Consider the following 55,962-nt stretch of genomic DNA (forward strand, 5'->3'; position numbering starts at 1 on the left):
TGCGGATGGTGGGGGACGGCGGGGCGCCCCGCTCGGGTCAGAAGTAGTAGCGGGACACGGACTCGGCGACGCAGACGGGCTTGTCGCCGCCCTCGCGTTCCACGGTGAAGGCGACGGTCACCTGGACGCCGCCGGGCACGTCGTCGACGGTGGTGATGCTCGCGGTGGCGCGGAGCCGGGAGCCGACGGGGACGGGAGAGGGGAAGCGGACCTTGTTCGTCCCGTAGTTGACGCCCATCTTCACGCCCTCGACGGAGATCAGCTGCGGCCCGAAGAGGGGCAGCAGCGACAGGGTGAGATAGCCGTGGGCGATGGTCGTGCCGAAGGGGCCCGCGGCGGCCTTCTCCGGGTCGACGTGGATCCACTGGTGGTCGCCGGTGGCCTCCGCGAACAGGTCGATCCGCTTCTGGTCGATGTCGAGCCAGTCGGTGTACCCCAGTTGCTCGCCCACCGCCGACTTCAGGTCGTCGACGGACGTGAAGATCCTCGGCTGTGCCATGTCCCGGCCTCTCGCGTCAGGAAGTCTGCGTGCGCTCGCATATCTAAGCGACTGCTTAGCATGGTCGGCTGCGGCGGCCGTGTCAACGGACTGGGTAGGGTCGCGGGGTGCCCCAGATTTCAGAGAAGATCCACGAGCTCACGGTCGGCCAGCTGGCGGCGCGCAGCGGGGCCGCCGTTTCCGCCCTGCACTTCTACGAGGCGAAAGGCCTGATCAGCAGTCGCCGGACCACCGGCAACCAGCGTCGCTACGCGCGGGACACGCTGCGCAGGGTCGCCTTCATCCGGGCCGCGCAGCGGGTGGGCATCCCGCTGGCGACGATCCGCGAGGCCCTGGCGGAGCTTCCCGAGGAGCGGACGCCGACGCGGGAGGACTGGGCACATCTGTCGGAGGCCTGGCGCTCGGAACTGGACGAACGCATCAAGCAGCTGAACCGCCTCCGCGACCATCTCACCGACTGCATCGGCTGCGGCTGCCTCTCCCTCGACACGTGCGTCCTGTCCAACCCGGGCGATGTCTTCGGCGAACGCCGGGCGGGGTCGCGCCTGATGGTGGACAAGGGGCGGGGGTAGCGCCTGCGCGGTGGGCCGACTGACTGGCGTTGACGCGCCAACCGCTGCGGTCGCCCTGGCCGCGGCGGGCAATCGTGCCGCCAAGGGCGGCACGGGTGGGCGCTGCGGCACCCGTTCCGCCGGGTCGCGGACCGACCCGGCCTCAGCGACTACGCCGAGCATCCCGCCGACCCGCCTCGTACTCCGCCAACCCCGCCGCGACCAACTCCGCATTGGAGCCGGCCAGTCGTCCATCCGGCAGGCGCAGCACATCCTCCACCCCGACGCGCGTGGCCAACCCCAGCTCGCCCGCGAGCCGCAGCACCGGCCACGCACCCCCGTCCTCCCCGTGCAGCAGGACAGGGCGTCCATGCGCGGCGCCAAGGCCGGACAACAACCCCCGCGCGGAAGCCATCGCACCGGAAGGGTCCGCGTCCGTCACCTCGGCCAAGACCCGCAGCACTTTCGGCCCCAGAGGCGAGTCGGCAAACCGCTGCGCACCGTCCGTCCCGGACCAGATGCCCGCCTCCACACCCACCCCGCGCTCCAGGAGCAGGGCGGCGACCTCCTCCACCCCGGGCTCATGCCAGTTGACCGACGCGTGGTCGGGCAGGACGGTCCAGCTCCGGATCCGCTCCAGCCGGGCGTCAGGGTCCGGCTCGGCCCATGCCCCGGTGGTCACCCCCACGGGCACCCGCACGCGCGAGCGGATCGCCGACAGCGTCTCCGCGAGCACCCTGGGCGACAACGTGTCACGCCCGCAGGGTGTCTTGGGATGGACATGGATGTCCGTGGCCCCGGCCGCGACGGCGTCCGCGGCGGAGTCGGCCATGGACTCGGGCGTCAGCGGCACCGCCGTACCGTCGGCGGCGGTCCGCGGACCGTTCAGACACACCTGCACCATGTCGACGATGGTGTCAGCACCCACTGACAGTGGGGGTGCGGCATCCCCGGCGCACCCCCCGCGCACCCGCATTCGTCAAGCCGACACCAACAGCCTCGCCCGCCTGGCGTCCGCCAGGGCTTCGGGCGTGAGCACCGGACGCGGTACGAGAATTCCGCAGTCCGTGCAGACCGGACCCGCCGAGGGCTCGTGGTCCAGGCCGTACCTCCAGGTGAGTTGCTCCCCGCCGCACGCCGGGCACGTCGAGCCCGGCTCGCGCTCCAGCGCGGCGATCAGCCGGCGCAGCACCTCGGCCAGCGGTTCACGGGGATGGACCGCCGGATCGTCGCACCACGCCACGCCGAAACCGCCCCAGGTCAGCCGGTGCCAGTCGTCCACGGTGCCCGGCCGGCGCAGTCCGTCGTGCTTCTCCTTCTTGCGGCGCTCGGCGAACTCGACCTCGTAGGCCAGCCAGACCGCCCGCGCCTCCTCCAGTTCGTCCAGTGCGGCCACGAGCCGCACCGGATCGGGGGACCGGTCCTCGGGACCGAACCCGGCCCGGGAACACAGATGGTCCCAGGTCGCCCTGTGCCCGTAAGGGGCGAACCTCTCAAGGCACTTGCGCAGCGAATAGCGCCGCAGTGCCAGATCGCACCGCGGATCGCGGACCTGTCTCGCCAGACTCCGGAAACCGGCCATCGTCCTGCACCTCCGTCACACCTGCACCTAATCCGGTCACTTCGGCGTCGTCGTAAGGACGTCGCCGAATAGACGTATCGACAAGCGAATCGGCTCCATCCGATTTCAAATGGCCTCCATAAGCGGTCCGACGAGGCCCCGGGTCGACTGCCGTGGTCCGTGTGCCTGTTGTGCTGACTCCAAAAAGTGACGCTTGCTCATCTTCAATCCCGGGGATACCGGCGGTAACATCCCGGCCACCCCCTCGGGAGGAGCCCCCACATGCCACGGCGTAACCCACGCACCGTTCTCGACAGAATGAGAACTCCCCGCGGAATCCCCGGGTTCCTGAAGACCGCATCGGTATGCGCGCTGATCGCGGGTCTTTTGTCGCCGCTGTCGCAAGCCGCCGCCTCGGAGACGGGAACCGCGCAGGCCGCGGCCGCGGCGAACGACCACTGCGGCAACCAGTGTTCGGACATCCTCCCGCCCGGCCAGAACGGCAACGCCACCCTGGCCCAGGTCCTCCTCAACCAGGCCTTCGGCACCCAGCCCGAGCACGCCGAGGACCAGCTCGGGCCCTACGCCGACCTCGCCAAGGGGTACACCGGCCTCACCAATGACAAGATCAACAATTTCTTCAACGACGCGTCGTTCGGGGTCCCGGCGGATCAGGTCGCCTCCACCGTCAAACCCGCCGGGCGCGGTGACGTGACGATCGTCCGGGACAAGAAGACCGGTGTGCCGCACATCACCGGCACCACCCGGTACGGCACGGAGTTCGGGGCCGGTTACGCCGCCGCCCAGGACCGGCTGTGGCTGATGGACGTCTTCCGGCACGTCGGTCGTGGACAGGTGACCTCCTTCGCGGGCGGCGCGCCCTCCAACCAGGGCCTGGAACAGCAGTTCTGGCGGCACGCGCCCTACAGCGAGGCCGATCTCCAGGCGCAGATCGACAACGCCGTCGCCACCAACGGCGAGCGCGGCAAACAGGCCCTCGCCGACGCCGACGCCTACCTCGACGGCATCAACGCCTACATCGACGCCTCCGACAGCGGCCGGTACTTCCCCGGTGAGTACGTCCTCACGGGGCACAAGGACTCAGTCACCAACGCCGGGAAGATCGAGCACTTCAAGATCACCGACATGGTCGCGCTGGGGTCGGTCATCGGCGCGCTGTTCGGCTCCGGCGGAGGCGGCGAGGTCAACAACGCGCTCTCCCTGCTCGCCGCCCAGGAGAAGTACGGCGTGGCGGAAGGCACCAAGGTCTGGGAGTCCTTCCGGGAGCGCAACGACCCGGAGGCCGTCCTCACCGTCCGCGACGGCAGCTTCCCGTACGCGACCAAGCCGGACGATCCGCAGGGCACGGCCATGCCGGACGCCGGCTCGGTGAAGCCCGAGCCGCTCGTCTACGACCGCACCGGCAGCGCCGCCACGGCCAGTGCCACCGGCGCGTCCGGCGAGGCGGCCAAGTCGGCCCTGTCGTCCGCCAAGCGCGGCATGTCCAACGCCCTCGTGGTGGGCGGCGAGCACACCGCCAGCGGCCACCCGGTCGCCGTGTTCGGCCCGCAGACCGGCTACTTCGCCCCCCAGCTGCTGCTCCTCCAGGAGCTCCAGGGCCCGGGCATCAGCGCCCGCGGCGCCTCCTTCGCGGGCCTGAGCATGTACGTCGAACTCGGCCGCGGCCAGGACTACTCGTGGAGCGCCACCACCTCCGGCCAGGACATCATCGACACGTACGCCGTCGAACTGTGCCAGGACGACTACCACTACCTGTACCGCGGCACCTGCACGCCGATGGAGAAGATCGAGCAGAAGAACGCCTGGAAGCCGACAGTCGCCGACGGCACCGCGGCCGGCTCGTACACGATGCGCGTCTGGCGCACGAAGTACGGACCCGTCGAGTACCGCGGCACGGTCGGCGGCAAGAAAGTCGCCTACACCACCCTGCGCTCGTCCTTCATGCACGAGGCCGACTCCATCATCGGCTTCCAGATGCTGAACGACCCGGACTACGTGAAGGGCCCGGAGTCGTTCCAGAAGGCGGTGCAGCACATCAACTACACCTTCAACTGGTTCTACGTCGACTCCGAGCACACCGCGTACTACAACAGCGGCGACAACCCGGTGCGCGCGAACGGCGTCGACGCCGAGTTCCCGGTGTGGGCCCGGCCGGCGTACGAGTGGCGGGGCTGGGACCCGGCGACCAACACGGCCGACTACACCCCGCCCTCCGCCCACCCCAACTCCATCGACCAGGACTACTACATCTCCTGGAACAACAAGCAGGCCAAGGACTACACGACCGCTCCCTGGGGCAACGGCTCCGTGCACCGCGGCAACCTCCTGGAGGACCGGGTGCAGAAGCTGGTCCGGCAGGGCGGGGTGACCAGGGCCTCGCTGGTGAAGGCCATGGCCGACGCGGCCACGGCCGACCTGCGGGCGGAGGACGTCCTGCCCAAGCTGCTGAAGGTCGTGAACAGTTCACCGGTCACCGACCCCACGGTCGCCGCCGCCGTCGGCAAACTCCAGACGTGGGTCGCCGCGGGCGGCAAACGCACGGAGACCTCGGCCGGATCCAAGAAGTACGCCGACGCCGACGCGATCCGCATCCTGGACGCCTGGTGGCCGCTGCTGGTGAAGGCCGAGTTCGCACCGGGCCTCGGCGGCGAGCTGTTCGAGGCGATGACCGCCAACCTCCCCGTCGACGAGTCCCCGTCGGCCTCCCACGGCCCGACCGGGGCGCACGCCGGAAGCTCCTTCCAGTACGGCTGGTGGAGCTACGTCGACAAGGACATCCGGGCCGTGCTCGGCGAGCAGGTGCGCGGGCCGCTGGCCCGGGAGTACTGCGGCGGCGGAGACCTCGGCGCCTGCCGTGACACCCTCCTCGGCACCCTGAAGGAGGCGGCCGGCAAGACCGCGGCCCAGGTCTACCCCGGCGACGACCAGTGCTCGGCGGGCGACCAGTGGTGCGCCGACTCGGTCATCCACCGCACCCTCGGCGGCATCAAGCACGGCAAGATCAGCTGGCAGAACCGGCCGACCTACCAGCAGGTCGTGGAGTTCACCTCACACCGGTGACCCCCGGAGGGTGACCCAGGAGCAGGCGGCGGGTCAGCGGACGCGGCCCGCCGCCAGCACCAGCCGGGCCAGTTCCTCGTGCAGGATGTCGCTGTGCGCGCCGGCGGGCGGACCACCGCGTCTGACCACCGCCGCCGCGTCGACGTTCACGCACCCCGAGCCGGGCAGCTTCGCCCGCAGGGCCTCGGCCAGGGTGTACGCGCGCGTGCCCGGCACCGCCTGCACCCCGTCGTAGCCCATCGCGCCCCACCTGGCGCCCAGGACCCGCCCCATGTCGAGGCCCGCGACCGACCGGCTGTCGCCCGCCATGCGGGAGGCCAACGGATACATCGTGCCCAGGGCCGAGTCGTGCCGGGAGTAGCAGCAGACCACGGGACCGTCGACGCGGTTCTGCTGTCCCTGGAGCACCCCTCCGGCCCGGGCGTCGTGCGGCAGCCGGGCCGCGAACGCGTAGTGCGAGAACGCCCCTTGGAGCAGCGTCACCGACTTCACCGTACGCACGCCCTCGGGGAGGCCGCGCAGCGCGAACGACACCAGCCGCGCGCCGAAACTGTGCCCCACGAGGTGCACGCGCACGCCCGGCGCCGCTTTCGCGAGCTGCCCGACGACCCGTCCGAGACCGCGCTCGCCGACGGTTCCCGCACGCCGTTTCATGGCGTAGTACGTCGCCTGCCGCAGCAGCTCGTGCGCCCCCTCCCAGGGGTTGGGAAGGCCGAACCCCTCCCGCGCTCCGGACGCGTCGAGCCCTGCCAGCGCCCGCGCGAACTCCTCGCAGACCGCCGCCGAGGATCCGGCCAGCATCCCCGGCTCGCTCTGCGGCACGCCCTCCGCCACCGTGTCCGCCGCGAACAGCGCCTGCGGCCCGGGTGCCACCACCTCCACCAGCAGCCGCACCAGCCGTCCGAACTCCTCCAGTTCGCCCTCCTCCGGCGGCTGCTGCTCCAGCAGCCGGGCGATCTGTTCGACCAGGATCGCCCGGCCCGGGAAGGACTCCAGCAGCGCGTGCCGGGTGTCCTTGTCGAGCACCGGGCGCCTGGGGGCCTCGGCCGCCGCGGCCCGGGGGAAGTCCGGGATCGGTTCGTCGGAGAACCGCATCGCCGGCCACAGCACCCCGGCGTACCCGATCCGGGCCGCCGGGGCCAGCCGTGGCATCGGCGCGAGGAAGCGGTCGTAGAGCCGGGTCGCGCCCGAGCGGTCGTTGTTCCAGCCGTGCGCGAAGACGACCAGGTCGCGCACCTTCCGTTCGGCCACTCCGGCGAGCAGCCGGTCGCGCGGGCGGCCCGCCGGGTCGCCGTCCGCGTCGAAGGTCAGCTCCCAGTAGGGACTCACACTCATCGCCGGATCCGCCATGACAGGCCCCCTGTTCCCCCGGGTGACGCGCGTGATGTGGCGCATCGTCCTGCCAACGGGGGAGCTTGGCCATACGTCACGGGCGCATTGGGCGCGCGAGGCCGCGCTCAGCGGTAGCGGTCGTGCTCAGCGGTGGCGGTCGTGCTCAGCGGTAGAGGAGGTACTTCCGCCGTATCCTCCGGAAGGCCGCCAGTTCCTCCTGCCACCCCGCCACGACCTCGTCGGTGTCCGCGCCCGCGTCGATCATCGTGCGCACGCGCGCGGAGCCGGTGAGTTTGTCGATCCAGTGGTCCGGGCGCCAGGCGAATCCGTCCCAGACCTTCCGGGCGGTCACGAGCAGGGCGATCCCCGTCCGTACGGGATCGAAGACGTCCCGGTCGTGCACATGGACCTGCACGCCGCCGATCGTCCTGCCCTGGAACTTGGAGAACGTGGGCGCGAAGTACGCCTCCCGGAAGCGCACGCCGGGCAGGGCCAGTTCGTTCGCGGCGGCGGCCCAGCGGCGGTCGACGCCCTCGGCGCCGAGCAGCTCGAACGGCCGGGTCGTGCCACGACCCTCCGACAGGTTCGTGCCCTCGAACAGGCAGGTCCCCGAGTACACCAGGGCCGTCTCCGGCGTCGGCATGTTCGGGCTCGGCGGCACCCAGGGCAGCCCGGAGGCGTCGTAGAAGTCCGAGCGTCTCCAGCCCGACATCGGCACGGTCTCCAGCGGCACCGGCTCGGTCAGGAACTCCTCGTTGAACAGCCGTGCCAGTTCCGCGACGGTCATCCCGTGGGCCTGGGCGATGGGCTGCCGCCCGACGAACGTGGCGAACTCCTTGTGCAGGACGGGCCCGAGGGCGGCCCGGCCGGTCACCGGGTTGGGCCGGTCCAGGACGACGAACCGCTTCCCCGCGAGCCGGGCGGCCTCCATGCAGTCGTACAGGGTCCAGATGTACGTGTAGAAGCGGGCGCCGGCGTCCTGGATGTCGAAGACGACCGTGTCCACGCCGGACGCGGCGAAGATGTCGGCGAGCGGCTGGCCGCTCTTGAGGTACGTGTCGTAGACGGGCAGTCCGGTCGCCGGGTCGTCGTAGCGGCCCTCGGAACCGCCGGCCTGGGCGGTGCCGCGGAAGCCGTGTTCAGGGCCGAAGACGGCCCTGAGGTCCACTCGGGTGTCCGCGTGCATGACGTCGACGATGTGCCGGACGTCGCGCGTGATGCCGGTCGGGTTGGTGACGATGCCGGCCTTTTGCCCGTCGAGCAGGGTGTAGCCGTCGTGGGCGAGTCGTTCGAAGCCGGTGCGGAGGTGTCTGGGGCGTCGGGCTGTTGCTGCGGTTGTCGCGGGCAGTGACACAGCTGCCGTGGCTGTGGCTAACAGGCCTCGTCTGGACAGGTGCATGGGTGGCCTCCGTGAACCGTTCTGTGCCGCTTCGTAGTGGCTGGTCGCGCAGTTCCCCGCGCCCCTAAGGTGCTGCGCAGCCCCCTTCCTTCAAACATACCGACCGGTTAGTCTGGCGCCATTGCTGAGCCGCGTCTAGGGAGACCGATGGTGGGAGCCTTTCAGGGGTCCGGGGTGGTTGTCACGGGGGCCGGTGGCGGGATCGGGGCCGCGCTGGCCCGGCGGTTCGCCGCCGAGGGGGCCCGGGTCGTCGTCAATGACCTGGACGCCGAGCGGGCCAAGCACGTCGCGGACGAGGTCGGCGGGATCGCCTTGCCCGGTGACGCCTCGGCGATCGTCTCCGACGCCCGGGACGCGCTCGACGGGACCGTCGACGTGTACTGCGCCAACGCCGGTGTCGCGTTCGAGGGCATCGAGTCCGGTCAGGCATTGGACGAAAATGCCTGGGCAACCTCCTGGGACGTGAACGTCATGGCGCACGTCCGGGCCGCTCATGAGCTGCTGCCCGCCTGGCTGGAGCGGGGCAGCGGCCGGTTCGTCTCCACCGTCTCCGCCGCCGGGCTGCTCACCATGATCGGCGCCGCGCCCTACGCCGTCACCAAGCACGGCGCCCTCGCCTTCGCCGAGTGGCTGTCGCTGACGTACCGGCACCGGGGTGTGAAGGTCCACGCCATCTGCCCGCAGGGCGTCCGCACCGACATGCTGGCCGCCACCGGCAGCGCGGGCGACCTGGTGCTCCAGCCGACCGCCATCGAACCGGAGGCCGTGGCGGACGCCCTGCTGAAGGGCATCGAGGAGGACCGTTTCCTGATCCTGCCGCACCCCGAGGTCGCCGCGTACCACCAGACCCGGGCCGGTGACCCCGACCGGTGGCTGACCGGCATGAACCGCATCCAGCAGCAGTGGGAGGAGAACCGGTGACCGAGTCCCGTTACGCGGCCAAGCCCTGGCTGGACCTGCTCAGCGACGCCCAGAAGGGCGCGATAAGCCCGGCGGACTCCCTGGTGCACGCCCTGCGCCGGGCCGTGGCCGAGACGCCGGACAGCGACGCCCTGGCCTACTTCGACGGCCGCCTGACCTACCGGGACGTCGACGAGCTCAGCGACTCCGTCGCCGGGCATCTCGCGGCGCGCGGACTGGAGCGCGGCGACCGCGTGGCGGTCCTGCTCCAGAACTCCCCGCACTTCGTGCTCGCCGTGCTGGGCGCCTGGAAGGCGGGCGCGGTCGTCGTGCCCGTCAACCCGATGTACAAGTCGGGCGAGGTGTCCCACGTCCTGCGCGACGGCGAGGTCGCCGCGCTGATCTGCTCGGACCGGGCGTGGGAGTCGTATCTGCGCGCGACGGCGGCCGACTCGCCCGTGCGGATCGTGCTCACGGGGTGCGAGCTGGACTTCCAGACGCGGAACGACGCGCGCGTGCTGACCTTCGAGCGGCTGCCGCAGGCCCCGGACGCCGACGACCTGGTGGCCGTGGCGCGGGCCGGGCACAAGGCGCCCGGGGGCCGGGAGCCCGGCCCCTCCGACATCGCGCTGATCAGCTACACCTCGGGCACGAGCGGCACGCCCAAGGGCGCCACCAACACGCACGGCAACATCATGTACAACGCCGAGCGGCAGCGGACCGGCCTGGGGCTGCCCGAGCGGCCGGTCTACTTCGCGCTGGCGCCGCTGTTCCACATCACCGGCATGGTCTGCCAGTTCGGCGCCTGCCTGAGCAGCGCGGGCACGCTCGTGCTGGCGTACCGCTTCGAGGCGGGAGTGGTCCTCGACGCGTTCGCCGAGCACCGGCCGCACTACACCGTCGGCCCGTCCACGGCCTTCATGGCGCTGGCCGCGCACCCGTCCGTCACCCGGGACCACTTCTCCTCCTTCCGGGTGATCAACTCCGGCGGCGCCCCGCTGCCGCCCGCGCTGGTGGAGAAGTTCCGGGCGGGCTTCGGGCCGTACATCCGCAACGGCTACGGGCTCACCGAGTGCACCGCGCCGTGCGCCTCGGTGCCGCCTGGTCTGGAGGCGCCCGTCGACCCGGTCTCCGGGACCCTCGCGGTCGGCCTGCCCGGCCCGGACACGGTCGTGCGGATCGTCGACGACCACGGCGACGAGGTGCCGTTCGGCGAGCACGGCGAGATCGTCGTCCGGGGGCCGCAGGTCGTGCCCGGCTACTGGCGGCGCCCCGACGCCACCGCCGAGACGTTCCCCGGCGCCGAACTGCGCACCGGCGACATCGGCTTCATGGACGAACGGGGCTGGCTGTACGTCGTCGACCGCAAGAAGGACATGATCAACGCGTCCGGCTTCAAGGTGTGGCCGCGCGAGGTCGAGGACGTGCTCTACACGCACCCGGCGGTGCGCGAGGCCGCCGTCGTGGGCGTGCCGGACGGGTATCGCGGGGAGACCGTCAAGGCGTACATCAGCCTGCGTCCGGACGCCGACACGGACCCGGATGCACTCGCCGCCTTCTGCAAGGAGAGACTGGCCGCCTACAAATACCCGCGCCAGGTGGAGATCCTGCCGGACTTGCCGAAGACGGCCAGTGGGAAGATCCTCCGTCGGGAACTGCGTTCCCGGACGCAAGACAACTGACAGCAGGACGGAAAGGCAGGTGGCGGCAGTGCCCAGGACGACGGACTCGGACGGCACCCCCGTACCTCAGCGGCTCCTGGCCGCCGCCACCCGGCTCTTCGCGGAGCAGGGCTACGACCGCACCTCGGTGCAGGAGATCGTCGAGGCGGCCGGGGTCACCAAGGGGGCGCTGTACCACTACTTCGGCTCCAAGGACGACCTTCTGCACGAGGTGTACGCGCGCGTGCTGCGCATCCAGCAGGAGAGACTGGACGCCGTCGCGGGCGCCGACGAGCCGGTGGAGAAGCGGTTGCGGGCGGCGGCCGCGGACGTCGTGGTGACGACGATCGACAACCTCGACGACGCGATGATCTTCTGGCGGTCCATGCACCATCTGAGCCCCGAGAAGAACAAGCAGGTCCGCGCCGAGCGCCGCCGCTACCACGAGCGCTTCCGCGCGCTGGTCGAGGAGGGCCAGGAGGCGGGCGTCTTCTCCAAGGCGACGCCGGCGGACCTGGTCGTCGACTACCACTTCGGCTCGGTCCACCACCTGTCGACCTGGTACCGCCCCGAGGGCCCGATGAGCCCCCAGCAGGTAGCCGACCACCTGGCGGACCTGCTCCTACGAGCCCTGCGCCCGTAACCACCCCGCGCCGCGATCGGCCAGCCGGCCGGATGGCAGGGCTTGAAGCACGCCGGGCTGAGTCACGTCCCCCAGCCTGTCCGCCGCTTGATGACGAGGCCGTTCAGCCTGAAGCGGGTCCCGGGGCGGAAGCCCCGAGGGGGTAGGGGCGGAGGCCCCGATGGAGGTGCAGGGGGCGAAGCCCCGAGGGGGGTGGGGCGGCAGCGCCGATGAGGGTGGGGGCGGCGGCGCCGATGGGGGTGGGGGCGGAGGCCCCGGTGGGGGTGCAGGGGGGCGAAGCCTCGATGAGGGTGGGGGCGGAAGCCCCGAGGGGGTGGGGGCGGAGGCCCCGGTGGGGGTGCAGGGGACGAAGCCTCGATGAGGGTGGGGGCGGAAGCCCCGAGGGGGTGGGGGCGGAGGCCCCGATGGCGGTGCAGGGGACGAAGCCCCGATGAGGGTGGGGGCGGCAGCCCCGAGGGGGGTAGGGGCGGAGGCCCCGGTGGGGGTGCAGAGGGCGAAGCCCCGAGAGGGATAGGGGCGGAGGCCCCGATGGGGGTGGGGGCGGCAGCCCCGAGGGGGGTGCAGGGGGGCGCAGCCCCCGCGGGGGTCTGGGGGCGCAGCCTCCAGCGGGGTCGAAGGGGCGGAGCCCCTGGGATGGGACGGGTAGGGGCGGCGGGGGCGAAAAACCCTCCGCCGCGCCGCCGCGTCACACGTACCGCTTCAGCTCCCGCCGCGCCAGCGACCGCTGATGCACCTCGTCCGGGCCGTCCGCGATCATCAGCGTCCGCGCCCCCGCGTACAGCTCCGCCAACGGGAAGTCCTGGCTCACACCCCCCGCACCGTGCAACTGGATCGCCCGGTCGAGAATGTCCACCACCGCCCGAGGCGTAGCGATCTTGATCGACTGGATCTCGGTGTGCGCCCCCTTGTTGCCCACCGTGTCCATCAGCCACGCGGTCTTCAGCACCAGCAGCCGCAACTGCTCCACGGTCACCCGCGCGTCCGCGATCCAGTTGTGCACCACACCCTGCTGGGCCAGCGCCTTCCCGAAGGCCGTCCGGGACACCGCCCGCCGGCACATCAGCTCGATCGCCCGCTCCGCCATCCCGATCAGCCGCATGCAGTGGTGGATCCGGCCGGGACCGAGCCGGGCCTGCGCGATGGCGAAGCCGCCGCCCTCCTCGCCGACGAGGTTCGCCGCCGGCACGCGCGCGTGGTCGAAGATCACCTCGGCATGGCCGCCGTGGTAGTGGTCCTCGTAGCCGAAGACCTGCATCGCGCGCTCGATCGTCACACCCGGCGTGTCACGGGGCACGAGGATCATCGACTGCTGACGGCGGATGTCGGAACCCTCGGGGTCCGTCTTGCCCATCACGATGAAGATCTTGCAGTCCGGGTGCATCGCCCCGGAGATGTACCACTTGCGGCCGGTGACGACGTACTCGTCGCCGTCCCGCTCGATGTGCGTGGTGATGTTGGTGGCGTCCGAGGAGGCCACCTCCGGCTCGGTCATCGCGAACGCCGAGCGGATCTCGCCGGCCAGCAGCGGCTCCAGCCACTGCTTGCGCTGCTGCTCGTCACCGAACTGGGTGAGCACCTCCATGTTGCCCGTGTCCGGTGCCGCGCAGTTCGTCACCGTCGGGGCCAGCTGCGGGGAGCGCCCCATGATCTCGGCGAGCGGCGCGTACTGGAGGTTGGTGAGCCCGGCGCCGTACTCGGAGTCCGGCAGGAACAGGTTCCACAGGCCCTGCCTGCGCGCCTCGGCCTTCAGCTCCTCGACCACCGCCGGGGTCTCCCACGGCGAGGCGAGCCGGGCCCGCTGCTCGTGCGCGACGGCCTCGGCCGGATAGACGTACTCGTCCATGAAGGCCAGCAGCTTGCCGCGCAGCTCCTCGGTGCGCGCGTCGAACGCGAAGTCCATGTCCGTCAGCCTTCCTGAAGGGTGGTGAGACCGTGCTCGATGAAGACGGGGACCAGGTCGCCGATGCGGTCGAAGCCCCGCCCGACCGTCTGGCCCAGGGTGTAGCGGTAGTGGATGCCCTCCAGGATCACGGCGAGCTTGAACCAGGCGAACGCCGTGTACCAGGAGACCGCGGAGACATCGCGCCCCGAGCGCGCGGCGTACCGCTCGATCAGCTCGGCCGGGTCCGGGTGCCCGGGCGCCTCCGCCGTCGTGGAGACGGGGGAGGCGGGAGCGTCGAGCGGCAGGCTGTACATCGCCAGCAGGCCCAGGTCGGTGAGCGGGTCGCCCAGGGTGGACATCTCCCAGTCGAGGATCGCCTTGATGCGGTCGTCGTCGCCGATCAGGACGTTGTCCAGCCGGTAATCGCCGTGCACCACGGCGGGGGCGGGGGAGGAGGGCAGCCGCCGTCCGAGCGTGGCGTGCAGCTCGTCGATCCCGGCCAGCTCGCGATTGCGCGAGGCGTCCAGCTGCTTGCCCCAGCGCCGCAGCTGCCGGTCCAGGAAGCCCTCGGGCCGCCCGAAGTCGGCGAGTCCCACCTCGGCGGGGTCCACCGCGTGCAGCTCCACCAGCGCGTCCACCAGGTTCAGCACCGCGCCCCGGGTGCGCTCCGGGCCGAGCGGGACGAGCTGGTCGGCGGTGCGGTACGGGGTGCCCTCGACGAACTCCATGACGTAGAACGGCGCGCCGAGCACCTCCTCGTCCTCGCACAGCAGCACGGGCCGCGGCACCGGCACGGCGGTCGGGTGCAGCGCGCTGATCACCCGGTGCTCGCGCTTCATGTCGTGCGCGGTGGCCAGGACGTGGCCGAGCGGGGGCCGTCGTACGACCCACCGTGAGGTGCCGTCGGAGACGGCGTAGGTGAGGTTCGACCGTCCGCCCTCGATCAGCCGGCCGGACAGTTGCCCGCTCACCAGGCCGGGCCGCTCACGGTCGAGCAGGCCGCGCAGCCGGTCCAGGTCGAGTCCGGGCGGATGGTCGGGGCTCATGCGTCGCTCCTACGGCAGGTGAACAGTTCCCGACTTATGATGCCGACCGGTCGGTATGTCGTCCAGAGGGGGACCGTAACGTGATCGGAGCCACGATAGGCCGACGACCGCCGCCGCGGGGCGCCGGGGAGGTTTAAGCCGGTTCGTTCAGGCCATCCGGCTTGCGTGCCATGCGGCGAGCCCGGAAGGTCGGATCCATGAAGGCGATCAGCTACTCACGGTACGGCGGACCCGAGGTCCTGGCGTTCGGAGAGGTCCGTGATCCCAAGGTCGGCCCGGACTCCGTGCTGGTGAAGGTGCGGGCGGCGGCCGTGAATCCCGTCGACTGGAAAGCCCGCGAGGGCTACCTCGACGCGATCCTCGCCCCCGTGTTCCCGGTCGTGCCCGGCTGGGACGTCTCGGGCGTCGTCGTACGCCCCGGCGTCGCCGTGTCGGAGTTCGACGTCGGGGACGAGGTCATCGGGTACGTACGCGAGGACTTCCTCTCCCGCGGCACCTTCGCCGAGTACGTGGCCGCGCCCCTGCGCACCCTCGCGCCCAAGCCGCGCAACCTCTCCTTCGAGGAGGCGGCCGGACTGCCGCTGACCGGGCTCACCGCCTACCAGGTGCTGCTCAAGATGCTCCAGGTGAAACGGGGCGAGACGGTGCTGGTGCACGCCGCGGCCGGCGGGGTCGGCTCGATCGCCGTGCAGCTCGCCGCCCACTTCGGCGCCCGGGTGATCGGCACGGCGAGCGAGGCCAACCACGACTTCGTGCGCGGCCTCGGCGGGGAGCCCGTGACGTACGGCGAGGGCCTGGGCGAGCGCCTGCGCGGGCTGGCGCCCGGGGGAGTGGACGCGGTGTTCGACACGGTCGGCGGGGACACACTGAAGATCTCGGCGAACCTGCTGGCGCCCGAGGGCCGCCTGGTGTCGATCGCCGACAACGACGTCGTGAACTACGGCGGCCGCTACCACTTCGTCCGCCCCGACGCCGAGGACCTGCGACGACTGTCCGAACTGGCGGAACAGGGCGTGGTGAGCGTGCACGTCTCGCAGACGTTCCCCCTGGAACGGGCGGCGGACGCGCACCGGCTCAGCGAGAAGGGCCGGACCCGCGGCAAGATCGTCGTGACGGTGGACTGGGAGCCGGAGGAGCCGTAGTCACCGGCCGGCGCCCCGCGCTCTGCCCGAGCTTTCCCACTCGACCGGGCCTTGTGTCGGACTTCGGTGTCCCTGTCCCCGAGGCCCTGTCTCCGGCGTCCCCTGCCCCGGCGCAAGCCGCCGCGCCCGCTGTGCCCCCGCCCTAGAGGACGAGCCCCGCCCCGCACACCGCCATCGCGAGTGTGCACAGCACCGCTGCCGTGGCCTGGCGGGGGGCCAGCGCCGCCGGGCTGGACGTGGCTGCGAGGGTGCGGATGCGGTGGTGGGCGATGGCCAGGAAGCCCAGCCACAGGGCGCAGCACAGTGCGCACGCGACGATCCCGGGCGTCGACGCCCCGCCGTGCAGCGCGGTCTTCACGGCGAGCACGGCGGAGACCGTGCCCGACAGCGTCGTACGCCGCCACGCCAGCCGGGTCCGCTCGGGCTGCAGCCCGGGGTCGCGGTCGGGGTCCTGCCGACGGGACGCCGGCGCGTTCACGCCTCCCACCCCACGAGCACCACGACCACCATGGCGAGGGCCACGATCGCGACGACGAGGCCCAGCACCGCCGGGAACCGGGACACCGGCAGGTCCTCGCCCCGGCGCATGGCCCGCTCGCAGCGGACCCAGTGGTTGACCGCCCGCAGCGCACACAGCACGCCCGCGCCCAGCAGCGCGAGTGCCAGCCCCACCCGCCAGCCCCAGCGCAGGTCCGGCAGGAACTGGTCGACGGCGAAGCCGCCGCCGATCAGCGCGAGGGCGGTGCGCAGCCAGGCCAGGAAGGTGCGTTCGTTCGCCAGCGAGAACCGGTAGTCCGGCGTCTCGCCGTCCCGCCGCACCTCCGCCGGCGCGAACCACAAACGGACGTTCCGTACGAACTCGATCACGTGCGCGACCCTACCGGGGCCACCGTCACCGGGCGCTGCCGGTGCCGCCCACCGCCCCAGGCCTGAGAGCCCGCCAGGCCTCAGTCCGCCGACCGGAACGCCCTGAGCCGCTCGTACGCGGCCAGACCGTCCGGCACCCACTCCCAGTCGCCCAGCCGCCGCCGTACCTCCTCCTCGGGCAGGAAGTCGTGCCAGGCCACCTCCTCGGCCTGCGGCCGGACCGGAAGGTCGCAGCGGACCTCGTACACCGCCGACCACCAGGTCTGCCCGGCGCCGTTGTCGTAGAGGAACTTGAAGAGGTACCGGGGGAGCGGCAGGCCCGTCACGCCGAGTTCCTCCTCGGCCTCGCGCAGGGCCGCCGTGTCGTAGGCCTCGCCCGCGCCGACCACGCCGCCGACGAACATGTCGTACAGGGAGGGGAAGACCAGTTTGGTCGGCGTCCGCCGGTGCACGAAGATCCGTCCCTCGGCGTCCCGGGCCTGGATGAACACACAGCGGTGCCGCAGCCCCCGGGCGTAGGCCTCGCCCCGGGGCGACCGCCCGATGACCCGGTCGTTCTCGTCGACGATGTCGAGGATCTCGTCGGCCGCACTCATGCCCTCGTCCACAGCGCTCATGCCCTCATCCAAGCAGGGCGTGAGGCCTCACTGTGCCTGCGGCTGTGGCCGCAACTGCCCGCGCACCCGCTCCGCCGCCCCCGTCGGCATGGCCGGATGCAGCCCCAGCAGCACGATGCCGGCGACCACGGCCAGGAGACCGCCCGCCTCCCAGCTCAGAGCCACGGTGTCGGTCCGCAGCCGGTCGCCCAGGAAGCCGACGCCGCAGATGATCCCGGCGAGCGGCTGGGCCGCGGTCAGGGCGGGCAGCGACTTGCGCAGGGACGCGGTCTCGAAGGCGCTCTGCACGAGGACCAGCCCCGTGACGCCCAGCGCCAGGACGGCGTACGGCTGCCAGCCCGTCAGCAACTCGGCGAAGCCGCCCGCGGAGAACTTCTCCCCGCTCACCCGCGTGAGCGCGTCCTGCACGCCGTAGAGGAGCCCGGCGCCCAGGGCCAGCAGCACCGGCCCGGAGCTCAGCCGGGAGCGCTTCGCGTGTGCGGTGAGCAGCAGGGCGACCCCGATCATGGCGCCGATGATCAGCCACTGCCGGGTCGGATCGGCCGTCGCGGAACCGCCCTGCGGCTCGCCGGCCACGATGAACGCGCTCACCCCGCCCGCCAGCATCAGCAGGCCCGCCCAGCCCTGGCGGCCGAGCGGCTGCCGGCTCTGCCGGCGGGACAGCGCGAGGGCGAACAGCAGGTTCGTCGCCAGCAGCGGCTCCACCAGCGACAGCTGGCCCTGCCCCAGCGCGGCCGCGCCCAGCGCCATGCCGACCACCATCAGCGCGATGCCGCCGAGCCAGCGCGGCACCTTCACCAGGTCGACCAGCAGCCGGAAGGACAGGAAGTCGTTGAGCGGGGCGCGCTGGGCCGCGTTCTGCTGCAGCACGAAACCGAAGCCCAGGCAGCAAGCGGCACTCACGGCGAGCACCAGTACCAGAACCGACACGCGGTGTACCTCGATCATCAGGTCGGGTCACGATGGCGTAGGGGCCGACTGTACCGGCCGGCTCCGCCCGGCGCGCCCGTACGTCATGCCATGGTGCGCGGTGGTGACCGCCCAGCACTATGACGCACGCCACAAAGGGCGAAACGGAAAAATCGGATGCCAGCCTCATCTTGCCCTGGTCTCCCATAGATCACAAAACTCTCACGAGTAGCAGTAGTTGACGCGTGTAACGCCCTTGCCGCCCTTGACGTCAACCATTGGCTGGGGGTTGGCTGTGCGTGATCAGCTCATGGCGAAGCGCACACACGTGCTCCATCGACCGCCGTGAGCCGAAACACAAGAACAGCGCGTGAGGAAGTTCCGCGGTGCCCCCACCCCCGCCTCCCCTCGGCCGTGGCCGCAGACGTGCGTCGCAGGCCTTCGACGAGGCCCTTGACGACGCCGACCTCGTGGCCGCGCGCGCCGCGCTGGCGCAGGGCCGCTGGCAGAACGCCCGCTCCCTGCTGGTGCACACCGGAGACGACTGGGACCGCCGCGGCCACCGCGTCACCGTCCTCGCCCGGGAGTCCTACTGCGCCGCATGGGCCCGAGAGTGGCTGCTGGCCGAACCCGAGTCCGCCGACGCCTCCGTCCTGCTCGCCCTCGCCCAGGTTCGGCGCGCCCTGCACGGCAAGGGCAAGCCGGCCCGGGCCCGCGAGGCCTGCGCGACCGCCGCCGCCCGCGCCCCCGCCGACCCCACCCCCTGGCTCGGCCTGCTCCTGCTGGAGTGCGCGGTCGGCACCGATCAGGACGTGGTCCGCACCTTCGAGCAGGTCCGCGCCCGGTACGCCGACCACCACCACGCCCACCACCTGATGGTCGCCCGGCTCGCCGGCCGCCGCACCGAGTCCGGCCCGGACCCGCTGCACGAGGTCTACGACTTCGCCAACTGGGCCGCCGAACAGGCTCCCGCCGACTCCCCGCTCGCGATCCTGCCGGTCATCGCACACGCCGAGCGCTACCGCGCGCTCGCCGCCGCCGGGCACGAACCCGCCGACCCGGCCGCCTCGGGCCACTGGACCGGCCGCCGCGCCCGGCAGGTCATGAAGGCCGCCTTCGACTGGTGGCTGGAGTGGGAGCTGGAGGGGCACCCGCGCCGGCTGATCGACCTGAACTTCCTCGCCCACGCCAAGTTCTGCGAGGGGCGGGGTGCCGAAGCCGCCGCCCTGTTCCACCGGATCGGCCGGTACGCCACCCCGGCGCCCTGGTCGTACCCGGACCGCGACCCGCACACCGCCTTCGCCGCCGCTCGCGCCGGCGCGCTCGGCACGGCCTGACACCTCCGGAATCCAGAAGTGAGGACGCTCTCCCCATGACCACGGACAGTTCGAGCACGAGCACATCCGCCGCCGGCGGCATCAGTACGTTCAAGGGGCAGGAGCGCGCCCTGCGCGCCGACCGGCTCGGCACCGGGGGACTGCTGCTGTCCGTCCTCGCCGCGACCGCCCCCCTCATGGTGGTCGCCGGTGTCATGCCTACTACATTCGCGGTGATGGGCATCGTCGGACAGCCGCTGCTCTTCGTCGTCCTCGGCGTCGTCCTGATCCTCTTCAGCATCGGGTACGCCGAGATGAGCCGCCACGTCCACAACGCGGGCGCCTTCTACGCGTACATCTCCCGCGGCCTCGGCGGCACCGCCGGCGCGGGCGCCGCCCTGGTCGCCCTGGTCGCCTACAACGCGCTCCAGATCGGCATCTACGGCATCTTCGGCTTCGAGGTCTCCGGGCTCCTCGCCACCTACGCCGACCTGGAGATCGCCTGGTGGATACCGGCGCTCGTGGCCGCGCTCGCCGTCGGCCTGCTGGGCTGGCTGAAGATCGACGTCAACGCGCGCGTGCTCGGCGTGCTGCTCGTCATCGAGGTGCTCCTGGTCGTCGTCTTCGACGTCGCCGCCCTCGCCGACCCCGGCACGGAGGGCCTCTCGCTGCACGCCTTCAACCCCGACACCCTCACCGGCGCCGGTGTCGGCACCGCGCTGTGCTTCTGCATCGCCGCGTTCCTCGGCTTCGAGCAGGCACCCGTGTACGCCGAGGAGACCAGCCGCCCGCACGTCCTGGTGCCGCGCGTGATGTTCCTCGCCGTCGGCGGGGTCGCCGTCTTCTTCGCGCTGAGCAGCTGGGCCCTCACCGTCGCCACCGGCCCCTCAGCGGTCGTCGGCACGGCCCAGAAGCAGAGCGCCGGGCTGCTGTTCTTCCTCACCGAGTCCCGCCTGGGCGGCACCTTCACCGACGTCCTGCACGTCCTGTTCGTCACCGGCATGTTCGCCGCGCTGCTCAGCTTCCACAACGTCGTCGCCCGGTACGCCTTCGCCATGGGCCGCGAGGGCCTGCTGCCCGCCGCCTTCGGCCGCACCAGCGGCACCAGCGGCGCTCCCGGCACCGGCTCGCTGCTCCAGACCGTCGTGGCCGTCGTCGTCGTGGTCGCCTTCGCGATCGCCGACGACAAGCCGGTCGGCGACCCGACCGCGCCCGTCCTGCAACTGTTCACCTGGTTCGGCAACATCGGCGCCCTCGGCGTGATCGTGCTGATGGCGGCGGCCTCCCTGTCCGTCGTCGTCTTCTTCGTCCGCCGGGGTGCCGCGGGCGCCCAGGCCTGGCGGCTGTGCACCTCCGCGCTGGCGGGCCTCGCCCTGCTGGTGATCGCCGGCTACACGGTGAAGGACTTCGAGGTCCTCGTCGGCGCCGGCCCGGACTCCTCGCTGAGCTGGATGCTGCCCGGCGTGATCGGCCTCTCCCTGGTCGCCGGTCTGGTCCTCGGCCTGGTGCTGCGCGCCCGCGCACCCGAGAAGCACGCCCGGATCGGCCTCGGCAACGAGGCGTTCCAGCTGGACAAGGCGGCCTCGTCCTGACCCCGGCCGCGTAAGAAGTGGTTACGGAACCCTGACGAGCACCCGCGAGCCCTGTCCTGAAGGGGCCGCGGGTGTTCGAATGAGAACGTGAACGAGCACGTACCTGAGGGCGTGAACGACGAACGCCCCCCACAGCGGGGCACCCCGGTAGGCCGCCGCGTCTTCCTCGGCACGCTCGGCCTGGGCGCCCTCGGCGTGGTCGCCGCGCCCCGGCTGCAACGCGGCCTGGAGGGCTTCCTCGGCGGCGCCGCCGACAAGGACCCCACCGGCCTGACCGGACTGCTCCCGAACGGCGGCGGCTTCCGCTACTACTCGGTCGCCTCGTCCGTTCCCCACAAGAGCGCCGACAGCTACCGCCTCAGGATCGACGGCCTGGTCGACCGCCCCGCCACCTACACCCTGGACGACCTCAAGGCCATGCCCCAGACCCGCATGGTCCGCGACGTCCAGTGCGTCACCGGCTGGCGCGTCCCCGACACCCCCTTCGAGGGCGTACGCCTGTCCCGCCTCCTGGACGCCGCCAAGGTCCGCCCCACGGCCAAGGCCATCCGCTTCACCTGCTTCGACGGCACCTACACCGAGAGCCTCACCCTCGACCAGGCCCGTCGCGCGGACGTCCTGGTCGCCCTGCGCATGCAGGACAAGGACATCGGCCACTCCCACGGCGGCCCGGTCCGCCTCTACGTGGCGCCCATGTACTTCTACAAGTCCGCCAAGTGGCTCTCCGGCATCACCGTCACGGACGAGGTCCGGCCGGGCTACTGGGAGGAGCGCGGCTACGACGTCGACGCCTGGGTGGGCCGCTCGAACGGACGCGACGATGAGCCTACGAACTGACGCCCCGCCCGGTGTCAGGCGCTTCAGCCAGGCCGAGCGCTGGGTGCACCGCACGACGGCCGCGCTCATGGGGGTCTGCGTCCTGACGGCGGCCTGCCTCTACGTCCCCCAGCTCGCCGAACTCGTCGGCCGCCGCGAACTGGTCGTCCGGATCCACGAGTGGGCCGGCCTCGCCCTGCCCGTCCCGGTCCTGGCGGGCCTCGCCTCCCGCGCCTTCCGTGCCGACCTGGGCCGGCTCAACCGCTTCGGTCCGCACGACCGGACCTGGCTGCGCGCCGCCCTGCACCGCGACAAGCGCCCCGCGTCCCGCCCCGCCGGCAAGTTCAACGCCGGCCAGAAGCTCTACGCGTCCTGGATCGCCGGCGCGACCCTCGTCATGCTCGGCACCGGCCTGATGATGTGGTTCACCCACCTCACCCCCCTGCCCTGGCGCACCAGCGCCACGTTCGTCCACGACTGGCTGGCCCTCACGATCGGCATAGTCCTGGCCGGCCACATCGGCATGGCCCTGGCCGACCCGGAATCCAGAAGAGGCATGCGCACGGGCTCCGTGAGCAAGGACTGGGCGGACCAACAGCACCCTCTATGGCGCCCGTAGCTGTCTCACCTCAGGGGCGCGGGAAACCGCGCGACAAGCCACACGACACCGGCACCCGCCCGATCACGACACTCCTACGGCGCTGGGGCCCCAAGGGGCGCGGGGAACTGCGCGACAAGCCACAACACACCCGCACCCGCCCGATCACGACACCCCTACGGCGCCACGGCGAAATCCAACAGCACCTTGCAAGCCCGACTCCGATCAGCGGCCAGGGCAAAAGCCGACTCGGCATCCGCCACAGGCACCACCGCACTGACCAGCCCGTCGAACGCCGCCTCCCCCGCCAGCAGCTCAAGCGCCTGATCGAACTCCCCGTCGAACCGAAACGCCCCCCGCAACTCGATCTCCCGGCTCACCACCAGGTTCCCCGCGAACGGACTGCGCCCCGCCGGCAGCATCCCCAACTGCACCACGACCCCACCCCGCCGCACCCGCCGCAGACACGTGTCGAGCCCCGCAGCCACCCCGGACGCCTCGATCGCGACGTCCACCTCGGAAGGCCACCCCGGGTCGTCAGGATCATCGGCCCGTACGAGCGTCCCGGCACCGGCGACCCGCGCGTACTCCAGCGCCTCGGGCAGCAGATCCGTGACGGTCACCTCCGCCGCCCCGGCCGCCCTCACCGCCGCGACGACGAGACAGCCGATGGGCCCGGCACCGGTCACCAGCACATGCCGCCCGGCCACCTCCCCGGCCCGCCGCACCGCGTGCAGCGCGACGGACAGCGGCTCGGCGAGCGCGGCCCGGCGCAGCCCCAGACCGTCCGGCAACGCCCGCAACTGCTCGCAGGGCACGGCCACCTGCGCCGCGAATCCCCCCTGCACATGCGGAAAACGCGCCGCACTGCCCAGATACCGCGTGTCCCGGCAGACGTTCCGCCGCCCCTGCGCGCACTCCGGACACACCCCGCACGGGGTCGCCGGATGCACGGCGACGGCGGTACCCGGAGCCGGCCCCGACGCGCCGGCACCGTAGCCGGCCACCGTCCCGACGACCTCGTGCCCGAGCACCATCGGCTCCCGGAGCCGGAAGTCACCGACCCCGCCGTGCCGCCAGTAGTGCAGATCGGACCCGCACACCCCGCCGTACCGCACGGCGACCAGCGCCTGCCCCGGCCCGGGCTCGGGCACCGGCAACTCCGCCACGCGCAGGTCACCCTGACCGTGGATCACACAACCCAGCATCACAGCCTCCCGGCAGGTGGTCACAGCACGCTCGTCATACCGCCGTCGACATACAGCACCTGCCCGCTGACGAAGTCGGCCGCGGGGGAGGCGAGGTACAGCACCCCGCCCACCAGGTCCTGGGTGCGCCCCCAGCGGCCGGCCGGGGTGCGCCTTCGCACCCAGGCACTGAACTCCTCGTCGTCGACCAGCGGCCGCGTCAGCTCGGTCTCGATGTAGCCCGGGCCGAGCCCGTTGACCTGCACACCGCTCGGACCCCAGTCGGCGCACATGCCCTTGGTGAGCATCTTCAGCGCGCCCTTGGTGGCGGCGTACGGCGCGATCCCGGGCCGTACCACCTCGCTCTGCAGGGAGCAGATGTTGATGATCTTGCCGTGGCCGCGTTCCGTCATCCGGCGCGCGGCCTCCCGGCCGACCAGGAAGGCACTGGTCAGATTGGTGTCCAGGATCCGGTGCCAGTCGGAGTCGGTGAACTCCAGCAGCGGAGCGCGCAGTTGCATGCCCGCGTTGTTGACGAGGATGTCGAGCGGGCCCACCCGCTCCTCGACGTCGGCGATGCCGTCCGCCACGGACGCGCCGTCGGTCACGTCGAACGCCGCCGTGTGCACGCGGTCGCCGGGCAGCCCGGCGGCGGCCTCGGCGAGCCGGTCCTTGTCCCGGCCGTTCAGGACGACCGTGCAGCCGGCTTCCGCGAGACCACGGGCGAGCGCGAGTCCGATGCCCCGGCTGGAGCCGGTCACCAGCGCCGTACGGCCGCTGATGTCGAAGAGGGGGTGAGCCGTCATGACCGTGGCACTCCTAGATCACGAGGGACAACAGCAGGACGATGCCGCCGGCGACGACCGAGATGATCGTCTCCATGACGGACCAGGTCTTGATGTTCTGGCCGACACTCAGCCCGAAGTACTCCTTCACCATCCAGAACCCGGCGTCGTTGACATGGCTGAAGAACAGCGAGCCGGCGCCGATGGCGAGGACCAGCAGGGCCGCGTGCGTGGTCGACATGTCGGCCGCGAGCGGGGCGACCAGACCGGCCGCCGAGACCGTCGCCACCGTCGCCGAACCGGTCGCCAGCCGGATCACCACCGCGATCAGCCAGGCCAGCAGCAGCGCGGGGATCGACCAGTCCTTGGAGATGTCCAGGACCATCTGGCCCACGCCGGTGTCGATCAGGGTCTGCTTGAAGCCGCCGCCCGCGCCGACGATGAGCAGGATGCCCGCGATCGGCGCGAGGCTCTTCTCGACGAGCGGCGAGATCCGCTCCTTGGCGAACCCGGCGGGCCGCAGCAACGTGAAGATGCCGACCAGCACCGAGGCGAGCAGCGCGATCATCGGGGCACCGATGACGTCGAAGACGCGCTGGACGAGGTTCTCCGGGTCGTCGATGACGATGTCGACGAGCGCCTTGGCCAGCATGAGGATCACCGGCAGCAGGATCGTGAACAGGGTGGCCCCGAAACTGGGCCGCTTGTCCAGGTCCTCCGAAGCGCGCTGCGGGATCATCCGGTCGGGGGCGGGCACGTCCACCCAGCGGGCCGCGTACCGCGAGAACACCGGGCCGGCGATGATCACCGTGGGTATGGCGACCAGGACACCGAGCGCCAGTGTCACCCCGAGGTCGGCGTTGACCGCCTCGATCGCGACCAGCGGACCGGGGTGCGGCGGCACCAGCCCGTGCATCACGGACAGGCCCGCGAGCGCCGGGATGCCGATCCGCATCAGCGAGTAGTTGCCGCGCTTGGCGACCATCAGCACCACCGGGATCAGCAGCACCATGCCGACCTCGAAGAACAGCGGCAGTCCGATCACGGAGGCGATGAGCACCATCGCCCACGGCATCGACCGCCCGCCGGCCTTCGCGAGGATGGTGTCCACGATCTGGTCGGCGCCCCCGGAGTCGGCGAGCATCTTGCCGAGGATGGCACCGAGGGCGATCAGGACGCCGACGCCGGCGACCGTCGTGCCGAGGCCGGTGCTGAAGCTGGTGAGGACCTTGTCCAGCGGCGCCCCGGCGATCGCGCCGAGCGCCAGTGACCCGATGGTCAGCGCCAGGAAGGCGTGCAGCTTGGACTTGGTGATGAGCAGGACGATGACGGCGATGCCCGCCAGGACGGCGATGCCCAGCTGAGCGTGGCCGGCCGAGGTGATCGGCTCGGGTGCGTCCGCTGCCAGCATCTCGACGCTGAGTCTGGTCACGGGGTGGGTTCCCTTGCGTTGGAGGAGAGTTGGGGACGGGACCGTCAGGGGCTACTGGACGGGCTCGGGGAGGTTCTCCAGGGCGAGCACCGCCCGCTCGGTGATCTCCTCCGGGCTGCCCGAGACGTCCACGTCGACCCCGGCCTCGTCCGCCTGGAGCGGCTGGAGCGTGGCGAACTGGGAGTCGAGCAGCGCCGTGGGCATGAAGTGCCCCTGCCGGTGCGACATCCGGTCCTCGATGAGCGCGCGGTCGCCCGTGAGGTGCACGAAGACCACGCCGGGCGCGGCGGCCCTCAGCCGGTCGCGGTACGACCGCTTCAGCGCCGAGCAGCTGACCACCCCGCCGAGCCCCGCCCGCCCGTGCGCCCACGCGCCGATGGCGTCCAGCCACGGCAGGCGGTCCTCGTCGGTGAGCGGGGTACCGGCCGACATCTTGGCGATGTTGGCCTGCGGGTGGAAGTCGTCGCCCTCGGCGTACGGAACGCCGAGCCGGGCCGCGAGCAGGGGACCGATGGTGGTCTTGCCGGTGCCGGCGACGCCCATGACCACGACGACGTGGGGGGTGTTCATCGCTGCCTCACTGTCTGCTGTCTCCGTCGACACGTGATGTCGACGCAACTGAAACCCATTAGGTACGACGAATTCAAGGGGCCGTGATGAATAAGTCTGACTTTTTGGTTCCGTGATCTACCGCGTACGCTGAGTGCATGAGCACACCGGGCCGGGGGCTGCACGGCCATGTTCTGGACACCCTCGGCCCCGAGATCACGGCGGGCGAGTACCCGCCGGGCAGTGTCCTGCGCACCGACGAGCTCGCCCAGCGTTTCGACGTGTCACGCTCGGTGATGCGCGAGGCGGTCCGCGTCCTGGAGTCCATGCACCTGGTCGAGTCCCGCCGCCGCGTGGGCGTGACCGTGCGCCCGAAGTCGGAGTGGAACGTCTACGACCCGCAGGTCATCCGCTGGCGCCTGGCCGGCAAGGACCGCGCTCCCCAGCTGCGCTCCCTCACCGTGCTGCGCTCGGCGATCGAACCGGTCGCCGCGGGCCTCGCCGCCCGGCACGCCACCGCCGAGCAGTGCGCCGCACTCACCCGGTGCGCCCTCGGCATGGTCGCCAACTCACGGGGTCACAAGCTGGAGGAGTACCTCGTCCACGACATGGCCTTCCACCGCGTCATCCTGGACGCCTCCGGCAACGAGATGTTCGCCCGCCTCGGCGATGTCGTCGCCGAGGTCCTGGCCGGCCGCACCCACCACGACGTGATGTTCGAGGACCCCGACCCGGCCGCCGTCACGTTGCACGTCCAGGTCGCCGAGGCGGTCCGCTCCGGCGACGCGGCCCGCGCCGAGGAACTGACCCGCGAGATCACGGTCGGCGCCCTCCAGGAACTCGACATCCTGGCGCCGTGACACCACCCGCTACGGCACGAACTCCCCGTCGACGTACACCCAGGCCCCGTCGACCCGCTCGAACCGGCTCCGCTCGTGCAGCGAGCCGCCCCGGTACGACGCCCGGAACTCCACGGTCCCGGCGGAGTGGAACGCCGACCCGTCACTCGTGTCCAGGATCTCCAGCCCGGTCCACCGCATCCGCGGATCCAGCTCCAGCGTCCCGGGCCGCGTCCGCGGATGCCAGGTCCGCAGCAGATACCCGGCGTCCCCCTTCACGAAGGCGCAGTACCGCGACCGCATGAGCGCCTCGGCGGTGGGCGCCGCCGCCGCGGCGCGGTGGTAGCGGCCACAGCACGCCTCGTAGGCCTGGGAGAGCCCGCACGGGCAGGAACGGCTGGTCATGGTCACCCTTCCGCGACAACGCCTGAGGGCCGTGACCTCGCGGTCACGGCCCTCGGCTTCGTGTGTCCGAGGGGGGACTTGAACCCCCACGCCCGATAAAGGGCACTAGCACCTCAAGCTAGCGCGTCTGCCATTCCGCCACCCGGACAAGGTGTCTGTCGCGCGGGTTCTCCCCGTGGCGACGACGTAAACATTACCAGGCTCTCAGGGGTGGCCGATCACCCCCCGCCCGCACCCCGGCCGCGCGTGAACGGCGTGTGACGGGCCGGGACCGCTCTTGGGGTGCGGGCCGCGGAGAGGGAGGATGAGGAGGACCCACCAGCAGTGACAGCGGGAGGAAGCACGTGAGCGAGACGGACACGGCCAGGAACGTCACCGGCGAGGACGAGGTCGTGGACCTCTGCCGCGAGCTGATCCAGATCGACACCAGCAACTACGGCGACCACTCGGGACCAGGCGAGCGCAAGGCGGCGGAGTACGTCGCCGAGAAGCTCGCCGAGGTGGGGCTCGAACCGCGGATCTTCGAGTCGCACCCGGGCCGCGCCTCCACGGTGGCCCGGATCGAGGGCGAGGACCCGTCCCGGCCCGCGCTCCTCATCCACGGGCACACCGACGTCGTACCGGCCAACGCCGACGACTGGACCCACCACCCCTTCTCCGGCGAGATCGCGGACGGCTGCGTGTGGGGCCGCGGGGCCGTCGACATGAAGGACATGGACGCGATGACCCTCGCGGTCGTCCGGGACCGGCTGCGCAGCGGGCGCAAGCCCCCGCGCGACATCGTCCTCGCGTTCCTCGCGGACGAGGAGGCGGGCGGCACCTACGGCGCCAAGCACCTCGTGCGCAAGCACCCCGAGCTGTTCGAGGGCGTCACCGAGGCGATCAGTGAGGTGGGCGGGTTCTCCTTCACCGTGAGCGAGGAGCGGCGGCTGTACCTGATCCAGACGGCCGAGAAGGGCATGCACTGGATGAAGCTCACCGTGGCCGGCACGGCGGGGCACGGATCGATGATCCACCGGGACAACGCGATCACCGAGCTGTCGGAGGCCGTCGCGCGGCTGGGGCGGCACAAGTTCCCGGTGCGGGTCACCAAGACCACCCGCGCCTTCCTCGACGAGCTCGGTGACGCGCTCGGCACCGAACTCGACGCGGAGGACATGGAGTCGACCCTCGCGAAACTCGGCGGCATCGCCAAGCTGATCGGCGCGACCCTGAGCAACACGGCCAATCCCACCCAGCTCGGTGCCGGCTACAAGGTCAACGTCATCCCGGGCGAGGCGACCGCCCACGTCGACGGCCGCTTCCTGCCCGGCCACGAGGAGGAGTTCCTCGCCGACCTCGACCGGATCCTCGGCCCGAAGGTGCGGCGCGAGGACGTCCACGCCGACAAGGCCGTCGAGACCACCTTCGACGGGGCGCTCGTGGCGGCCATGCAGTCCGCGCTGCTGGCCGAGGACCCGACCGCCAAGGCGATCCCCTACATGCTCTCCGGCGGGACGGACGCCAAGTCCTTCGACGACCTGGGCATCCGCGGCTTCGGCTTCGTGCCGCTGCAGTTGCCGCCGGAGCTGGACTTCGCCGGCATGTTCCACGGCGTGGACGAGCGGGTGCCGGTGGAGGGCCTGAAGTTCGGCGCGCGGGTGCTCGACCGGTTCATCGACGCGTCCTGAAACAGCCCACACGAAACAGCGCTATTCGATCGGGCGTGCGACATCGACTGGGAAGGGTGAATGCGACCATAAGCTCGTAGCCTCATTACTCCCTCCTCGTTACAGGTAATGCGATCGCAAGATGGGTCGCTTTGCCAACTAGGAGGAATAATGATCAAGAAGGTCGTCGCTGCTGCGGCTGCCACCGGTGGGCTGGTTCTCGCGGGCGCGGGCCTGGCCGTCGCCGACTCGGGTGCCCAGGGTGCCGCCGTGCACTCCCCGGGCGTCGTGTCCGGCAACGTCATTCAGGCGCCCGTTCACGCCCCGGTGAACGTCTGCGGCAACACGGTCTCCGTGATCGGCCTGCTGAACCCCGCCTTCGGCAACTCCTGCGTCAACAAGTGACGCTTCCCCTTCTTTGAGGGGAGTTCCAAAGCCAACGGTCCCGGAGCACATGCCATGAGCTCCGGGACCGAACGCTTCTTTCGAGGAATTCGAGAAGAATTCGAGACAGGCCGAAGGCAGGTATTCAGGAATGCGACAGGTCACCCGCAAGGGTCTGATGACCGTGGCGGCCGCGACCGGCGTGATCGCCGCCGCGGGCGGCTCCGCGCACGCCGACGTGGGCGCCCAGGGCGCCGGCTCGGGCTCGCCCGGCGTGCTGTCCGGGAACACGGTGCAGGCGCCGGTGCACGCGCCGGTCAACGTGTGCGGGAACACGGTCAACGTGATCGGTGTCCTCAACCCCTCGGTGGGCAACTCGTGCGCCAACCAGGGCGGTGGATCGTCATCGGGGGGATACGGCGATTCGGGCGACAAGGGCGGCTCGCACGCCGGCGGCCATGCCGGTGACTCGCCCGGCGTCGGCTCGGGCAACCATGTCGAGGTGCCGATCGACGTGCCGGTGAACGTCTGCGGCAACAGCGTCGACGTCATCGGCGCCGGCAACCCCAGCACAGGCAACGACTGCGCGAACGGCGGCTCCGGCGGACACCACACCACCCCGCCCGGCGGCGGCAACGAGAACCCGGGACAGCCGGGAAACCCGGGCAACCCTGGTAACCCCGGAAACCCTGGTAACCCAGGTAACCCCGGAAACCCGGGTGAGCCCGGTGGTCCTGGCAACCCCGGTGGTCCGGGTGGTCCCGGAAACCCGGGCGGGCCCGGCACCCCGCCCGGCGCGGACGGCGAGACGCCGGGCGGCTCCTCGCACGGCAACGAGCCGGGCGGCCAGTTCGTCACCCAGCCCAAGGGCCACTCCCAGCTCGCCAGCACCGGCAGCGACCTGCCGCTCGGTCTCGCCCTGCCGGCCGGCGCGGGCGCGCTGCTCGCCGGCTCGATCCTCTACCGCAAGGCGCGCACCTCGGCCTGACAGCCCCGGACAGGCCTGACAGCCCGGGAATGGCCCGACACCCGCGGAAACGGAGCGGGCCCCGCCGATGCGGGGCCCGCTCCCGTGTGCCTTCTCCCCGTGCCCCGTCTCAGCTCACCACGTGGCCCGCACCTGACGGATGATCCGCCGGCGCAACCGTACCTTGCGGCTGCCGTCGCGCAGCAGGCTCAGACGGTGCAACTCCCAGTGTCCGTACTCGGCATGGTCCGTCAGCAGACGTGCCGTCTCCTTGCGGGAGACCCCGCGCGGCACGTACACGTCGACAAATTCGTATTCCGGCATCGCATCTATTGTGCGGGCTGGGGCCTGGTACGGATAGCGTCTGCACTATGTCTGATGCTGCGCAGCCCACCGCTGCCGAGGTACGCGCCGCCGCCGAGGCGGTCAAGACCGCGCTCGACCGCCACCTGGCCGCGGTCGAACGCAGGTCGGGGGAGGACGACCCGGCCGTCTACGAGGCGTTCAACCAGCTGGCCGCGGCCGCAGAGGTGTACGACGAACTGCTCTACGACCGTTACGACGAGGTCACCCCCTTCGAGATCCCCGGTACGGAGGACGCGCTGCCCCCGTACACCGGGCCCGAGGAACCGAACGCGCTGAGCGTACTGATCCGCCGCGACTACGCGGTCGCGGAGCCACAGCGGCTGCTCGCCCACGCGCAGCGGATCGAGGCCGCGGAGGGCGAGGACGGCCCGGCCGCCTCAGGGACGGTCCACGGTGCGCTCGGTCTCCTTTTCGGCGAGTTCGAACCCGACGAGATCGCCTCCCGGCACAAGGAGTTCGGGCTGGAAGAGGGCGACTCCACGCTCTGGGTGACGGCGGCGGAGGAACCGGCCGACCCCGGAGAGTGGCTGGAGGCGCCGTTCGAGCAGGTCGATCCGCAGAGTGTCGTCTGCCGCTTCGATGTCAGCGCCGTGTTCGACGACGTCGACGACGATGACGAGGACGACGAGGTGGGGGACGACCTCGACACCGGCCTGGACGAGGACGAGGACCTGGAGCCGCTCGACGCGGACCGCCGCTGAGCGCACGCGCCGACCACCCGACGGCGGTGGTCACGGGGTCGCCCCGTGACCACCGCCGTAGTCGTCAGCCGCTGATCTGCGGGGCGAGCAGCATCGGAAGCCGGGTCGTCCGGGGCTTCGCCGGAACCTCGGCCACGGCCCTCGGCAACGCCTGTTCCACCCCGTGCACGACGGACAGATGGCGGTCGGCCCGCCCGAACGCCGTGTAGACCCACGGCCGGCTGAGGACCTGCGCGGCATCGCCGGGCAGCACCACGACCACCGCGGGCCACCGGCTCCCCACCGCCTGGTGCGCGGTGAGCGCCCAGCCGTGCCGCACGGACTGCTCCACCCGCTCCTTCGGTACGACGACGTCCTCGTCCGCGCCCTCGCACGACAGGTGCAGCCCCTCGGCATCCGCCCTCACCACGCGGCCCGGCAGCGCACGGCCCGGCACCGGGGAGTAGACGATCCGGTCACCGGGGTCGAAGCCGCCGAAGCGGCCCGGGCCCGGATTGAGCCGCTCCTTCAACGCCGCGTTGAGCGCGCGCGTGCCGACGGCGCCGCCGTGCCCCGGCGTGATCACCTGCGTCTGCTCGGCCGGTACGCCGATCGCCCGCGGCACCGAGTCCACGACGAGCTGCACCGTCCGGTGCACGGCCTCGCCCGCGTCCCGCACCGGCACGATCACGACCTCCTTGCCGGGGGCCTCGACCTGGTTCAGCTCGCCGACGCCGATACCGGAGACCAGCTCGCCCAGCGGCCCGGCATCCGGCTGCCGTGAGGCGATCTGCGGGCAGATCCGCGCCGCGAGCAGATCCGCGAACACCCGGCCCGGACCCACGGACCACAGCACCGCCGGATCCCCGGCCAGCACCAGCCGCGCCCCGTCCGGCAGCGACTCCGTCAGCAGCGCGGCCGTCTCGACGTCCAGCTGTGGCGCGTCCAGCACGACGAGCAGATCGAGATCCAGCGCCCCGTCCGCATCCCGGCCAGGCCCTTCGGCCCCGGAGAGCAGTCCGGCGACGGTGGTGACGGGGAAGGGGGCGCCGGGGGAGGGGGCCTCGGGGGAGGAGGCGTCGGTGGACGGGCCCGACGGGTGGCCGGACCGGCGCAGCAGGGCCGCGAAGCGCGTGCGGCCGATCGGGCCGTGGGTGGCGGCCCAGGCGCGCAGGCCGAGGGTGTGCGCGGCGGTCAGCAGTGCCGCGGGCTCGGTCAGGGAGGCCTCGCCGCCGGTGTGCAGGACCAGGCCGTGCGCGGCGACCGCGCGGAACAGCTCCGCCGTCGAACCCCTGGCCCCGGCGGCGGCCCGCTCCCAGTCCTCGGCCGAACCGTCCTGCTTGGGCACCGAGTTGACCAGCCGGGCCAGCCCGTCTGCCAGGCTCTCCTCCGCGAGCGCGTACCGCTCCAGGCCGACCAGGACACGGACCGGACGCTCCTCGTCCTCCTCGGAGTCCTCCTCGGCCCGGGCCGGCGTGTCGGCCCTCTCCTCCAGGGCGTCCTGGAAGACCAGCGCCTCGCCCTCCGCGATCGCGTCCTGCACGGCGCTGTCGGGGTCCGGCACGCCCCGCTGGGCCAGGGCCGCGAGGAGCGCCGACATCTCCAGGGCGGTGTGCCCGGCCAGCGCGGCCTGCTCCAGGAGCCAGACGGTGACGGCCCGGCCCCGCCGCTCGTCGTCCGGGCCGCACTCGGCGCCGAGCAGGGCCCGGGCGAACCCGTCGGCCTGCTCGGGCCGCACGCCGGCGACCCGCAGCAACTGCCAGGGATCGGCCCGCAGCAGCTCGTCCGCACCCTCACCGAGGGCGGCGGCCACCTGCGGTGCGAGCACGTCGGGGGCACCGCCCTCGCCGAGCACCTGACGCACGGCCCGCACCGCCTCCGGTGCGGGAGCCGTCGCCGCGTCGACGGCCCCGGCCGCCACCGGCTGTGGCCGCCGTACCGGCTCCGGGGCGGAGCGGCGGGGGGCGGGCTCGGGCTCCGCGAACACCGCGGCGACCGGCTTCTCGCCGCTCTCCACGGCCCGTACGGCCGCGAGCAGATCGGCGGCCTTGCCGCTCAGCTTGGTCCCGGCCTCGATCGGCGCCTTCTTTCCGGCCTTGCGCTGCTCGATCCGCTCCCGCTCCAGGCGCTGGGCCCGCAGCTCGGCCTCGGCCTCGGACACGTCACCGGCGTCGGCCGCGTCCCCTGCGGTCCCCTCGGCCTCGGATCCGTCACGGGAAGCTGCGGGATCGGCATCGGTCGCCCCGCCCTCGGACACCTCTCCGGAACCGGCCGCGTCGGCCCCCGGTCCCTCGGCCCCCTCGGTCCGCGCACCACCGGTCGGCGTCCCCGGCTCGGCGTCCTGGGTGGTCTCCGGCTCCGTGCTCACAGCGTGCTCCAGTCGTGATCGGGATAGCGGTGCACAGGCGCCGACACGTCGTCGAGCGCCCGGCAGATCTCGTCAGGAAGACTAAGGCTCTCCACTGACAATGCCGCCGTGAGCTGCTGCGCGTTGCGCGCGCCGACGATGGGCGCGGCCACTCCCGGCCGGTCGCGGACCCAGGCCAGCGCCACCTGGAGCGGTGTCACCGCGAGACCGTCGGCCGCGGTGGTCACGGCGTCCACGATGCGCCTGGCCGTGTCGTCCAGGTACGGCGCGACGAACGGCGCGAGGTGCTCCGAGGCGCCGCGCGAGTCCGGCGGCGTGGCGTCGCCCCGGTACTTGCCGGTCAGCACCCCGCGCCCCAGCGGCGAGGACGGCAGCAGTCCGATGCCCAGGTCCAGCGCGGCCGGCAGCACCTCGCGCTCGACGCCCCGCTGGAGCAGCGAGTACTCCAGCTGCGTGGCCGCCAGCCGGGTCCGCGTGCCGGGGGCCGCCAGCTGCCAGGTCGCGGCCTTGGCGAGCTGCCAGCCGCAGAAGTTGGAGACGGCGGCGTACCGGGCCCGGCCGCTGGCGACCGCGAGGTCGAGGGCCTGGAGGGTCTCCTCCAGCGGGGTGTCCGGGTCGAAGGCGTGCACGTGCCACAGGTCGACGTAGTCGGTGCCGAGCCGGGAGAGCGAGGCGTCGAGCGCGGAGAGCAGATGGCCGCGGGAGGTGTCGAAGCGGCGGTCGGGGTCCGGCACGCTGCCGGCCTTGGTCGAGATGATCAGGTCCCGCCGGGCCACCAGGCCGTCCATGAGCCTGCCGAGCAGGTACTCGGCGTCTCCGTCGCCGTACACGTCCGCGGTGTCGACGAGGGTCCCGCCCGCTTCCCAGAACGTCTTCATCAGGTCCGCGGCGTCGTGCTCGTCGGTGTCCCGCCCCCAGGTCAGGGTGCCGAGTCCGATCCGGGACACACGCAGGCCGGTGCGGCCGAGATGCCTCTGCTCCATGAACGCCGAGATTACTGGCCAGAACCTTCCCTGTGGTGGCCTGTGGAAAGCCGATTTCCCGGCCCCGGCCACCGCCGCCCGGCACTAGGTCCCCGCCGAGCCGCGCGCTAAGGTCTGCGCACATGCACGTTACTGATCGGTAAGGGGATTCGGCATGCAGCTCGGTATCAACCTCGGCTACTGGGGTGCCGGAATGGACGCGGACAACCTGGCCGTCGCCCAGGAGGCCGACCGGCTCGGATACGCCGTCTGCTGGGCCGCCGAGGCCTACGGTTCCGACGCCGCCACCGTACTGACCTGGGTCGCCGCCCAGACCGAACGTATCGACGTCGGCTCCGCCATCTTCCAGATCCCGGCCCGCCAGCCCGCGATGACGGCCATGACGGCGGCCACCCTGGACTCCCTCTCCGGCGGCCGCTTCCGCCTCGGCCTCGGCGTCTCCGGCCCGCAGGTCTCCGAAGGCTGGTACGGCGTCAAGTTCGACAAACCGCTGGCACGCACGCGTGAGTACGTCGAAATCGTCCGCAGGGCCATGACGCGCGAGCGCCTGTCCTACGAGGGCGAGCACTGGACGCTGCCCCTCCCCGGCGGCCCGGGCAAGCCCATCAAGCTGACCGTGCACCCGCAGCGCGAGCACATCCCGCTGTACATCGCCGCGATCGGCCCGAAGAACCTGGAGCAGACCGGCGAGATCGCCGACGGCGCCCTGCTGATCTTCCCCTCCGCCGACCACCTGGAGGAGACGACGATCAAGTACCTGCGCGCCGGCCGGGAGAAGGCCGGCAAGACGCTCGACGGCTTCGACGTCTGCCCGACGCTCCCGCTCGCCGTCGGCGACGACAAGGACATCGCCGCGCTCGCCGACACCTTCCGCCCCTACACCGCGCTGTACGTCGGCGGCATGGGCAGCCCCAAGCAGAACTTCTACAACCAGCTCGCCCAGCGCATGGGCTACGAGAAGGAGGCCGCCGAGATCCAGGGCAAGTACCTCTCCGGCGACAAGCAGGGCGCCGCGGCCGCCGTCCCGCACGAGCTGATCGACAAGACCGCGCTGCTGGGGTCCGTCGACCGGATCGCGGACCGGATGAAGGCCTACGCGGAGGCCGGCGTCACCACCCTGAGCCTCGCCCCGGCGGGCTTCACCCTCGACGAGCGGCTCGCGTCCCTCCGCGCCGGCACCGAGGCCCTGGAGCGCGCCGGGCTCGCCTGACAGGGCGGCACCCGGCGGAGTTGTCTCGGCCGTGGTGGGGGCTCGGGGGTCTTCCCCGCCACGGCCGTCACGCGGAACAACGCCCCGCGCCTGTCGCGGTTACGCCGGCATGTCCCCGCCCCGGCGGCGAAGCCCCCCGCGGCCGGGGCGGTCTCCCGTGTCCGCCATTCGGCGGAGTTGTCCCACGCACCTGTTGCAGCGCCCGCCGTCCCGCACTTGACTCGTTCTTTGCGGAAACCGATGGAAGCCGGCGAAACCTGCGGAATCACGCAGCACGCGCACGCGCGCGGGAGAGGTGCTCACGATGCTTTCGGCCAAGAGTGTGTTCCAGGAAATCCTCGCCGACGACGAGGCCTTCGCCCTGTTCTGCTCCATCGCCGCGAGCGGCGAGTCCCAGGGCGGCTGGGAGAACGCCCGTATCGCCGCGCTCGTCCCCGACAGCGAGCGGGAACTCGCCCCCAAGATCACCCGGCACGGCGCCGACGAGGACAAGCACGGCCGGATCTTCAACGCCCTGATGAAGAAGCGCGGCCTCGCCCCCGTCCCGGTCCCGCCGGAGACCGACTACACGATGCTCCTGGAGAAGCACGGCATCGGCCTCGCGCACGAGCAGCTGGGCCGCGACGAGCGGCTCACGGTCCAGGACATCGTCACCTACCTCTCGCACAGCAGGGTCACCGAACAGCGCGCCTCCGAACAGATGGAACTGCTCCGCAAGCACTTCGCCGACCACCCCGACATCGGCCGCGCGGTCAAGCAGATCTCCCACGACGAGGACAACCACCTCGCCTACTGTCACGAGGAACTGCTGCGCTTCGCCCGCGCGGGCCACGGCCGGGCCATCCAGCGGACCCTGCGCGCCTGCGCGCTCGCCGAGATCCGGATCTACCGGGACGTCAGCCTCGCGGTCATGGCGCACATGGGCCGCATCCTCGGCTGGTCCAGGGCCAAGTCGGCGGTGCTCGCGGCGGGCATCCACGCGATGTACGCCTACGAACGGCTGGGCGGCTGGCGCCGGATGGTGTCGCTGAAGACGCCCGAGCGCCGCGACGCCCTCGGCGGGCCCGCGCCCGCGGCAGCCGAGGTCGCCTGAGCCGGCCCGCCCCCCCAGCCGGCCGCGGCGCCGCTACAACCAGCCGCGGCGCTTGAACAGCCGGAACACCAGCACCTCGAGAACGCCCATCACCGCGATCAGCGCCGGATAGGACCACACCCAGCGCAGCTCGGGCATGTGCTCGAAGTTCATGCCGTAGATCCCCGCGAGCATCGTGGGGATCGCCGCCATGGCCGCCCACGCGGAGATCTTCCGCATGTCGTCGTTCTGCCGGACACTCATCTGCGCCAGATGCGCGTTCAGGATGTCCGACACCAGCCGGTCCAGGTTCTCCACGGACTCGTTCACCCGCGTCAGGTGATCGCTGACGTCGCGGAGGAACGGCCGGGCCCGGTCGTCGACGAACGGCACGGTCACGCCGGACGGCGCCGTACCCGCCAGCCGGCTCATCGGCAGTGCCAGCGGCCCGGTCGCCCGGCGGAACTCCAGGACCTGCCGTTTGAAGTTGTAGATCCGGGACGCGGTGTGCCGCGAGCCCCCGCCGTCCGGTGAGAACACCTCCGTCTCCAGCCCCTCCAGGTCGGCCTGCAGCTCGGTCGCGACCTCCAGGTAGTGGTCGACGGCGGCGTCGGCGACCGCGTACAGCACGGACGTGGGGCCGTTGCCCAGCAGGTCCGGCTCCTGCTCCAGCCGCTGCCGTACGGCCTTGAGGGGGGCGCCCTCGCCGTGCCGGACGGTCACGACGAACGAGTCGCCCAGGAAGATCATGACCTCGCCGGCGGAGACGGTGTCGCTCTGCGGCTCGTACACCACCGGCTTGAGCACCACGAAGAGCGAGTCGTCGTACACCTCCAGCTTGGGCCGCTGGTGGGCCTTGAGGGCGTCCTCGACGGCCAGCGGATGCAGCCCGAACTCCCGGGTCACGAGCTCGAATTCGCGCTCCGTCGGCTCATGCAGCCCGATCCACACGAAACCACCCGCCGCACGGGCCTCGCCCAGCGCGTCGGAGAAGTCCTCCGGCCCTTGTGACCGGTGTCCCCCGCGGTAGATGGCACAGTCGACGATCACGAAGCGAGTCTCCCGTCACTCGAACGACACCGTACGCGCGCGTGCGCCTACGCTGGACCGCATGCCCACGTTGATCCTGGTCCGGCACGGACGTTCCACCGCCAACACCGAGGGACTGCTCGCCGGCTGGACGCCCGGTGTCGCCCTCGACGAACGCGGCGCGGCGCAGGCCGCGGCGCTGCCCGGGCGGCTTGCCGAGCTGCCCCTCGCCGAGATCGTCACCAGCCCGCTCCAGCGCTGCCAGGAGACGATCCGGCCGCTTCTCCAGGCCCGGCCGGACCTCAGCCCGCACACCGACGAGCGCATCGGCGAGGCCCACTACGGCGACTGGTCGGGGCGCAAGCTCGACGAGCTCAAGGACCAGCCCCTGATGGAGGTGGTGCAGGCGCACCCCTCCGCCGCGGCGTTCCCGGGCGGCGAGTCCATGCGGGCCATGCAGACCCGCGCCGCCGAGGCCGTACGCGAGTGGAACGCGCGCGTGGAGCGCGACCACGGCGCCGACGCCGTCTACCTCATGTGCTCGCACGGCGACGTCATCAAGTCGCTCGTGGCGGACGCACTCGGACTTCATCTGGACCTCTTCCAGCGGATTTCCGTTGAACCGTGTTCCATCACCGCGATCCGCTACACCCGGCTGCGGCCGTTTCTCGTCCGGCTCGGCGACACCGGCGACTTCACGTCCCTGGTGCCGCGCGAGGAACCGCCGGGCGACGAGGCTCCCGTCGGGGGTGGTGCGGGCGCACCGTGATCGTCGGCCGCAGTAGGGTGAAGCGGTCGCAGCAGTGCCGTAGTCACACGGTTCCCACGATTCCAATGGAGACAGGACGTGTCCCGTCAGGTGTTCCTCTACGACCATCCGGAGCGTTTCGTGGCCGGCACGGTCGGACTGCCCGGGCGTCGTTCGTTCTTCCTCCAGGCCTCCGCCGGCTCCCGGGTGACCAGCGTGGCCCTGGAGAAGACCCAGGTCGCCGCGCTGGCCGAACGCATGGACGAACTGCTCGACGAGGTCGTACGCCGTAGCGGAGGCAGCGCCTCCGTGCCCGCCGTCGCACCGTCGGACATCACCGACACCGCCCCGCTCGACACCCCCATCGAGGAGGAGTTCCGGGTCGGCACCATGGCGCTCGCCTGGGACGGCGAGGAGCAGCTGATGATCGTCGAGGCGCAGGCGCTCGTCGAGCTCGACGCCGACACCGAGGAGGACCTCGCCGAGGCCGAGGAGCGGCTGCTCCAGGACGAGGAGAACGGGCCCCCGATGCTGCGGGTCCGGCTCACCGGCGCGCAGGCCAGGGCCTTCGCCAAGCGCGCCCTCGACATCGTCAACGCCGGGCGGCCGCCGTGCCCGCTGTGCAGCCTCCCGCTCGACCCGGAAGGACACGTATGTCCGCGCCAGAACGGATACCGCCGCGGAGCGTGACACCTCCGGACCCCGCCGAACTGCTCGCCCGGGGCGAACTCACCGTGCGCGGACGCATCCGTGAGGCGTCCAACGCGGCCCTGTACTGCGCGGTCGCCCGCGACGGCCAGGAGGCGGCCTGCATCTACAAGCCGGTCGCCGGGGAGCGGCCCCTGTGGGACTTCCCCGACGGGACGCTGGCCCAGCGCGAGGTCGCCGCGTACGAGGTCTCCGAGGCGACCGGCTGGGGCCTCGTCCCGCCCACCGTGCTGCGGGACGGCCCCTACGGCGAGGGCATGTGCCAGCTGTGGGTCGAGGCGGCGCCGGAGGCCGAGTTGCTCGCCCTGGTCGACGCCGAGGAACCGGAGCCGGGCTGGAAGGCGATCGGCTTCGCCGAGGTCGGCGAGGGCCGCACCGCGCTCCTCGTGCACGCGGACGACCAGCGGCTGCGGCGGCTCGCGGTGCTGGACGCCGTGCTCAACAACGCCGACCGCAAGGGCGGGCACCTGCTGCCGACCGGCGAGGGGCGGCTGTACGGGATCGACCACGGGGTCACCTTCAACGCCGAGAACAAGCTGCGGACCCTGCTGTGGGGGTGGGCGGGGGAGCCCCTCACCCAGGAGGCCCTGGACGTCCTCGAAGGCCTCCGGAAGGACCTGGCGGACGACGGTCCCCTCACCGCCCGGCTCCAGCCGCTGATCACCGGCGCGGAGATCGACGCCACCCGCGCGCGGGTCGCCGCGCTCCTCGCCTCGGGGAAGCATCCCGAGCCGAGCGGGGAGTGGCCGGCGATCCCGTGGCCACCCGTGTGAGCGATTCCCCGGGCCGCTCGCGTAGCAGCACATACGCCGAGTTCTCGCAAGAGCGCCTTCTCGGCCGTCCGGCCCGCTCCCATTCGTATATGGAACTTCAGTCCGGTTAGGCTCAAGGCATGCATGCCTGGCCCGCTTCCGAGGTCCCCGCCCTGCCTGGTCAGGGCCGCGACCTGAGGATCCACGACACCGCGACCGGCGGCCTCGTCACCCTCGACCCCGGTCCCGTCGCCCGTATCTACGTCTGTGGCATCACCCCGTACGACGCCACCCACATAGGACACGCGGCGACCTACAACGCGTTCGACCTCGTGCAGCGCGTGTGGCTCGACACCAAGCGGCAGGTTCACTACGTCCAGAACGTCACCGACGTCGACGACCCCCTCCTGGAGCGGGCCCAGCGCGACGGCCTCGACTGGGCCGCGCTCGCCGAGCAGGAGACGGCCCTCTTCCGCGAGGACATGACGGCCCTGCGGATGCTGCCGCCGCGAGAGTACATAGGCGCCGTCGAGGCGATACCCGGGATCGTCCCGCTCGTCGAACGCCTGCGGGACATGGGCGCGGCCTATGAACTCGACGGCGACGTCTACTTCTCCGTCGAAGCCGACCCGCACTTCGGCAAGGTCTCCGGGCTGGACGCCGCGGCGATGCGGCTGCTGTCCGCCGAGCGCGGCGGCGACCCGGACCGGCCGGGCAAGAAGAACCCGCTCGACCCGATGCTGTGGATGGCGGCCCGGGAGGGCGAGCCCAGCTGGGACGGCGGATCGCTCGGGCGCGGACGGCCCGGCTGGCACATCGAGTGCGTGGCCATCGCCCTGGACCACCTCGGCATGGGCTTCGACATCCAGGGCGGCGGCTCCGACCTGGCCTTCCCGCACCATGAGATGGGCGCCTCGCACGCCCAGGCCCTCACCGGCGAGTTCCCCATGGCCAAGGCGTACGTGCACGCCGGCATGGTCGCCCTCGACGGCGAGAAGATGTCCAAGTCCAAGGGCAACCTGGTCTTCGTCTCCACCCTCCGGTGCGACGGCGTCGACCCGGCCGCCATCCGGCTCGCGCTGCTCGCCCACCACTACCGCGCCGACTGGGAATGGACCGACCAGGTCCTCCAGGACGCCGTCGCGCGGCTCGGCCGCTGGCGGGCCGCCGTGTCCCGGCCCGACGGGCCCCCGGCGGAGGCGCTCGTGGAGGAGATCCGCGAGGCCCTCGCGAACGATCTGGACGCCCCGGCCGCGCTCACCGCGGTCGACCGCTGGGCCGCCCTCCAGGAGCGCGGCGGCGGCACGGACGAGGGCGCCCCCGGGGTGGTCTCCCGGGCGGTGGACGCGCTGCTGGGCGTCGCGCTGTAGCCGCAGAGCACACGAAGGGGCGCCACCCGGCCGGGAGGCGCCCCTTCTTCCGTCCTTCAGCTGGACTCGGCCCCGCTCACTCCTCCGACGACTCCTCGTCGTCCGTACCCGGCTTGGGCGGCTTCGGGGGCCGTGTACGGCCGCTGGGGTTGTCCCGCAGGTACGAGGAGCTGTCGCTGCCGTCCGCCGTGGCGTGCCCGCCGGAGGCGGTCGGTCCGCCGCCGTCCCGGCGCCGCAGATACCGCTCGAACTCGCGGGCGATCGCCTCACCGGACGCCTCCGGCAGCTCGGCGGTGTCCCGGGCCTCCTCCAGCGACTGGACGTACTCGGCGACCTCGCTGTCCTCGGCGGCCAGCTGGTCCACGCCGACCTGCCAGGCGCGCGCGTCCTCGGGCAGCTCGCCCAGCGGAATGCGCACGTCGATCAGGTCCTCCAGCCGGTTCAGGAGGGCCAGCGTGGCCTTCGGGTTCGGCGGCTGGGAGACGTAGTGCGGCACCGCCGCCCACAGGGAGACGGCCGGCACGCCCGCGTGCGTGCAGGCCTCCTGGAGGACGCCGACGATGCCCGTGGGGCCCTCGTACTTGGTCTCCTCCAGGTCCATGCGGCGGGCCAGGTCCGGGTCGGACGTCGTCCCGCTGATCGGAACCGGGCGGGTGTGCGGGGTGTCACCGAGCAGGGCGCCCAGGACGACCACCAGTTCCACGCCGAGTTCGTGCGCGAAGCCGAGCAGTTCGTTGCAGAACGACCGCCATCGCATGGACGGTTCGATACCCCGGACGAGGACGAGGTCGCGTGGCTTGTCCCCGCCGACCCGGACCACCGACAGTCGTGTCGTCGGCCAGGTGATCTTGCGGACGCCGGCTTCCATGAACACCGTGGGGCGGTTGACCTGGAAGTCGTAGTAGTCCTCGGCGTCCAGCGCCGCGAAGACCTCGCCCTTCCACTCCCGGTCCAGATGCGCGACCGCGGTGGAGGCGGCGTCGCCGGCATCGTTCCAGCCCTCGAACGCGGCCACCATGACCGGGTCGACCAGCTCGGGAACCCCCTCGAGCTCGATCACCCAGCGCCTCCTTCCGACGTGCCCTCGCGTACCCCCCAACCTTACGGCGTGCCAAGGGGGCGCCCGCAGCCCCCTCGCAGGGGGAGTGACCCCATCACTGCCCCGTGATCCACCCCTGAACACCCCGGAGTCGTCCAAGCTGTCCGTGAGGCCCTGGTCACAGCGTGGAGCGCAGCCACTGCTCCACGCTCGCGATGTGCACCGTCGCCCACGAGCGTGCCGCCTCGGCGTCCCGGTCGCGCAGGGCCGCCAGGATCGCCCGGTGCTCGCGCAGCGTGCGGCCGACCGCGTCCTCCTGGGTCAGGCCGCGCCAGATCCGGGCCCGGGTGGTGGGGCCCGACAGGCCGTCGAGCAGCGAGCACAGCACGGAGTTGCCCGAGCTCTGCACGATGCCCCGGTGGAACTCCAGGTCGCAGGCGACGAGGTCCTCGACGGACGGGTCGTCGCCGAGCTTGTCCAGCTGGGCCGTGAGCGCGTCGAGCTGCTGCTCGCTGATCCGGAGGGCCGCCGCGGCCGTCGCCGCCGGTTCCAGGATCCGGCGCACGGCCAGGAACTCCAGGACCGTGTCGTCGCGGTGGAAGTCCACGACGAAGCTCAGCGCCTCCAGCAGGAGCTGCGGGTCGAGGCTGGTGACGTAGGTGCCGTCGCCCTGCCGGACGTCCAGGATCCGGATGAGGGACAGCGCGCGCACGGCCTCCCGCAGGGAGTTGCGGGACAGGCCGAGGTCGGCGGCGAGTTCGCTCTCCTTGGGCAGCCGGTCGCCCGGCCGCAGCGCGCCGGAGACGATCATGCCCTTGATCTTCTCGATCGCCTCGTCGGTGACTGCCATGGCCGGCCTCCCTGTCGATCAGGCCTCCGATGTATCAGGTCATTATGGGGGTCCGGAACGCGGAAGGGGCGGCTCCGTCGGTGTGGAACCGCCCCTTGCTGCGAGGGGACCCCTCTCCCGGGCCGGGCCTACTTCTTGTCGAGCAGGTCCTGGACCTTGGCGCGGACGTCGTCCGTGGCCAGGCCGCGGATCGTCAGCGTCGTGCGGCGGCGCAGCACGTCGTCCTGCGTCTCGGCCCACTCGTGGTCCCGGGCCCAGACGACCTGCGCCCAGATCTCCGGGGCGTCCGGGTGGACGCGCTCGGCGAGCTCGGGGCTCTCGTTGGCCAGGCGGGCGATGTCGAAGGCCAGCGAGCCGTAGTGGGTGGCCAGGTGCCTGGCGGTGTCGGCCGCCATGCGCGGGCCGGGCGCCGGGCGGTCGGTCAGCAGCCGGTGGGCGACCGCGCGCGGGTTGGCGATGCCGGGCAGCGGCAGCTTCTTCGGCAGCGAGCTGATGGGCTCGAAGTCGTCGCCCAGCGGGTGGCCCGGCAGCGACTCCAGCTTCTTCATGATCGTGCGGCCGATGTGCCGGAACGTCGTCCACTTGCCGCCCGCGACGGACAGCATGCCGCCCTTGCCCTCGGTCACCACCGTCTCGCGCTTGGCCTTCGCGGTGTCGCCGGGGCCGCCCGGCAGCACGCGCAGACCGGCGAAGGCGTACGTGATGAGGTCGCGGCTCAGCTGCTGGTCGCGGACGGAGAAGGCGGCCTCGTCGAGGATCTGGGATATGTCCTGCTCGGTGACCGCGACATCCGCCGGATCGCCCTCGAACTCCTCGTCGGTGGTGCCGAGGAGCAGCATGTCCTCCCACGGGAGGGCGAAGGTGATGCGGTACTTGTCGATCGGGGTGGCGAGCGCGGCCTTCCAGTGGGAGGTGCGCTTCAGGACGAGGTGCGCGCCCTTCGACAGGCGGATGGACGGGGCCGCGTTCGGGTCCTCCAGCTTCCGCAGGTGGTCGACCCACGGTCCGGTCGCGTTCAGCACCAGCCGGGCGCTGACGCCGAACTCGTCGCCGGACAGCCGGTCCCTGAGCTCGGCGCCGGTGACGCGGCCCTGGGTGAAGCGCAGGCCCGTCACCTCGGCGTGGTTGAGGACGACCGCGCCCGCCTCCACAGCGCCGCGGACCGTCATCAGCGCCATGCGCGCGTCGTTCATCTGGTCGTCGCCGTACACGGCCACGGCCTTGAGGTTCTCGGTGCGCAGCTCGGGCACGTCCTGCGCGGCCTTGGCCGGCGAGAGGAGATGCCCGACGCCGTCACCGAAGGCCGACAGAGCGGAGTAGGCGAAGACGCCCGCCCCGAGCTTCGCCGCGCCGTGCGGCCCGCCCTTGTACACGGGGAGGTAGAACGTGAGCGGGTTCGCCAGGTGGGGAGCCACCTGCCGGGAGACCGCACGGCGCTCGAAGTGGTTCTCCGCCACCAGCTTCACGGCGCCGGTCTGGAGGTAGCGCAGACCGCCGTGGAGCAGCTTGGAGGATGCGGAGGAGGTGGCACCGGCGAAGTCGCCGGCGTCGACCAGAGCCACCCTGAGGCCGGACTGCGCGGCGTGCCAGGCGGTGGAGATGCCCAGGATGCCGCCGCCGATCACGAGAAGGTCGTACGACGCCTTGGCGAGCTGCTCCCTGGTCTCGGCTCGGCTCGGGTTCGAGCCGGAGGACGGGCGCGTCCCCAGGGCAGGCACGGACTTCAGGGTGGACTGAGTGGTCATGCTGTTTCTTACTCCTCGTCCTCGAGCCAGCCCATGGTCCGCTCGACGGCCTTGAGCCAGTTCTTGTACTCACGGGCGCGGGTGTCCGCGTCCATGCGGGGGGTCCACTCGGCGGCCCGGCGCCAGTTGGCGCGCAGGTCGTCGGTGCTGTTCCAGAAGCCGACGGCGAGACCGGCGGCGTAGGCGGCGCCGAGGCAGGTGGTCTCGGCGACCATCGGGCGCACCACGGGCGCGTCGACGAAGTCGGCCAGTGTCTGCATCAGCAGGTTGTTGGAGGTCATGCCGCCGTCGACCTTCAGGGCGGCGAGCTCCACGCCGGAGTCCTTCGTCATGGCGTCGGCGATCTCGCGGGTCTGCCAGGCGGTCGCCTCCAGGACGGCACGGGCCAGGTGCGCCTTGGTGACGTACCGGGTCAGGCCGGCGATCACACCGCGGGCGTCGGAGCGCCAGTACGGGGCGAACAGGCCGGAGAAGGCCGGCACGAAGTAGGCACCGCCGTTGTCCTCCACCGACAGCGCGAGCGTCTCGATCTCGGCGGCCGTGGAGATCAGGCCCATCTGGTCGCGCATCCACTGCACCAGCGAGCCGGTGACGGCGATCGAGCCCTCCAGGGCGTAGACCGTGTCCTGGTCGCCGATCTTGTAGCCGACGGTGGTCAGCAGGCCGCTGTACGAGTTGATGATCTTGTCACCGGTGTTCATCACCATGAAGGTGCCGGTGCCGTACGTCGACTTGGTCTCGCCCTCGGCGAAACAGGTCTGGCCGAACAGGGCCGCCTGCTGGTCGCCGAGCGCGGAGGCGACCGGGATGCCGCCGAGCAGATCGCCCAGCTTGCCGCCGGTGATCTCGCCGTAGACCTCGGCGGAGGAGCGGATCTCGGGCAGGATCCGCTTCGGGACACCGATGGACTCGCAGATCCTGTCGTCCCACTCCATGGTGTGCAGGTTCATCAGCAGCGTGCGCGAGGCGTTGGTGACGTCCGTGACGTGCTTGCCGCCGTCGACACCGCCGGTCAGGTTCCAGATGACCCAGCTGTCCATGGTGCCGAAGAGGATGTCGCCCGCCTCGGCGCGCTCCTTCAGTCCGTCGACGTTGTCGAGCAGCCAGCGGGCCTTGGGACCGGCGAAGTAGGAGGCGAGGGGGAGGCCCGTCTCGCGGCGGAAGCGGTCCTGGCCGACGTTGCGGCCGAGCTCGCGGCAGAGGACGTCGGTGCGGGTGTCCTGCCAGACGATGGCGTTGTGGACGGGCTCACCGGTGTTCTTGTCCCACAGCACGGTCGTCTCGCGCTGGTTGGTGATGCCGATGGCCTTGATGTCGTCGCGGGTGATGCCGGCCTTCTCGATGGCCCCGGCGACGACCTCCTGGACGTTGGTCCAGATCTCGGTGGCGTTGTGCTCGACCCAGCCCGGCTTCGGGAAGATCTGCTCGTGTTCCTTCTGGTCGACGGACACGATCCGGCCGTCGCGGTCGAAGACGATGCAGCGGGACGAGGTGGTGCCCTGGTCGATGGCGGCGATGAACGGGCCGGCGGTGTGCGCGTCGGTCACTGTGTGCTCCTGATAATTCCGGGTTCAAGGGGCTTTACGTACGGCGCGTGCTGGAAGTTTCGCGACGGGCGCGAGGACTGCTTCTAGGCGAAAGCGACGTTGTAGATGCCTGCCGCGATGGCGCCGCCGATCAGCGGACCGGCCACCGGGACCCAGGCGTAGCCCCAGTCGGAGCCGCCCTTGTTGGGCAGGGGCAGCAGGGCGTGCACGATGCGCGGACCGAGGTCACGGGCCGGGTTGATCGCATAGCCCGTCGGGCCGCCCAGGGACAGGCCGATGGACACCACCACGAGCGCGGTGATCAGCGCGCCCAGCGTGCCCAGGCCGTTGCCCTTGTCGTTCAGGCCCTGGGTGAGCACGGCGAGTACCAGCACGATGGTGCCGATGATCTCCGTGGCGAGGTTCTGCCAGGCGACCCGGACCTCGGGCCCGGTGGAGAAGATGCCCAGCACGGGGCCGGCGGCCTTCTCCTGGGCCTCGACGGCCTTGGCCGTGGTGTCCTGCGCGCCCGGACCGCCGACGATCTCCCGGTCGGTGAGGTGGGCGTGGAACTGGCCGTAGTAGGCGATCCAGACCAGGGCGGCACCGATCATGGCGCCGAGGATCTGTCCGGCCCAGTAGACCGGGACGTTCTTCCAGTCGCCGTCCTTGATCGCGATCGCCAGCGTCACGGCCGGGTTCAGATGGGCGCCGGACAGCGGCGCCGAGGTGTAGACCGCCGTGAGCACCGCGAAGCCCCACCCGAAGGTGATGGCGAGCCAGCCGGCGTTACGGGCCTTGGAGGCCTTCAGTGTGACGGCGGCGCAGACCCCGCCGCCGAGGAGGATGAGTATGGCGGTACCGATGGTCTCGCCGATGAAGATGTCGGAGCTGGACACCCGCGACTCCTTTGTCCTTCGTCCAGGGGTGAAGTTCTGTACCGGCCTGGCGTTGTCACACTCTAGCGCGTATTGCCGGTAGCTGTTCGACAATGTCGACCGATGGACGGGAGTCTTGCTTCGGCGTTACGAGCACGTCAAGGGCTGTGTTGTCGAAAACACGATCGTTACTGATCGCCGCGGCCCCGTGGATCTCCGGCGGGGATCTCCGCCGGTCTCCAGTAGGGATCTCCGGTGGCCGGTGAGCAGGGGCATGCCGAAGACCGGACCGCCCTGTGGCGCCCCGGTCCGGCCTCGTGTCCCGTCAGAACCGCCCGGCACCCAGATCCCGCGACACCGCGCGGGCGCAGTCCCGGACCGCCGCGATCAGCTCGGGGCGCAGCGCTCGCTCTTCGTCGGGCCGGCACAGCCGCTCCACGGCGCCCGTGATGCCGACCGCGCCGACCGGCATGCGCCGCCGGTCGTGGATGGGCGCGGCCAGGGAGGCGACGCCCTCCCAGGTCTCCTCGACGTCCGCCGCGTACCCCCGCGCGCGGGTGACGTCCAGGATGTGCTCGAAGTCCTCCGGCTCGCACACGGTCCGGTCCGTGAACGCCTTGCGGTCGGCCTCCAGCGCCTCGCTGTGCGCCACCGGGTCGTAGGCGGAGAGCACCTTGCCCAGCGCCGTGGAGTGCAGCGGCTGCATGGCCCCGATCTCCAGGACCTGCCGGCTGTCGTCGGGCCGGAAGACGTGGTGCACGATCAGCACGCCCTGCTGGTGCAGCACGCCCAGGTAGACGCTCTCGCCGCTGGAGCGGGCCAGGTCGTCGGTCCACACCAGGGCCCGCGCCCGCAGCTCGTGCACATCGAGGTAGGTGGTGCCCAGGCGCAGCAGCTCCGCGCCGAGCTGGTAGCGCCCCGAGGTGTCGTCCTGCTCCACGAAGCCCTCCTGCTGGAGGGTGCGCAGGATCCCGTGGGCGGTGCCCTTGGCCAGGCCCAGCGACGAGGCGATGTCCGACAGGCCGAGCCGCCGCTCGCCGCCCGCGAGCAGCCGCAGCATCGCGGCCGCCCGCTCGAGCGACTGGATGTTCCGTGCCATCGCCGTACTGCCTCCGTCCCCTTCGAGCGCCGACCAGCGGCGCCCGCAGCCTTTGTTCGGCAATGCCGAACACTACCGGTCGATGCCGACCTCTCGCTAATGGCGGGTCACCATTTGTTGCGCCGGCGGGTCGTCACCCATGGCTCACCAGGGGCACAGCAGTGGGACATCAGTGCCACACGGCCGGTTCGGGACGCCACGCGCGTCCGTCCCGTGGACGCCCTGCCCATACCGGCCCGCGCCCGGTTAGGCTGGCGCGGTGCGCCGTTCCCCCGGATGCCCCCCGTGTGTCCGGGAAGCCGCATAGCCGACAGCCGTCGCACTCGAGGGAGCCCTTTACATGGCCTCGTTGCCACCGACCCCTTCCGACAGCCGGACCCGCGTGTCCGCCCTCCGAGAGGCCCTGGCCAGCCGTGTGGTCGTGGCCGACGGGGCCATGGGCACCATGCTCCAGGCGCAGGACCCGACGCTCGAGGACTTCGAGAATCTCGAAGGCTGTAACGAGATCCTGAACGTGACGCGGCCGGACATCGTCCGGTCGGTCCACGACGCGTACTTCGCGGTCGGCGTCGACTGCGTCGAGACCAACACCTTCGGCGCCAACCACACGGCCGCGACGGAGTACGAGATCTCCGACCGGGTGCACGAACTGTCCGAGGCGGGTGCCCGGATCGCCCGCGAGGCGGCCGACGAGTACGCCGCCCGGGACGGCCGGCCGCGCTGGGTGCTCGGCTCGATCGGCCCCGGCACCAAGCTGCCCACGCTGGGCCATGTCGCCTACAGCACCATCCGTGACGGCTACCAGGCCAACGCCGAGGGCCTGCTCGCCGGCGGCGCCGACGCGCTGCTCGTGGAGACCACGCAGGACCTGCTCCAGACGAAGGCCTCCGTCCTCGGCGCCCGCCGGGCCATGGAGGCCACCGGCGTCGAGGTGCCCCTGCTGTGCTCGATGGCCTTCGAGACCACCGGCACCATGCTGCTCGGCTCCGAGATCGGCGCGGCGCTGACCGCGCTGGAGCCGCTCGGCATCGACATGATCGGCCTGAACTGCTCCACCGGCCCCGCCGAGATGAGCGAGCACCTGCGCTATCTGACGCGCCACTCGCGCATCCCCCTGCTGTGCATGCCGAACGCAGGCCTGCCGATCCTCACCAAGGACGGCGCCCACTTCCCGCTCGACCCCGAGGGCCTGGCCGACGCCCAGCAGAACTTCGTCCGGGACTACGGCCTGTCCCTGGTCGGCGGCTGCTGCGGCACCACGCCGGAGCACCTGCGGCAGCTGGTGGAGCGCGTCCGGGACGTCGCCCCGAGCGAGCGCGCCCCGCAGCCCGAGCCGGGCGCGGCGTCGCTGTACCAGAGCGTGCCGTTCCGGCAGGACACCTCCTACCTGGCCATCGGCGAGCGCACCAACGCCAACGGCTCGAAGAAGTTCCGCGAGGCCATGCTGGAGGGCCGCTGGGACGACTGTGTGGAGATGGCCCGCGAGCAGATCCGCGAGGGCGCGCACATGCTCGACCTGTGCGTGGACTACGTCGGCCGCGACGGCGTGGCCGACATGGAGGAGCTGGCGGGCCGCTTCGCCACCGCCTCCACGCTGCCGATCGTGCTGGACTCCACCGAGGTCGACGTGATCCGGGCGGGTCTGGAGAAGCTCGGCGGCCGCGCGGTGATCAACTCGGTGAACTACGAGGACGGCGCCGGCCCCGAGTCCCGCTTCGCCAAGGTCACCCAGCTCGCCAGGGAGCACGGCGCCGCCCTGATCGCGCTGACCATCGACGAGGAGGGCCAGGCCCGCACGGCCGAGAAGAAGGTCGAGATCGCCGAACGGCTCATCGACGACCTGACCGGGAACTGGGGCATCCACGAGGAGGACATCCTCGTCGACTGTCTGACCTTCACCATCTGCACCGGCCAGGAGGAGTCCCGCAAGGACGGCATCGCCACCATCGAGGGCATCCGCGAGCTGAAGCGGCGCCACCCGAAGGTGCAGACCACGCTGGGTCTGTCCAACATCTCCTTCGGCCTCAACCCGGCCGCCCGCATCCTGCTCAACTCCGTCTTCCTCGACGAGTGCGTCAAGGCGGGCCTGGACTCGGCGATCGTGCACGCGAGCAAGATCCTGCCGATCGCCCGCTTCAGCGAGGAGGAGGTCCAGACGGCTCTGGACCTCATCCACGACCGCCGCGCCGAGGGCTACGACCCCCTCCAGAAGCTGATGCAGCTGTTCGAGGGCGCCACCGCCAAGTCCCTCAAGGCCGGCAAGGCCGAGGAGCTGGCCGCCCTGCCGCTGGACGAGCGCCTGAAGCGGCGCATCATCGACGGCGAGCGCAACGGTCTGGAGGCCGACCTCGACGAGGCCCTGCAGTCCCGCCCGGCCCTGGACATCGTCAACGAGACGCTGCTGGAGGGCATGAAGGTCGTCGGCGAGCTGTTCGGATCCGGCCAGATGCAGCTGCCGTTCGTGCTGCAGTCCGCCGAGGTGATGAAGACGGCCGTCGCCCACCTCGAACCGCACATGGAGAAGACCGACGAGGCCGGCAAGGGCACCATCGTGCTGGCCACCGTCCGCGGCGACGTGCACGACATCGGCAAGAACCTCGTCGACATCATCCTGACCAACAACGGCTACAACGTCGTCAACCTGGGCATCAAGCAGCCGGTCTCCGCGATCCTGGACGCCGCCGAGGAGCACAAGGCCGACGTCATCGGCATGTCCGGTCTCCTGGTCAAGTCCACCGTGATCATGAAGGAGAACCTGGAGGAGCTGAACCAGCGCGACCTGGCGGCCAAGTACCCGGTCATCCTCGGCGGCGCCGCCCTCACCCGCGCCTACGTCGAGCAGGACCTGCACGAGATCTACGAGGGCGAGGTCCGCTATGCCCGCGACGCCTTCGAGGGCCTGCGCCTGATGGACGCCCTGATCGGCGTCAAGCGGGGCGTGCCCGGCGCGAAGCTGCCCGAGCTGAAGCAGCGCCGCGTGCGGGCCACCGCGCCGGCCGCCGTCGAGGAGCGCCCCGAGGAGGGGCACGTCCGCTCCGACGTCGCCACCGACAACCCCGTCCCCACCCCGCCCTTCCGCGGCACCCGCGTGATCAAGGGCATCCAGCTCAAGGAGTACGCGAGCTGGCTCGACGAGGGCGCCCTGTTCAAGGGCCAGTGGGGCCTGAAGCAGGCCCGCACCGGCGAGGGCCCGTCGTACGAGGAACTGGTCGAGAGCGAGGGCCGGCCCCGGCTGCGCGGGCTGCTGGACAAGCTCCAGACGGAGAACCTGCTGGAGGCGGCCGTGGTCTACGGCTACTTCCCGTGCGTCTCCAAGGACGACGACCTGATCATCCTGGACGAGCAGGGCAACGAGCGCACCCGCTTCACCTTCCCGCGCCAGCGCCGCGGCCGGCGTCTGTGCCTGGCCGACTTCTTCCGCCCGGAGGAGTCCGGCGAGACCGACGTCGTGGGCCTCCAGGTCGTCACCGTCGGCTCGCGCATCGGCGAGGAGACCGCGCGGCTCTTCGAGGCCAACGCCTACCGCGACTACCTCGAACTGCACGGCCTGTCCGTGCAGCTGGCCGAGGCGCTCGCCGAGTACTGGCACGCGCGCGTGCGCTCCGAACTCGGCTACGCCGGCGAGGACCCCGACGAGATGCAGGGCATGTTCGAGCTGAAGTACCGGGGCGCCCGCTTCTCCCTCGGCTACGGCGCCTGCCCCAACCTGGAGGATCGCGCGAAGATCGCCGACCTGCTCCAGCCGGAGCGCATCGGCGTCCACCTGTCCGAGGAGTTCCAGCTGCACCCCGAGCAGTCCACGGACGCCATCGTGATCCACCACCCCGAGGCGAAGTACTTCAACGCCCGCTGAGCAACCCGTCGGGCACATCGGGCACACGCCACAGCGCCCCCCGGCGTATGCACGGTGTGCCCGGCGGCACAGCGGTTAAACGAGGCACTTCGGCCGCACACGACGTAGACTGGTCGGTCCACTGCAGGCCGGTTCCCCCGTGGGAACCGGCCTGATCGTCCCTCAAGGAGGTAGGTGGATGACCAGTACGGTCCCCGCGCTCGGTACACGTACGGCCGAGGGCTCGGCCCTGCAGGCCGTGCTCCTCGACATGGACGGCACCCTGGTGGACACGGAGGGCTTCTGGTGGGACGTCGAGGTCGAGGTCTTCGCCTCCCTCGGCCACAGGCTGGACGAGTCCTGGCGCCATGTCGTGGTCGGCGGCCCCATGACCCGCAGCGCGGGGTTCCTGATCGAGGCCACCGGCGCGGACATCCCCCTCGACGAGCTCACGGTCCTGCTGAACGACGGCTTCGAGGAGCGCATCGGCCGCGCCCTGCCGCTGATGCCCGGCGCCGGCCGGCTGCTGGCCGAGCTGTACGAGTACGAGATCCCCACAGCCCTGGTCTCCGCCTCACACCGCCGCATCATCGACCGGGTGCTGACCTCCCTGGGCGCGCACCACTTCGCCCTCTCGGTGGCCGGAGACGAGGTCCCGCGCACCAAGCCCCACCCGGACCCGTACCTGGCGGCCGCCGCCGGCCTGGGCGCCGACCCCGCCCGGTGTGCCGTCATCGAGGACACCGCGACCGGAGTCGCCGCGGCCGAGGCCGCGGGCTGCCAGGTCGTGGCGGTGCCCTCCGTGGCCCCCATCGCCCCGGCCCTCCGGCGTACGGTCGTCACCTCTCTCGAAGAGGTCGACCTGACATTTCTGCACGGTCTGATGACGGAAATGCGCTAGGTGTTCACCCAGCGTGCAGCGGTGTTAGGACGGTAATTCCGAAGGTGAATTCGAACTCCTCCGGATGACTGAATTCCCGTACCTTCGCACCCGTTTACGGGTGTGACGTTCCCCACGCGATCCGGGGTCGACAGCGGGGCCGCCGTGTGCCGCACACCCCCTCCAGGGGCCTGTCGGCGTGCCTTTGTGTCCCGATTGATGGACGGCTGCACCAAAGCTTCCGCTGTCAGGTTTTCGGTGTGTCCACGCCCGGTTCCGCAGCGTGATGGGCCCTCAACTCCGGTGACTGCGAACCCTCCTGCCGGCCGCGACTAATCTCGTCGCGAGAACATCGCCCCACCCCCGTGATCCGCTGCGCCACCCCTGCATGCCGGGTACACGGAGTCGACAGCTCTGGAGAAACTCGAGCATGAACCGCAAGACTTTGGTGCTGCCGGCCGTGATCGGCCTGCTCGCGCCGGTGCTCGCCGCCTGCGGCGGGTCCGACAGCGGGAGCGACAACGGCGACGCGATCGTCGTCGGCACCACCGACCGGTTCACTGCCTCGAACGACGCCCCCGCACCCCTCGACCCGGCGTACGCCTACGACGTCGGCACCTGGAACATCCTGCGCCAGACCGTGCAGACCCTGATGATCCAGCCGCGCGGCGAGGGTGAGCCGGTACCCGAGGCCGCCGAGCGGTGCGGCTTCACCGACACCGGCAACGAGCGCTACGCCTGCACCCTGCGCGACGGCCTGAAGTTCGCGAACGGCGACCCCGTCACCGCGGCCGACGTCAAGTACTCCATCGACCGCGCCCGTTCCCTCAAGGCCGACAGCGGCGTCTTCGCGCTGCTGTCCACCATCGACACCGTCGAGACGCAGGGCGACCGCGAGGTCATCTTCCACCTCAAGACCGCCGACGCGACCTTCCCGTACAAGCTGTCGACCCCGGTCGCCGGCATCGTCGACCCCGACGACTACCCGAAGAACAAGCTGCGCGACGGCTTCGACCTCGAGGGCTCCGGTCCGTACAAGCTCACGGCCGAGGTCGAGAACAACGAGATGGTCAAGGCCCGGTTCACCCGCAACCCCCACTACAAGGGCAGCCTGACGGTGAACAACGACAAGGTCGAGATGGTCTCCTTCAAGGACGCCGACGCCATGGGCACCGCGCTGAACAAGGGCGACATCGACCTGATGACCCGCGCGATGTCGCCGGAGCAGATCCGCAAGCTCTCCGGCGACGCGGACACCGGCATCGACCTCGTCGAGATGCCCGGCCTGGAGATCCGCTACCTGGGTTTCAACACCGACGCCCCGACCGTGAAGTCCAAGGCCGTACGACAGGCGATGGCCCAGGTCGTCAACCGCAGCGCGCTGGTCTCCAAGGTCTACGGCTCCCAGGCCGAGCCGCTGTACTCGCTCGTCCCGGCCAGCGTCACCGGCCACTCCAACTCGTTCTTCAACAAGTACGGTGACCCCAGCGTCACCAAGGCGCGCTCGCTGCTGAACCAGGCGAACATCACCACCCCGGTGAAGCTCACGCTGCACTACACGACCGACCACTACGGTCCGGCCACCAAGCAGGAGTTCGAGGTCCTCCGTGACCAGCTGAACTCCAGCGGCCTGTTCGACGTCGGCATCAAGGGCACGCCGTGGGACACCTTCCGCCCGGCCGAGAAGAAGGGCAAGTACGACGTCTACGGGATGGGCTGGTTCCCGGACTTCCCGGACGCCGACAACTTCCTCGCGCCGTTCCTGGACAAGGACAACACCCTCGGCTCGCCGTACGACAACGGCCGGATCCGGGGCACCCTGATCCCGGAGTCCCGCCGTGAGGCGGACCGGTTGTCCGCCGCCACCAGCCTGACGGACATTCAGGACATCGTCGCCTCCGACGTGCCGGTGCTGCCGCTGTGGCAGGGCAAGCAGTACGTCGCCGCGCGCGACGACATCACGGGTACCGCCTACGCCCTCAACTCCTCGTCGACGCTCCAGTTGTGGGAGCTCGGCCGGGGCGTGAGTGGCTGACGGACCCACAGGAACCCCGGGGCCGGTGACCGCGGCCCCCGGGGAACCGTGCCCCGGAGCCAGGGACATGCTCCGGGCGTTCTCGAGAACCGACGACAGGGCACACACGTGAACATACGCAACCAGTGGCCGGTCCTGCCCCTCGTGGCGGGGCTCGCCTCCGGCCTGCTGACCGGCTGTGGC

The 55,962-nt window shown here is 71.4% G+C and carries 52 protein-coding genes and 1 tRNA gene (2 of these 53 only partly in view); 26 read left to right on the forward strand and 27 right to left on the reverse strand.

The window, feature by feature from the left end; genetic code table 11:
- Positions 1–47 carry the final stretch of a TetR family transcriptional regulator gene (locus ACFZDA_RS27985; protein ID WP_391086693.1) on the forward strand. 601 nt of this gene lie to the left of the window's left edge, so only the last 47 of its 648 coding nucleotides appear in the window; its start codon lies off the left edge, out of view; the stop codon is at positions 45–47.
- On the opposite strand, the gene ACFZDA_RS27990 is transcribed toward ACFZDA_RS27985, so the two are convergent.
- Positions 38–499: a MaoC/PaaZ C-terminal domain-containing protein gene (locus tag ACFZDA_RS27990; RefSeq protein ID WP_391086695.1), complete on the reverse strand. Its 462-nt coding sequence runs from the start codon at positions 497–499 to the stop codon at positions 38–40. The genes ACFZDA_RS27985 and ACFZDA_RS27990 overlap by 10 nt on opposite strands.
- Positions 500–606: 107 nt before the next feature.
- Between ACFZDA_RS27990 and soxR the strand changes: the two genes are divergently transcribed.
- Positions 607–1,071 (forward strand): redox-sensitive transcriptional activator SoxR, encoded by a 465-nt coding sequence (gene soxR, locus ACFZDA_RS27995; protein ID WP_391086697.1) that lies wholly within the window; start codon positions 607–609, stop codon positions 1,069–1,071.
- Positions 1,072–1,213: 142 nt separating this feature from the next.
- Here soxR and ACFZDA_RS28000 read toward each other — a convergent pair whose 3' ends face one another.
- Positions 1,214–1,954 (reverse strand): 3-keto-5-aminohexanoate cleavage protein, encoded by a 741-nt coding sequence (locus ACFZDA_RS28000; protein ID WP_391086699.1) that lies wholly within the window; start codon positions 1,952–1,954, stop codon positions 1,214–1,216.
- 75 nt (positions 1,955–2,029) lie between these two features.
- Positions 2,030–2,632 carry a hypothetical protein gene (locus ACFZDA_RS28005; RefSeq protein WP_391086701.1) on the reverse strand — a complete coding sequence of 201 codons (603 nt, stop codon included), beginning with the start codon at positions 2,630–2,632 and terminating at the stop codon, positions 2,030–2,032.
- Between the two features lie 261 nt (positions 2,633–2,893).
- Here ACFZDA_RS28005 and ACFZDA_RS28010 point away from each other — a divergent pair, with 261 nt between their 5' ends.
- Positions 2,894–5,692, forward strand: a complete 2,799-nt coding sequence (locus ACFZDA_RS28010) for a penicillin acylase family protein (protein ID WP_391086703.1) — start codon at positions 2,894–2,896, stop codon at positions 5,690–5,692.
- 33 nt (positions 5,693–5,725) lie between these two features.
- Here the strand turns inward: ACFZDA_RS28010 and ACFZDA_RS28015 are convergent, their stop codons facing one another.
- The gene (locus ACFZDA_RS28015; RefSeq protein ID WP_391086705.1) at positions 5,726–7,042 is read right to left on the reverse strand and encodes a serine-threonine protein kinase; all 1,317 of its coding nucleotides are present in this window, start codon (positions 7,040–7,042) and stop codon (positions 5,726–5,728) included.
- Between the two features lie 145 nt (positions 7,043–7,187).
- Positions 7,188–8,423, reverse strand: coding sequence for an exo-beta-N-acetylmuramidase NamZ domain-containing protein (locus ACFZDA_RS28020; protein WP_391086707.1), 1,236 nt, complete (start codon positions 8,421–8,423; stop codon positions 7,188–7,190).
- Between the two features lie 147 nt (positions 8,424–8,570).
- Between ACFZDA_RS28020 and ACFZDA_RS28025 the strand changes: the two genes are divergently transcribed.
- From ACFZDA_RS28025 to ACFZDA_RS28035, 3 genes are read left to right on the forward strand one after another with little or no spacing between them, the layout of a single operon-like run.
- Positions 8,571–9,344 carry an SDR family NAD(P)-dependent oxidoreductase gene (locus ACFZDA_RS28025; RefSeq protein ID WP_391086709.1) on the forward strand — a complete coding sequence of 258 codons (774 nt, stop codon included), beginning with the start codon at positions 8,571–8,573 and terminating at the stop codon, positions 9,342–9,344.
- The gene (locus ACFZDA_RS28030; protein ID WP_391086711.1) at positions 9,341–11,005 is read left to right on the forward strand and encodes an AMP-binding protein; all 1,665 of its coding nucleotides are present in this window, start codon (positions 9,341–9,343) and stop codon (positions 11,003–11,005) included. The genes ACFZDA_RS28025 and ACFZDA_RS28030 overlap by 4 nt, the downstream gene beginning before the upstream one ends.
- A gap of 28 nt (positions 11,006–11,033) precedes the next feature.
- Positions 11,034–11,627, forward strand: coding sequence for a TetR/AcrR family transcriptional regulator (locus tag ACFZDA_RS28035; RefSeq protein ID WP_306968385.1), 594 nt, complete (start codon positions 11,034–11,036; stop codon positions 11,625–11,627).
- A gap of 685 nt (positions 11,628–12,312) precedes the next feature.
- Here ACFZDA_RS28035 and ACFZDA_RS28040 read toward each other — a convergent pair.
- Complete coding sequence (locus ACFZDA_RS28040; RefSeq protein ID WP_391086714.1) at positions 12,313–13,527, reverse strand: acyl-CoA dehydrogenase family protein; 1,215 nt, start codon at positions 13,525–13,527, stop codon at positions 12,313–12,315.
- A 5-nt stretch (positions 13,528–13,532) separates the two neighbouring features.
- Complete coding sequence (locus ACFZDA_RS28045) at positions 13,533–14,555, reverse strand: phosphotransferase (RefSeq protein WP_391086716.1); 1,023 nt, start codon at positions 14,553–14,555, stop codon at positions 13,533–13,535.
- A gap of 197 nt (positions 14,556–14,752) precedes the next feature.
- Here ACFZDA_RS28045 and ACFZDA_RS28050 point away from each other — a divergent pair, with 197 nt between their 5' ends.
- The gene (locus tag ACFZDA_RS28050) at positions 14,753–15,697 is read left to right on the forward strand and encodes a zinc-binding dehydrogenase (protein ID WP_391086718.1); all 945 of its coding nucleotides are present in this window, start codon (positions 14,753–14,755) and stop codon (positions 15,695–15,697) included.
- A gap of 142 nt (positions 15,698–15,839) precedes the next feature.
- Here the strand turns inward: ACFZDA_RS28050 and ACFZDA_RS28055 are convergent, their stop codons facing one another.
- The 4 genes from ACFZDA_RS28055 to ACFZDA_RS28070 all read right to left on the reverse strand — a co-directional run bounded on the left by ACFZDA_RS28055 (position 15,840) and on the right by ACFZDA_RS28070 (position 18,111).
- Positions 15,840–16,175, reverse strand: coding sequence for a DUF202 domain-containing protein (locus ACFZDA_RS28055; protein ID WP_391086720.1), 336 nt, complete (start codon positions 16,173–16,175; stop codon positions 15,840–15,842).
- The gene (locus ACFZDA_RS28060; protein WP_391086722.1) at positions 16,172–16,564 is read right to left on the reverse strand and encodes a DUF202 domain-containing protein; all 393 of its coding nucleotides are present in this window, start codon (positions 16,562–16,564) and stop codon (positions 16,172–16,174) included. Before ACFZDA_RS28060 ends, ACFZDA_RS28055 begins: the two co-directional genes overlap by 4 nt.
- A gap of 80 nt (positions 16,565–16,644) precedes the next feature.
- Positions 16,645–17,160 carry an NUDIX domain-containing protein gene (locus tag ACFZDA_RS28065; protein WP_391087230.1) on the reverse strand — a complete coding sequence of 172 codons (516 nt, stop codon included), beginning with the start codon at positions 17,158–17,160 and terminating at the stop codon, positions 16,645–16,647.
- Positions 17,161–17,208: 48 nt separating this feature from the next.
- Entirely contained in the window at positions 17,209–18,111 is a 903-nt protein-coding gene (locus tag ACFZDA_RS28070; RefSeq protein WP_391086724.1) for a DMT family transporter, read from the reverse strand.
- Between the two features lie 365 nt (positions 18,112–18,476).
- Between ACFZDA_RS28070 and ACFZDA_RS28075 the strand changes: the two genes are divergently transcribed.
- The 4 genes from ACFZDA_RS28075 to ACFZDA_RS28090 all read left to right on the forward strand — a co-directional run bounded on the left by ACFZDA_RS28075 (position 18,477) and on the right by ACFZDA_RS28090 (position 22,433).
- A complete protein-coding gene (locus ACFZDA_RS28075) occupies positions 18,477–19,427 on the forward strand; it encodes a hypothetical protein (protein ID WP_391086726.1) in 951 nt (316 codons plus the stop codon).
- A gap of 35 nt (positions 19,428–19,462) precedes the next feature.
- Entirely contained in the window at positions 19,463–20,998 is a 1,536-nt protein-coding gene (locus ACFZDA_RS28080) for an APC family permease (RefSeq protein ID WP_391086728.1), read from the forward strand.
- A 111-nt stretch (positions 20,999–21,109) separates the two neighbouring features.
- A complete protein-coding gene (locus ACFZDA_RS28085) occupies positions 21,110–21,835 on the forward strand; it encodes a molybdopterin-dependent oxidoreductase (RefSeq protein ID WP_391087233.1) in 726 nt (241 codons plus the stop codon).
- Positions 21,819–22,433, forward strand: coding sequence for a cytochrome b/b6 domain-containing protein (locus ACFZDA_RS28090; protein WP_391086729.1), 615 nt, complete (start codon positions 21,819–21,821; stop codon positions 22,431–22,433). Before ACFZDA_RS28085 ends, ACFZDA_RS28090 begins: the two co-directional genes overlap by 17 nt.
- A 155-nt stretch (positions 22,434–22,588) precedes the next feature.
- Here ACFZDA_RS28090 and ACFZDA_RS28095 read toward each other — a convergent pair whose 3' ends face one another.
- The 4 genes from ACFZDA_RS28095 to ACFZDA_RS28110 are packed head-to-tail and all read right to left on the reverse strand — an operon-like array spanning position 22,589 to position 26,386.
- Complete coding sequence (locus ACFZDA_RS28095) at positions 22,589–23,620, reverse strand: alcohol dehydrogenase catalytic domain-containing protein (RefSeq protein WP_391086731.1); 1,032 nt, start codon at positions 23,618–23,620, stop codon at positions 22,589–22,591.
- Between the two features lie 20 nt (positions 23,621–23,640).
- On the reverse strand, positions 23,641–24,405 hold the full coding sequence (locus ACFZDA_RS28100; RefSeq protein WP_391086733.1) for a glucose 1-dehydrogenase: 765 nt from the start codon (positions 24,403–24,405) through the stop codon (positions 23,641–23,643).
- A 13-nt stretch (positions 24,406–24,418) separates the two neighbouring features.
- Positions 24,419–25,816, reverse strand: a complete 1,398-nt coding sequence (locus tag ACFZDA_RS28105) for a gluconate:H+ symporter (RefSeq protein ID WP_391086735.1) — start codon at positions 25,814–25,816, stop codon at positions 24,419–24,421.
- Between the two features lie 51 nt (positions 25,817–25,867).
- Positions 25,868–26,386 (reverse strand): gluconokinase, GntK/IdnK-type, encoded by a 519-nt coding sequence (locus tag ACFZDA_RS28110; RefSeq protein ID WP_391086737.1) that lies wholly within the window; start codon positions 26,384–26,386, stop codon positions 25,868–25,870.
- 137 nt (positions 26,387–26,523) lie between these two features.
- Between ACFZDA_RS28110 and ACFZDA_RS28115 the strand changes: the two genes are divergently transcribed.
- The gene (locus ACFZDA_RS28115; protein WP_391086739.1) at positions 26,524–27,225 is read left to right on the forward strand and encodes an FCD domain-containing protein; all 702 of its coding nucleotides are present in this window, start codon (positions 26,524–26,526) and stop codon (positions 27,223–27,225) included.
- Between the two features lie 9 nt (positions 27,226–27,234).
- On the opposite strand, the gene ACFZDA_RS28120 is transcribed toward ACFZDA_RS28115, so the two are convergent.
- On the reverse strand, positions 27,235–27,609 hold the full coding sequence (locus tag ACFZDA_RS28120; RefSeq protein WP_391086741.1) for a YchJ family metal-binding protein: 375 nt from the start codon (positions 27,607–27,609) through the stop codon (positions 27,235–27,237).
- 63 nt (positions 27,610–27,672) lie between these two features.
- A tRNA-Leu gene (locus tag ACFZDA_RS28125) sits at positions 27,673–27,757 on the reverse strand.
- A 196-nt stretch (positions 27,758–27,953) separates the two neighbouring features.
- On the opposite strand from ACFZDA_RS28125, the gene ACFZDA_RS28130 reads away from it, so the two are divergent.
- The 3 genes from ACFZDA_RS28130 (at position 27,954) to ACFZDA_RS28140 (ending at position 30,630) form a co-directional block, all read left to right on the forward strand.
- Complete coding sequence (locus ACFZDA_RS28130) at positions 27,954–29,279, forward strand: M20/M25/M40 family metallo-hydrolase (RefSeq protein WP_391086743.1); 1,326 nt, start codon at positions 27,954–27,956, stop codon at positions 29,277–29,279.
- Between the two features lie 150 nt (positions 29,280–29,429).
- Positions 29,430–29,663 carry a chaplin ChpH gene (chpH, locus tag ACFZDA_RS28135; protein WP_391086745.1) on the forward strand — a complete coding sequence of 78 codons (234 nt, stop codon included), beginning with the start codon at positions 29,430–29,432 and terminating at the stop codon, positions 29,661–29,663.
- 130 nt (positions 29,664–29,793) lie between these two features.
- Positions 29,794–30,630 (forward strand): chaplin family protein, encoded by an 837-nt coding sequence (locus ACFZDA_RS28140; RefSeq protein ID WP_391086746.1) that lies wholly within the window; start codon positions 29,794–29,796, stop codon positions 30,628–30,630.
- Between the two features lie 114 nt (positions 30,631–30,744).
- On the opposite strand, the gene ACFZDA_RS28145 is transcribed toward ACFZDA_RS28140, so the two are convergent.
- Positions 30,745–30,933 (reverse strand): DUF5703 family protein, encoded by a 189-nt coding sequence (locus ACFZDA_RS28145; protein WP_010045410.1) that lies wholly within the window; start codon positions 30,931–30,933, stop codon positions 30,745–30,747.
- Between the two features lie 47 nt (positions 30,934–30,980).
- Here ACFZDA_RS28145 and ACFZDA_RS28150 point away from each other — a divergent pair, with 47 nt between their 5' ends.
- Positions 30,981–31,676 (forward strand): hypothetical protein, encoded by a 696-nt coding sequence (locus ACFZDA_RS28150; RefSeq protein WP_391086749.1) that lies wholly within the window; start codon positions 30,981–30,983, stop codon positions 31,674–31,676.
- A 64-nt stretch (positions 31,677–31,740) separates the two neighbouring features.
- Here ACFZDA_RS28150 and ACFZDA_RS28155 read toward each other — a convergent pair whose 3' ends face one another.
- Entirely contained in the window at positions 31,741–34,023 is a 2,283-nt protein-coding gene (locus tag ACFZDA_RS28155) for a helix-hairpin-helix domain-containing protein (protein WP_391086751.1), read from the reverse strand.
- A complete protein-coding gene (locus ACFZDA_RS28160; protein WP_391086753.1) occupies positions 34,020–35,006 on the reverse strand; it encodes an aldo/keto reductase in 987 nt (328 codons plus the stop codon). Before ACFZDA_RS28160 ends, ACFZDA_RS28155 begins: the two co-directional genes overlap by 4 nt.
- 154 nt (positions 35,007–35,160) lie before the next feature.
- Between ACFZDA_RS28160 and ACFZDA_RS28165 the strand changes: the two genes are divergently transcribed.
- Positions 35,161–36,216 carry an LLM class F420-dependent oxidoreductase gene (locus ACFZDA_RS28165; protein WP_391086755.1) on the forward strand — a complete coding sequence of 352 codons (1,056 nt, stop codon included), beginning with the start codon at positions 35,161–35,163 and terminating at the stop codon, positions 36,214–36,216.
- A gap of 304 nt (positions 36,217–36,520) precedes the next feature.
- Complete coding sequence (locus ACFZDA_RS28170; protein ID WP_391086757.1) at positions 36,521–37,309, forward strand: ferritin-like domain-containing protein; 789 nt, start codon at positions 36,521–36,523, stop codon at positions 37,307–37,309.
- A gap of 33 nt (positions 37,310–37,342) precedes the next feature.
- On the opposite strand, the gene ACFZDA_RS28175 is transcribed toward ACFZDA_RS28170, so the two are convergent.
- Positions 37,343–38,338, reverse strand: coding sequence for a CorA family divalent cation transporter (locus tag ACFZDA_RS28175; RefSeq protein ID WP_391086759.1), 996 nt, complete (start codon positions 38,336–38,338; stop codon positions 37,343–37,345).
- A 61-nt stretch (positions 38,339–38,399) separates the two neighbouring features.
- On the opposite strand from ACFZDA_RS28175, the gene ACFZDA_RS28180 reads away from it, so the two are divergent.
- The 4 genes from ACFZDA_RS28180 to mshC all read left to right on the forward strand — a co-directional run bounded on the left by ACFZDA_RS28180 (position 38,400) and on the right by mshC (position 41,895).
- Positions 38,400–39,086: an MSMEG_4193 family putative phosphomutase gene (locus ACFZDA_RS28180; protein WP_391086761.1), complete on the forward strand. Its 687-nt coding sequence runs from the start codon at positions 38,400–38,402 to the stop codon at positions 39,084–39,086.
- Between the two features lie 78 nt (positions 39,087–39,164).
- Positions 39,165–39,755 (forward strand): DUF3090 domain-containing protein, encoded by a 591-nt coding sequence (locus ACFZDA_RS28185; protein WP_086563983.1) that lies wholly within the window; start codon positions 39,165–39,167, stop codon positions 39,753–39,755.
- The gene (locus ACFZDA_RS28190; protein WP_391086763.1) at positions 39,719–40,546 is read left to right on the forward strand and encodes an SCO1664 family protein; all 828 of its coding nucleotides are present in this window, start codon (positions 39,719–39,721) and stop codon (positions 40,544–40,546) included. Before ACFZDA_RS28185 ends, ACFZDA_RS28190 begins: the two co-directional genes overlap by 37 nt.
- 119 nt (positions 40,547–40,665) lie before the next feature.
- Complete coding sequence (gene mshC, locus ACFZDA_RS28195) at positions 40,666–41,895, forward strand: cysteine--1-D-myo-inosityl 2-amino-2-deoxy-alpha-D-glucopyranoside ligase (RefSeq protein WP_391086765.1); 1,230 nt, start codon at positions 40,666–40,668, stop codon at positions 41,893–41,895.
- A gap of 76 nt (positions 41,896–41,971) precedes the next feature.
- Here the strand turns inward: mshC and ACFZDA_RS28200 are convergent, their stop codons facing one another.
- The 6 genes from ACFZDA_RS28200 to ACFZDA_RS28225 all read right to left on the reverse strand — a co-directional run bounded on the left by ACFZDA_RS28200 (position 41,972) and on the right by ACFZDA_RS28225 (position 49,032).
- Positions 41,972–42,955 (reverse strand): PAC2 family protein, encoded by a 984-nt coding sequence (locus ACFZDA_RS28200; protein WP_306968433.1) that lies wholly within the window; start codon positions 42,953–42,955, stop codon positions 41,972–41,974.
- Between the two features lie 157 nt (positions 42,956–43,112).
- The gene (locus ACFZDA_RS28205; RefSeq protein WP_391086767.1) at positions 43,113–43,784 is read right to left on the reverse strand and encodes an FCD domain-containing protein; all 672 of its coding nucleotides are present in this window, start codon (positions 43,782–43,784) and stop codon (positions 43,113–43,115) included.
- 128 nt (positions 43,785–43,912) lie between these two features.
- Positions 43,913–45,529, reverse strand: a complete 1,617-nt coding sequence (locus tag ACFZDA_RS28210) for an FAD-dependent oxidoreductase (protein ID WP_391086769.1) — start codon at positions 45,527–45,529, stop codon at positions 43,913–43,915.
- Between the two features lie 8 nt (positions 45,530–45,537).
- Positions 45,538–47,076, reverse strand: a complete 1,539-nt coding sequence (gene glpK / locus ACFZDA_RS28215) for a glycerol kinase GlpK (protein WP_391086771.1) — start codon at positions 47,074–47,076, stop codon at positions 45,538–45,540.
- A gap of 83 nt (positions 47,077–47,159) precedes the next feature.
- Entirely contained in the window at positions 47,160–47,954 is a 795-nt protein-coding gene (locus tag ACFZDA_RS28220; protein WP_391086773.1) for an MIP family channel protein, read from the reverse strand.
- Between the two features lie 304 nt (positions 47,955–48,258).
- A complete protein-coding gene (locus tag ACFZDA_RS28225; RefSeq protein WP_020276830.1) occupies positions 48,259–49,032 on the reverse strand; it encodes an IclR family transcriptional regulator in 774 nt (257 codons plus the stop codon).
- Positions 49,033–49,372: 340 nt separating this feature from the next.
- On the opposite strand from ACFZDA_RS28225, the gene metH reads away from it, so the two are divergent.
- The 4 genes from metH to ACFZDA_RS28245 form a co-directional block, all read left to right on the forward strand.
- Positions 49,373–52,885, forward strand: coding sequence for a methionine synthase (metH, locus tag ACFZDA_RS28230; protein WP_391086775.1), 3,513 nt, complete (start codon positions 49,373–49,375; stop codon positions 52,883–52,885).
- 178 nt (positions 52,886–53,063) lie between these two features.
- On the forward strand, positions 53,064–53,765 hold the full coding sequence (locus ACFZDA_RS28235; RefSeq protein WP_391086777.1) for an HAD-IA family hydrolase: 702 nt from the start codon (positions 53,064–53,066) through the stop codon (positions 53,763–53,765).
- Positions 53,766–54,174: 409 nt separating this feature from the next.
- A complete protein-coding gene (locus ACFZDA_RS28240; protein WP_391086779.1) occupies positions 54,175–55,779 on the forward strand; it encodes an ABC transporter substrate-binding protein in 1,605 nt (534 codons plus the stop codon).
- Between the two features lie 108 nt (positions 55,780–55,887).
- Positions 55,888–55,962 carry the 5' end (the start) of an ABC transporter substrate-binding protein gene (locus tag ACFZDA_RS28245; RefSeq protein ID WP_391086781.1) on the forward strand. 1,509 nt of this gene lie beyond the right edge of the window, so the window shows 75 of its 1,584 coding nt (coding positions 1–75); the start codon lies at positions 55,888–55,890; the stop codon falls past the right edge of the window.

This window comes from Streptomyces sp. NPDC007991 (assembly GCF_042958445.1).
Classification (GTDB): Bacteria; Actinomycetota; Actinomycetes; order Streptomycetales; family Streptomycetaceae; genus Streptomyces.

What these genes read in the sequence shown, in the direction of transcription:
- ACFZDA_RS27990 (WP_391086695.1), bottom strand. Translation starts at nt 499, where the DNA reads ATGGCACAGCCGAGGATCTTCACGTCCGTCGACGACCTGAAGTCGGCG.
- ACFZDA_RS28000 (WP_391086699.1), bottom strand. Translation starts at nt 1,954, where the DNA reads ATGGTGCAGGTGTGTCTGAACGGTCCGCGGACCGCCGCCGACGGTACG.
- ACFZDA_RS28005 (WP_391086701.1), bottom strand. Translation starts at nt 2,632, where the DNA reads ATGGCCGGTTTCCGGAGTCTGGCGAGACAGGTCCGCGATCCGCGGTGC.
- ACFZDA_RS28010 (WP_391086703.1), top strand. Translation starts at nt 2,894, where the DNA reads ATGCCACGGCGTAACCCACGCACCGTTCTCGACAGAATGAGAACTCCC.
- ACFZDA_RS28015 (WP_391086705.1), bottom strand. Translation starts at nt 7,042, where the DNA reads ATGGCGGATCCGGCGATGAGTGTGAGTCCCTACTGGGAGCTGACCTTC.
- ACFZDA_RS28020 (WP_391086707.1), bottom strand. Translation starts at nt 8,423, where the DNA reads ATGCACCTGTCCAGACGAGGCCTGTTAGCCACAGCCACGGCAGCTGTG.
- ACFZDA_RS28025 (WP_391086709.1), top strand. Translation starts at nt 8,571, where the DNA reads ATGGTGGGAGCCTTTCAGGGGTCCGGGGTGGTTGTCACGGGGGCCGGT.
- ACFZDA_RS28040 (WP_391086714.1), bottom strand. Translation starts at nt 13,527, where the DNA reads ATGGACTTCGCGTTCGACGCGCGCACCGAGGAGCTGCGCGGCAAGCTG.
- ACFZDA_RS28045 (WP_391086716.1), bottom strand. Translation starts at nt 14,555, where the DNA reads ATGAGCCCCGACCATCCGCCCGGACTCGACCTGGACCGGCTGCGCGGC.
- ACFZDA_RS28050 (WP_391086718.1), top strand. Translation starts at nt 14,753, where the DNA reads ATGAAGGCGATCAGCTACTCACGGTACGGCGGACCCGAGGTCCTGGCG.
- ACFZDA_RS28065 (WP_391087230.1), bottom strand. Translation starts at nt 17,160, where the DNA reads ATGAGTGCGGCCGACGAGATCCTCGACATCGTCGACGAGAACGACCGG.
- ACFZDA_RS28080 (WP_391086728.1), top strand. Translation starts at nt 19,463, where the DNA reads ATGACCACGGACAGTTCGAGCACGAGCACATCCGCCGCCGGCGGCATC.
- ACFZDA_RS28090 (WP_391086729.1), top strand. Translation starts at nt 21,819, where the DNA reads ATGAGCCTACGAACTGACGCCCCGCCCGGTGTCAGGCGCTTCAGCCAG.
- ACFZDA_RS28095 (WP_391086731.1), bottom strand. Translation starts at nt 23,620, where the DNA reads ATGCTGGGTTGTGTGATCCACGGTCAGGGTGACCTGCGCGTGGCGGAG.
- ACFZDA_RS28100 (WP_391086733.1), bottom strand. Translation starts at nt 24,405, where the DNA reads ATGACGGCTCACCCCCTCTTCGACATCAGCGGCCGTACGGCGCTGGTG.
- ACFZDA_RS28110 (WP_391086737.1), bottom strand. Translation starts at nt 26,386, where the DNA reads ATGAACACCCCCCACGTCGTCGTGGTCATGGGCGTCGCCGGCACCGGC.
- ACFZDA_RS28115 (WP_391086739.1), top strand. Translation starts at nt 26,524, where the DNA reads ATGAGCACACCGGGCCGGGGGCTGCACGGCCATGTTCTGGACACCCTC.
- ACFZDA_RS28120 (WP_391086741.1), bottom strand. Translation starts at nt 27,609, where the DNA reads ATGACCAGCCGTTCCTGCCCGTGCGGGCTCTCCCAGGCCTACGAGGCG.
- chpH (WP_391086745.1), top strand. Translation starts at nt 29,430, where the DNA reads ATGATCAAGAAGGTCGTCGCTGCTGCGGCTGCCACCGGTGGGCTGGTT.
- ACFZDA_RS28140 (WP_391086746.1), top strand. Translation starts at nt 29,794, where the DNA reads ATGCGACAGGTCACCCGCAAGGGTCTGATGACCGTGGCGGCCGCGACC.
- ACFZDA_RS28145 (WP_010045410.1), bottom strand. Translation starts at nt 30,933, where the DNA reads ATGCCGGAATACGAATTTGTCGACGTGTACGTGCCGCGCGGGGTCTCC.
- ACFZDA_RS28150 (WP_391086749.1), top strand. Translation starts at nt 30,981, where the DNA reads ATGTCTGATGCTGCGCAGCCCACCGCTGCCGAGGTACGCGCCGCCGCC.
- ACFZDA_RS28160 (WP_391086753.1), bottom strand. Translation starts at nt 35,006, where the DNA reads ATGGAGCAGAGGCATCTCGGCCGCACCGGCCTGCGTGTGTCCCGGATC.
- ACFZDA_RS28165 (WP_391086755.1), top strand. Translation starts at nt 35,161, where the DNA reads ATGCAGCTCGGTATCAACCTCGGCTACTGGGGTGCCGGAATGGACGCG.
- ACFZDA_RS28170 (WP_391086757.1), top strand. Translation starts at nt 36,521, where the DNA reads ATGCTTTCGGCCAAGAGTGTGTTCCAGGAAATCCTCGCCGACGACGAG.
- ACFZDA_RS28180 (WP_391086761.1), top strand. Translation starts at nt 38,400, where the DNA reads ATGCCCACGTTGATCCTGGTCCGGCACGGACGTTCCACCGCCAACACC.
- ACFZDA_RS28190 (WP_391086763.1), top strand. Translation starts at nt 39,719, where the DNA reads ATGTCCGCGCCAGAACGGATACCGCCGCGGAGCGTGACACCTCCGGAC.
- mshC (WP_391086765.1), top strand. Translation starts at nt 40,666, where the DNA reads ATGCATGCCTGGCCCGCTTCCGAGGTCCCCGCCCTGCCTGGTCAGGGC.
- ACFZDA_RS28205 (WP_391086767.1), bottom strand. Translation starts at nt 43,784, where the DNA reads ATGGCAGTCACCGACGAGGCGATCGAGAAGATCAAGGGCATGATCGTC.
- ACFZDA_RS28210 (WP_391086769.1), bottom strand. Translation starts at nt 45,529, where the DNA reads ATGACCACTCAGTCCACCCTGAAGTCCGTGCCTGCCCTGGGGACGCGC.
- ACFZDA_RS28225 (WP_020276830.1), bottom strand. Translation starts at nt 49,032, where the DNA reads ATGGCACGGAACATCCAGTCGCTCGAGCGGGCGGCCGCGATGCTGCGG.
- metH (WP_391086775.1), top strand. Translation starts at nt 49,373, where the DNA reads ATGGCCTCGTTGCCACCGACCCCTTCCGACAGCCGGACCCGCGTGTCC.
- ACFZDA_RS28235 (WP_391086777.1), top strand. Translation starts at nt 53,064, where the DNA reads ATGACCAGTACGGTCCCCGCGCTCGGTACACGTACGGCCGAGGGCTCG.
- ACFZDA_RS28240 (WP_391086779.1), top strand. Translation starts at nt 54,175, where the DNA reads ATGAACCGCAAGACTTTGGTGCTGCCGGCCGTGATCGGCCTGCTCGCG.